At 58.9% G+C, this 56,241-nt stretch carries 57 protein-coding genes, 1 tRNA gene and 1 other RNA gene (2 of these 59 running past the window's edge); 26 read left to right on the top strand and 33 right to left on the bottom strand.

Translation table 11 applies throughout. The features are described 5' to 3' along the window. From BDE40_RS06585 to BDE40_RS06555, 8 genes are all read right to left on the bottom strand, one after another. Positions 1-484: the 5' portion of a phosphoglycerate kinase gene (locus BDE40_RS06585; protein ID WP_134013619.1), read on the bottom strand. The gene continues 695 nt to the left of window position 1, outside the view; the window shows 484 of its 1,179 coding nt (coding positions 1-484); its start codon is at positions 482-484; its stop codon lies off the left edge, out of view. Between the two features lie 98 nt (positions 485-582). Then, positions 583-1,587 carry a type I glyceraldehyde-3-phosphate dehydrogenase gene (gene gap, locus BDE40_RS06580; RefSeq protein ID WP_134013618.1) on the bottom strand — a complete coding sequence of 335 codons (1,005 nt, stop codon included), beginning with the start codon at positions 1,585-1,587 and terminating at the stop codon, positions 583-585. Positions 1,588-1,783: 196 nt separating this feature from the next. Beyond that, positions 1,784-1,927, bottom strand: a complete 144-nt coding sequence (locus BDE40_RS18180; protein ID WP_162848038.1) for a hypothetical protein — start codon at positions 1,925-1,927, stop codon at positions 1,784-1,786. Positions 1,928-1,957: 30 nt separating this feature from the next. Then, positions 1,958-2,956 (bottom strand): type I glyceraldehyde-3-phosphate dehydrogenase, encoded by a 999-nt coding sequence (gene gap, locus BDE40_RS06575; protein WP_134013617.1) that lies wholly within the window; start codon positions 2,954-2,956, stop codon positions 1,958-1,960. A 195-nt stretch (positions 2,957-3,151) separates the two neighbouring features. Further along, positions 3,152-3,622 (bottom strand): peptide-methionine (R)-S-oxide reductase MsrB, encoded by a 471-nt coding sequence (msrB, locus tag BDE40_RS06570; RefSeq protein ID WP_134013616.1) that lies wholly within the window; start codon positions 3,620-3,622, stop codon positions 3,152-3,154. An 83-nt stretch (positions 3,623-3,705) separates the two neighbouring features. After that, positions 3,706-4,254, bottom strand: a complete 549-nt coding sequence (locus BDE40_RS06565; RefSeq protein WP_134013615.1) for a fasciclin domain-containing protein — start codon at positions 4,252-4,254, stop codon at positions 3,706-3,708. Positions 4,255-4,383: 129 nt separating this feature from the next. Next, the gene (locus BDE40_RS06560; RefSeq protein ID WP_073138989.1) at positions 4,384-4,767 is read right to left on the bottom strand and encodes a cell division protein ZapA; all 384 of its coding nucleotides are present in this window, start codon (positions 4,765-4,767) and stop codon (positions 4,384-4,386) included. 3 nt (positions 4,768-4,770) lie between these two features. Continuing rightward, entirely contained in the window at positions 4,771-5,220 is a 450-nt protein-coding gene (locus BDE40_RS06555) for a hypothetical protein (protein ID WP_134013614.1), read from the bottom strand. Positions 5,221-5,433: 213 nt separating this feature from the next. On the opposite strand from BDE40_RS06555, the gene tkt reads away from it, so the two are divergent. Next, on the top strand, positions 5,434-7,449 hold the full coding sequence (gene tkt / locus BDE40_RS06550; protein ID WP_134013613.1) for a transketolase: 2,016 nt from the start codon (positions 5,434-5,436) through the stop codon (positions 7,447-7,449). A gap of 74 nt (positions 7,450-7,523) precedes the next feature. Here tkt and BDE40_RS06545 read toward each other — a convergent pair whose 3' ends face one another. From BDE40_RS06545 to purL, 4 genes are all read right to left on the bottom strand, one after another. After that, positions 7,524-7,889, bottom strand: a complete 366-nt coding sequence (locus tag BDE40_RS06545; RefSeq protein ID WP_134013612.1) for a glutaredoxin domain-containing protein — start codon at positions 7,887-7,889, stop codon at positions 7,524-7,526. 13 nt (positions 7,890-7,902) lie between these two features. Continuing rightward, positions 7,903-8,265, bottom strand: a complete 363-nt coding sequence (gene grxD / locus BDE40_RS06540) for a Grx4 family monothiol glutaredoxin (RefSeq protein WP_134013611.1) — start codon at positions 8,263-8,265, stop codon at positions 7,903-7,905. Between the two features lie 3 nt (positions 8,266-8,268). After that, positions 8,269-8,493, bottom strand: a complete 225-nt coding sequence (locus tag BDE40_RS06535) for a BolA family protein (RefSeq protein ID WP_134013610.1) — start codon at positions 8,491-8,493, stop codon at positions 8,269-8,271. Positions 8,494-8,567: 74 nt separating this feature from the next. Further along, positions 8,568-10,727 (bottom strand): phosphoribosylformylglycinamidine synthase subunit PurL, encoded by a 2,160-nt coding sequence (gene purL / locus BDE40_RS06530; protein WP_134013609.1) that lies wholly within the window; start codon positions 10,725-10,727, stop codon positions 8,568-8,570. Between the two features lie 359 nt (positions 10,728-11,086). Here purL and BDE40_RS06525 point away from each other — a divergent pair, with 359 nt between their 5' ends. After that, on the top strand, positions 11,087-11,881 hold the full coding sequence (locus BDE40_RS06525; RefSeq protein WP_162848037.1) for a COG3904 family protein: 795 nt from the start codon (positions 11,087-11,089) through the stop codon (positions 11,879-11,881). Positions 11,882-12,055: 174 nt separating this feature from the next. On the opposite strand, the gene BDE40_RS06520 is transcribed toward BDE40_RS06525, so the two are convergent. Beyond that, positions 12,056-12,961, bottom strand: a complete 906-nt coding sequence (locus tag BDE40_RS06520) for a LysR family transcriptional regulator (protein ID WP_134013607.1) — start codon at positions 12,959-12,961, stop codon at positions 12,056-12,058. Positions 12,962-13,111: 150 nt separating this feature from the next. On the opposite strand from BDE40_RS06520, the gene BDE40_RS06515 reads away from it, so the two are divergent. Beyond that, on the top strand, positions 13,112-16,519 hold the full coding sequence (locus BDE40_RS06515; protein WP_134013606.1) for an indolepyruvate ferredoxin oxidoreductase family protein: 3,408 nt from the start codon (positions 13,112-13,114) through the stop codon (positions 16,517-16,519). 40 nt (positions 16,520-16,559) lie between these two features. Here the strand turns inward: BDE40_RS06515 and BDE40_RS06510 are convergent, their stop codons facing one another. Then, the gene (locus BDE40_RS06510) at positions 16,560-16,787 is read right to left on the bottom strand and encodes a sulfurtransferase TusA family protein (RefSeq protein ID WP_134013605.1); all 228 of its coding nucleotides are present in this window, start codon (positions 16,785-16,787) and stop codon (positions 16,560-16,562) included. A gap of 82 nt (positions 16,788-16,869) precedes the next feature. Between BDE40_RS06510 and BDE40_RS06505 the strand changes: the two genes are divergently transcribed. The 4 genes from BDE40_RS06505 to BDE40_RS06490 all read left to right on the top strand — a co-directional run bounded on the left by BDE40_RS06505 (position 16,870) and on the right by BDE40_RS06490 (position 20,613). After that, positions 16,870-18,210 carry a hypothetical protein gene (locus BDE40_RS06505; protein WP_134013604.1) on the top strand — a complete coding sequence of 447 codons (1,341 nt, stop codon included), beginning with the start codon at positions 16,870-16,872 and terminating at the stop codon, positions 18,208-18,210. Beyond that, positions 18,207-19,559, top strand: coding sequence for a cytochrome P450 (locus tag BDE40_RS06500; RefSeq protein ID WP_134013603.1), 1,353 nt, complete (start codon positions 18,207-18,209; stop codon positions 19,557-19,559). The genes BDE40_RS06505 and BDE40_RS06500 overlap by 4 nt, the downstream gene beginning before the upstream one ends. After that, positions 19,552-20,031, top strand: coding sequence for a DUF3592 domain-containing protein (locus BDE40_RS06495; protein WP_134013602.1), 480 nt, complete (start codon positions 19,552-19,554; stop codon positions 20,029-20,031). Before BDE40_RS06500 ends, BDE40_RS06495 begins: the two co-directional genes overlap by 8 nt. A 288-nt stretch (positions 20,032-20,319) precedes the next feature. Beyond that, positions 20,320-20,613 (top strand): hypothetical protein, encoded by a 294-nt coding sequence (locus BDE40_RS06490; protein ID WP_134013601.1) that lies wholly within the window; start codon positions 20,320-20,322, stop codon positions 20,611-20,613. Here the strand turns inward: BDE40_RS06490 and BDE40_RS06485 are convergent. The 8 genes from BDE40_RS06485 to BDE40_RS06450 all read right to left on the bottom strand — a co-directional run bounded on the left by BDE40_RS06485 (position 20,610) and on the right by BDE40_RS06450 (position 25,854). Continuing rightward, entirely contained in the window at positions 20,610-20,825 is a 216-nt protein-coding gene (locus tag BDE40_RS06485) for a ribbon-helix-helix domain-containing protein (RefSeq protein ID WP_134013600.1), read from the bottom strand. The genes BDE40_RS06490 and BDE40_RS06485 overlap by 4 nt on opposite strands. After that, complete coding sequence (locus tag BDE40_RS06480; protein WP_134013599.1) at positions 20,822-20,995, bottom strand: DUF4169 family protein; 174 nt, start codon at positions 20,993-20,995, stop codon at positions 20,822-20,824. The genes BDE40_RS06485 and BDE40_RS06480 overlap by 4 nt, the downstream gene beginning before the upstream one ends. Further along, entirely contained in the window at positions 20,992-22,383 is a 1,392-nt protein-coding gene (gene fumC / locus BDE40_RS06475; protein WP_134013598.1) for a class II fumarate hydratase, read from the bottom strand. The genes BDE40_RS06480 and fumC overlap by 4 nt, the downstream gene beginning before the upstream one ends. A 96-nt stretch (positions 22,384-22,479) precedes the next feature. Continuing rightward, positions 22,480-23,004, bottom strand: coding sequence for an SspB family protein (locus BDE40_RS06470; RefSeq protein ID WP_134013597.1), 525 nt, complete (start codon positions 23,002-23,004; stop codon positions 22,480-22,482). A 70-nt stretch (positions 23,005-23,074) separates the two neighbouring features. Next, a complete protein-coding gene (gene chrA / locus BDE40_RS06465) occupies positions 23,075-24,280 on the bottom strand; it encodes a chromate efflux transporter (RefSeq protein ID WP_134013596.1) in 1,206 nt (401 codons plus the stop codon). Next, positions 24,277-25,062 (bottom strand): chromate resistance protein ChrB domain-containing protein, encoded by a 786-nt coding sequence (locus BDE40_RS06460; protein WP_134013595.1) that lies wholly within the window; start codon positions 25,060-25,062, stop codon positions 24,277-24,279. Before BDE40_RS06460 ends, chrA begins: the two co-directional genes overlap by 4 nt. Before the next feature lie 109 nt (positions 25,063-25,171). Continuing rightward, entirely contained in the window at positions 25,172-25,534 is a 363-nt protein-coding gene (locus BDE40_RS06455) for an antibiotic biosynthesis monooxygenase family protein (protein ID WP_134013594.1), read from the bottom strand. Continuing rightward, positions 25,531-25,854 (bottom strand): NIPSNAP family protein, encoded by a 324-nt coding sequence (locus BDE40_RS06450; RefSeq protein WP_134013593.1) that lies wholly within the window; start codon positions 25,852-25,854, stop codon positions 25,531-25,533. Before BDE40_RS06450 ends, BDE40_RS06455 begins: the two co-directional genes overlap by 4 nt. A gap of 130 nt (positions 25,855-25,984) precedes the next feature. Between BDE40_RS06450 and BDE40_RS06445 the strand changes: the two genes are divergently transcribed. Both BDE40_RS06445 and BDE40_RS06440 read left to right on the top strand, forming a co-directional pair. Then, positions 25,985-26,659, top strand: coding sequence for an ArsR/SmtB family transcription factor (locus tag BDE40_RS06445; RefSeq protein ID WP_134013791.1), 675 nt, complete (start codon positions 25,985-25,987; stop codon positions 26,657-26,659). Between the two features lie 87 nt (positions 26,660-26,746). Next, positions 26,747-28,879 carry an AIM24 family protein gene (locus BDE40_RS06440; protein ID WP_134013592.1) on the top strand — a complete coding sequence of 711 codons (2,133 nt, stop codon included), beginning with the start codon at positions 26,747-26,749 and terminating at the stop codon, positions 28,877-28,879. Positions 28,880-28,890: 11 nt separating this feature from the next. On the opposite strand, the gene ssrA is transcribed toward BDE40_RS06440, so the two are convergent. The 4 genes from ssrA to BDE40_RS06420 form a co-directional block, all read right to left on the bottom strand. Next, positions 28,891-29,242: a transfer-messenger RNA gene (gene ssrA, locus BDE40_RS06435) on the bottom strand. 77 nt (positions 29,243-29,319) lie between these two features. After that, a complete protein-coding gene (locus BDE40_RS06430) occupies positions 29,320-29,544 on the bottom strand; it encodes a hexameric tyrosine-coordinated heme protein (protein WP_134013591.1) in 225 nt (74 codons plus the stop codon). A 127-nt stretch (positions 29,545-29,671) separates the two neighbouring features. Further along, positions 29,672-30,721, bottom strand: a complete 1,050-nt coding sequence (locus BDE40_RS06425; RefSeq protein ID WP_134013590.1) for an ABC transporter substrate-binding protein — start codon at positions 30,719-30,721, stop codon at positions 29,672-29,674. An 88-nt stretch (positions 30,722-30,809) separates the two neighbouring features. After that, complete coding sequence (locus BDE40_RS06420; RefSeq protein WP_134013589.1) at positions 30,810-31,538, bottom strand: FadR/GntR family transcriptional regulator; 729 nt, start codon at positions 31,536-31,538, stop codon at positions 30,810-30,812. Positions 31,539-31,644: 106 nt separating this feature from the next. Here BDE40_RS06420 and BDE40_RS06415 point away from each other — a divergent pair, with 106 nt between their 5' ends. The 8 genes from BDE40_RS06415 (at position 31,645) to BDE40_RS06380 (ending at position 38,137) form a co-directional block, all read left to right on the top strand. Continuing rightward, complete coding sequence (locus BDE40_RS06415) at positions 31,645-32,382, top strand: DUF2182 domain-containing protein (protein ID WP_134013588.1); 738 nt, start codon at positions 31,645-31,647, stop codon at positions 32,380-32,382. Positions 32,383-32,397: 15 nt separating this feature from the next. Beyond that, entirely contained in the window at positions 32,398-33,039 is a 642-nt protein-coding gene (locus tag BDE40_RS06410) for a DUF1326 domain-containing protein (RefSeq protein WP_073138896.1), read from the top strand. After that, positions 33,036-33,542, top strand: coding sequence for a DinB family protein (locus BDE40_RS06405; protein WP_134013587.1), 507 nt, complete (start codon positions 33,036-33,038; stop codon positions 33,540-33,542). Before BDE40_RS06410 ends, BDE40_RS06405 begins: the two co-directional genes overlap by 4 nt. Then, complete coding sequence (locus tag BDE40_RS06400; protein WP_134013586.1) at positions 33,542-33,796, top strand: hypothetical protein; 255 nt, start codon at positions 33,542-33,544, stop codon at positions 33,794-33,796. The genes BDE40_RS06405 and BDE40_RS06400 overlap by 1 nt, the downstream gene beginning before the upstream one ends. A gap of 2 nt (positions 33,797-33,798) precedes the next feature. Beyond that, positions 33,799-34,899, top strand: a complete 1,101-nt coding sequence (locus BDE40_RS06395) for a dimethylsulfoniopropionate demethylase (protein WP_134013585.1) — start codon at positions 33,799-33,801, stop codon at positions 34,897-34,899. Positions 34,900-34,911: 12 nt separating this feature from the next. After that, a complete protein-coding gene (gene acuI / locus BDE40_RS06390) occupies positions 34,912-35,895 on the top strand; it encodes an acryloyl-CoA reductase (protein WP_134013584.1) in 984 nt (327 codons plus the stop codon). Between the two features lie 159 nt (positions 35,896-36,054). After that, positions 36,055-36,468 (top strand): universal stress protein, encoded by a 414-nt coding sequence (locus BDE40_RS06385; protein ID WP_134013583.1) that lies wholly within the window; start codon positions 36,055-36,057, stop codon positions 36,466-36,468. Positions 36,469-36,499: 31 nt separating this feature from the next. Further along, on the top strand, positions 36,500-38,137 hold the full coding sequence (locus BDE40_RS06380) for a BCCT family transporter (protein ID WP_134013582.1): 1,638 nt from the start codon (positions 36,500-36,502) through the stop codon (positions 38,135-38,137). 74 nt (positions 38,138-38,211) lie between these two features. Here the strand turns inward: BDE40_RS06380 and BDE40_RS06375 are convergent, their stop codons facing one another. Continuing rightward, positions 38,212-40,035 (bottom strand): BCCT family transporter, encoded by a 1,824-nt coding sequence (locus BDE40_RS06375; RefSeq protein ID WP_134013581.1) that lies wholly within the window; start codon positions 40,033-40,035, stop codon positions 38,212-38,214. A 205-nt stretch (positions 40,036-40,240) separates the two neighbouring features. On the opposite strand from BDE40_RS06375, the gene BDE40_RS06370 reads away from it, so the two are divergent. The 9 genes from BDE40_RS06370 to BDE40_RS06330 all read left to right on the top strand — a co-directional run bounded on the left by BDE40_RS06370 (position 40,241) and on the right by BDE40_RS06330 (position 50,289). Continuing rightward, complete coding sequence (locus BDE40_RS06370; protein WP_134013580.1) at positions 40,241-41,464, top strand: aminotransferase class V-fold PLP-dependent enzyme; 1,224 nt, start codon at positions 40,241-40,243, stop codon at positions 41,462-41,464. Continuing rightward, on the top strand, positions 41,461-42,879 hold the full coding sequence (locus tag BDE40_RS06365; protein WP_134013579.1) for a cryptochrome/photolyase family protein: 1,419 nt from the start codon (positions 41,461-41,463) through the stop codon (positions 42,877-42,879). The genes BDE40_RS06370 and BDE40_RS06365 overlap by 4 nt, the downstream gene beginning before the upstream one ends. Positions 42,880-42,983: 104 nt before the next feature. Beyond that, a complete protein-coding gene (locus BDE40_RS06360; RefSeq protein ID WP_134013578.1) occupies positions 42,984-44,219 on the top strand; it encodes an SAM-dependent methyltransferase in 1,236 nt (411 codons plus the stop codon). A gap of 8 nt (positions 44,220-44,227) precedes the next feature. After that, positions 44,228-44,686, top strand: a complete 459-nt coding sequence (locus BDE40_RS06355) for a TrgA family protein (RefSeq protein ID WP_134013577.1) — start codon at positions 44,228-44,230, stop codon at positions 44,684-44,686. 4 nt (positions 44,687-44,690) lie between these two features. After that, positions 44,691-45,827 carry an NUDIX domain-containing protein gene (locus BDE40_RS06350; protein ID WP_162848036.1) on the top strand — a complete coding sequence of 379 codons (1,137 nt, stop codon included), beginning with the start codon at positions 44,691-44,693 and terminating at the stop codon, positions 45,825-45,827. A gap of 54 nt (positions 45,828-45,881) precedes the next feature. Beyond that, positions 45,882-46,910, top strand: coding sequence for a cysteine synthase A (locus tag BDE40_RS06345; RefSeq protein WP_134013575.1), 1,029 nt, complete (start codon positions 45,882-45,884; stop codon positions 46,908-46,910). Further along, positions 46,911-49,394, top strand: coding sequence for a DUF3772 domain-containing protein (locus BDE40_RS06340; protein ID WP_134013574.1), 2,484 nt, complete (start codon positions 46,911-46,913; stop codon positions 49,392-49,394). It abuts the gene before it with no gap. After that, a complete protein-coding gene (locus BDE40_RS06335) occupies positions 49,391-50,104 on the top strand; it encodes an alanyl-tRNA editing protein (RefSeq protein ID WP_134013573.1) in 714 nt (237 codons plus the stop codon). The genes BDE40_RS06340 and BDE40_RS06335 overlap by 4 nt, the downstream gene beginning before the upstream one ends. 95 nt (positions 50,105-50,199) lie before the next feature. Beyond that, positions 50,200-50,289 (top strand) — tRNA-Ser (locus BDE40_RS06330). 202 nt (positions 50,290-50,491) lie between these two features. Here BDE40_RS06330 and BDE40_RS06325 read toward each other — a convergent pair. From BDE40_RS06325 to BDE40_RS06300, 6 genes are all read right to left on the bottom strand, one after another. Beyond that, on the bottom strand, positions 50,492-52,138 hold the full coding sequence (locus tag BDE40_RS06325; protein ID WP_134013572.1) for an alpha/beta hydrolase: 1,647 nt from the start codon (positions 52,136-52,138) through the stop codon (positions 50,492-50,494). Positions 52,139-52,152: 14 nt separating this feature from the next. After that, positions 52,153-53,202 carry an FUSC family protein gene (locus BDE40_RS06320; protein ID WP_134013571.1) on the bottom strand — a complete coding sequence of 350 codons (1,050 nt, stop codon included), beginning with the start codon at positions 53,200-53,202 and terminating at the stop codon, positions 52,153-52,155. Positions 53,203-53,211: 9 nt separating this feature from the next. Next, the gene (locus tag BDE40_RS06315; RefSeq protein ID WP_134013570.1) at positions 53,212-54,303 is read right to left on the bottom strand and encodes an HlyD family secretion protein; all 1,092 of its coding nucleotides are present in this window, start codon (positions 54,301-54,303) and stop codon (positions 53,212-53,214) included. A 73-nt stretch (positions 54,304-54,376) separates the two neighbouring features. Beyond that, positions 54,377-55,267: a DMT family transporter gene (locus BDE40_RS06310; protein ID WP_246030370.1), complete on the bottom strand. Its 891-nt coding sequence runs from the start codon at positions 55,265-55,267 to the stop codon at positions 54,377-54,379. Positions 55,268-55,551: 284 nt separating this feature from the next. Next, positions 55,552-56,106, bottom strand: a complete 555-nt coding sequence (locus tag BDE40_RS06305; RefSeq protein ID WP_211342403.1) for an HdeD family acid-resistance protein — start codon at positions 56,104-56,106, stop codon at positions 55,552-55,554. Positions 56,107-56,120: 14 nt separating this feature from the next. Then, positions 56,121-56,241, bottom strand: the 3' end of a protein-coding gene (locus BDE40_RS06300; RefSeq protein ID WP_211342402.1) for a serine hydrolase. 1,529 nt of this gene lie beyond the right edge of the window; 121 of the gene's 1,650 nt are visible here — the last part of the coding sequence; its start codon lies off the right edge, out of view; the stop codon is at positions 56,121-56,123.

The raw sequence follows: 56,241 nt of genomic DNA, 5'->3' as shown, positions 1-56,241 counted from the left end.
AGGCCGGCAACAGCTTGGCGAGCGCTTCGGTCGAGGCATGCGCACGGTGCGCTGTCGAGAAGGCGTCGTTGACATAGACATCACCCAGCGAGGCGAGGCGTTGCGCGAAGCCTGCGTCATTGGCCTCTTCGCCCGGGTTGAAGCGCAGGTTTTCCAGCAAGGCGATGTCTCCGGCCTGCAGCGCCGCGATACGATCGCCGTAATTGCCGTCGATGAAGGCGATAGGCTGGTCGAGAATGTCGGACAGGGTCGGGACCACATGGCTCAGCGACATCTCCGGCACCACCTTGCCTTTGGGACGGCCGTAATGCGCCATCAGGATCGGTATGCCGCCCGCAGCCAGCACGTCGCGCACGGTGGGCACAATCCGGTCGATGCGGGTAGTGTCGGTGACATGGCCATCTTCCATGGGCACGTTGATGTCCACGCGGACCAAGACGCGTTTGCCGGTCAGGTCCATGTCGTCGAGTGTTTTCCAAGCCATCTGCGTGCCATCCCCGTTATATGCTTACGGCCCGCTTCTATAAGGAGCGGGCCGCGTGATCCAGTCATGTGATTTGAATATTTATGCCAAGATGAAGCCTAGAGGAGTTTGCCCATCGCAACGGCAGTGTCTGCCATACGGTTGGAGAAGCCCCATTCATTGTCATACCAGGTCAGGATGCGGACCATGCGGCCCTCCAGTACTTTGGTTTGATCCGCGGCAAAGATGGACGAGCGCGGGTCATGGTTGAAGTCGGAGCTGACCAGCTTTTTCTCGGTGTAGCCAAGGATGCCTTTCAGCGGGCCGCTTTCGGCGGCGGCGGACATCAAGGCATTGACTTCGTCCACCGTTGTGTCACGGCTGGCCTCGAATGTCAGATCAACGACCGAGACATTCGGAGTTGGCACGCGGATGGCCACACCGTCCAGCTTGCCGTCCAATTCGGGCAGCACGAGGCCCACGGCTTTGGCGGCACCGGTGGAGGTCGGGATCATCGACAAAGCTGCCGCGCGGGCGCGGTAGAGGTCCTTGTGCATCGTGTCCAGCGTCGGCTGGTCGCCGGTGTAACTGTGGATCGTGGTCATGAAGCCTTTGATGATGCCGATATTGTCTTGCAGCACGTGGACGACGGGCGAAAGGCAGTTGGTGGTGCAGGACGCATTGGAGACGACGATGTCGTCCTTGGTCAGGCTGTCATGGTTGACGCCATAGACGATGGTTTTGTCTGCATCTTTGCCGGGGGCAGAAATCAGCACGCGCGACGAGCCGTTTTCCAGATGGGCCTGACAGGCCTCTTTCGAGGTGAATATACCCGTGCATTCCATCACGATGTCCACGTCGCTCCATGGCAGATCGGCAGGGTTACGGATGGCGCTGACCTTGATCGGACCGCGGCCCACGTCGATGGTGTCCCCGTCAACCACAACTTCTTGCGGGAAGCGGCCATGCACAGAATCGTATTGCAGCAGGTGGGCGTTGGTCTCGACCGGCCCAAGATCGTTGATTGCGACGACCTCGATATCGGTGCGACCGCTTTCAATGATTGCACGCAGTACATTGCGACCGATGCGGCCAAATCCGTTGATGGCGACTTTAACTGACATGGGGGAGACCCTCCTGATGGGAGATTGGAAAACTTCTGTTACCGCTAACAATTACATTTTAGGGCAAAGGTCAAGCTTTGGGTCGTTAACAGAACGCAGTTGATGAGAAGGAATTTAGAGGGGGAATTGGCGCTCGGGCCTTAACGGGCGTGCACTGATTGACCAGTAAGGCCGTCTCCGGCTGCCCAGCCGTATGCTACCGCCAGAACGCGATATACTCGGTCAGGACCATTAGTTTGCGCCCCAAGAAAATGTGCAAATTCCACCCGAACACAAAAAAATCAGCGGCAAAGATGCCGCCGATCAATAGTACGAGAACAATTGCGATCTTGTCTGTCATCTAAGGCGCGGGCCCTCTGGGACTGGGATGTCAGAGGCGTCCCATTGCAGAGGCCACATCGGCCATGCGGCAGGAAAAGCCCCATTCGTTGTCATACCACGCCAATACCCGAACCGTGCGGCCGCCGACAACCTTTGTCTGGTCGGGCGCGAAAATCGAGGAGTAATTGGTGTGGTTGAAGTCGATGGAAACTTTTTGCTCGGGGTCGTAGCTGAGCACTGAGCCCATGTGACCAGCGGCGGCTTCACGGACAACCTCGTTCACATCTTCAACGGTGACGTCCTTGGACGCCTCAAACGTCAGATCCACGGCGGACACGTTCGGGGTCGGGACGCGCATCGCAGTGCCGTCCAGCTTGCCTGCCAGTTCGGGCAGCACTTCGCCCAGTGCCTTCGCCGCGCCGGTGGAGGTCGGGATCATCGCCATGGCGGCTGCCCGTGCGCGATAGAGGTCCGTGTGGCGGCGGTCCAGCGTTGGCTGGTCGCCGGTGTAGCTGTGGATCGTCGTCATGATCCCGCGCTCGATGCCAATGGCTTCATTCAGAACCTTGGCCAATGGTGCCAAACAGTTGGTGGTGCAGGAGCCGTTGGAAATGACTTTATGCTCCGGCAGCAGGTCGCGGTGGTTCACGCCGTAGACGATGGTGCGGTCGACATTGCTTGCAGGGGCGGAGATCAGCACCCGCTTGGCGCCGCGGGTCAGGTGGACTTCGGATTGTTCCTTGGAGTTGAACTTGCCGGTGCATTCCAACACGACGTCGACGCCGCTCCAGTCCAGCTCTTCCGGGTTGTAGGTCGAGAACACCTTCATCGGGCCACGGCCAATGTCCATCGTGTCGCCGTCAACGCGGACCTCTTGACCAAAGCGGCCATGAACGCTGTCGTATTTCAGCAAATGCGCGTTGGTTTCGATCGGGCCGGTGGCGTTAATGGCGACGACTTGAATGTCGTTGCGCGCGCTTTCGGCGATGTGGGCAAGTGTGCAACGGCCGATACGGCCAAACCCGTTAATGGCTACAGTTGTGGTCATGGTCACTGGTTCCTCTGCGCTCCGCTCAGTCTTGTTTGCGGGTATAAGGGGCGACACCACACATGGATAGCTTGTTTTGGCTTAAAAATGAGGCTGTTAGCGTTAACACGTCAACAATCCGCAGGCGCAGATTGCCGCAGTTTCCGTGTTAGCGTTAACGATCTGCCCGCGCGGAGACATTCAACCTGAGTCGACTCACTTCGCCACAAACACCAGACTGACGCCGTTCAGACAGTGGCGTTTCCCGGTCGGTGCAGGACCGTCGTCAAAAATGTGACCCAGATGGCTGCCGCAGCGGCGGCAATGCACCTCAGTGCGGGTAGTGAACAAGGTGTTGTCCGGTTTGGTTCCCACAGCGTTTTTCAGTGGAGCGGTGAAGCTCGGCCAGCCGGTGCCGGAATCATACTTGGTCCGCGACGCATAGAGCGGCAGATCACAGCCGCGACAGATGTATGTCCCCGCAGCTTTTTCGTCATTGAGCGGGCTGGTATAGGGGTTCTCCGTCTTCTCTTTGCGCATTACAAGGTACTGGGTCTCCGTCAGCATCGCGCGCCATTGCGCATCGGTGCGGGTGACTTCGAAAGATCCTGCGGCCTGTCCCGACGACGAGAAGCAAGCGGCAGCGCTGGCGCCAAGCAGAAAAGAGCGGCGGGTGGGGCTAATCATGGCTGGTTGTCCTTATGGCAGGCTGGTGGGGAAGGGCGGCCAAGAGTGGCCACCCTGATTTTTTAGGTGCAGCGAAACCGCGCTTATTTCGGAACGAGGACCGAGTTCACCACATGGATGACGCCATTGGATTGGTTGACGTCCTGAATGGTCATGCCAGCACCGTTGCCGCTTTCATCCACGATGTAGAGCTTGCCGCCTTTGATAGTGGCCGACAATGTGTCGCCGGATACGGTCAGGAACTGGTAAAAGCCGTTGTCGGATGCACGAACCTTGGCGGATATATCCGCAGCCGACATTTTGCCTGCAACCACATGGGCGGTCAGTACTTTGGTCAGCAGGGCTTTGTTTTCTGGCTTCAGCAATGTCTCGACGGTGCCGGCGGGCAGGGCGTCGAAGGCTGCATTTACGGGTGCGAAGACAGTGAAGGGACCCGCGCTTGCAAGTGTCTCGACCAGTCCGGCAGCTTTCACAGCGGCAACCAATGTCGTGTGATCGGCTGAGTTCACGGCGTTTTCGACAATGTTTTTCGACTCAAACATCGGCGCACCACCCACATTCGGATTAGCTGCGATTGCTGTTGCTGTGAGGGAAAGAGTTGCGGCGCTGGCGGCGAAGAAGTGTTTGATCATTGGTGTTGTCCTTTACATGGAGCAGGGCGAACTGCCCGGCTATGCAAGAACCCACGAGAACGGGATCAGATAAGTTTCACGTTGGTGCAAAAGAAAGCGATCACGTGTTCGCGACCGCTTTCAGAGATATCAGGCGCGCTTTGCCTCAAGCGCTTCTGCAAGCGCTTCGGACCGCGCTGCGATTTCCGCCAAAGTGTCGGTGACGGAGGCCGGAATGACGGGCACTTCAACCGTTTGCGGAGGGGAGGATTTCAGGCTCTCCAATTCGCGGCGCATCTTATCAAGCCGGTCTTCGGCCGCACGCAGGTCTTCTTCGACGCCTGCGGTTTTATCCGCCAGCATCAAGCCCGCCATCAGCAACATACGGGTTTCCGGCATGCGCCCGATCTGGTCGGCCAACACGCTGGCTTCGTTGTCGAGCAGCTTGGCGGCGGTTTGCAGGAAATGCTCTTCGCCGGTTTGGCATGCCACTTGGAAGGTGCGGCCTCCGATGTCGATGTTGATCTCGGGCATGGCTTATCCCTCCTTAACCAGTGGTGCGATTTCGCTCAGAATATCGTCAAGCTCCGCCAGGTCGGCAGTGCGGGCGGCGTGGAGCGCCTCGTTCTCGGTTTCAAGCGCTGTGTTGATGGCGGCATCCGCCCCTTGGTGTTCCGCATTTGCGCCACGCAGTTGTTTGTTGGTTTCGCGCAACGCCCCCATGACGGCTTGCAGGCGCTTGTTTTCGCTGTCCATGAATTCCAGCCTGTCGGTCAGGCGGGCCACACGGGTCTCCAGACGCTCGATGCGGGCAAGGTTCTGCTGGCCGGACTCGACCAGTCGCGCGTTCGTGTCCCGCTCGATTTCAAGCTCTTCCACCATATCGGCATCCGGGGCCGCTGGTGCGCTGGCAATCTGGTCGGCGCTGTACTCAATTCTGTCCAACGCAGTGATAATGCGCTGCTCCAGCTCGGTGACGTCAGTCATATTTATCCCTCGTCTCGTTGGAGGATCCAAAGACGGGGTATCCCGTCACGAATCAACTCCGTGCCTCACAGGCTTGATTTTAACCATAGATTGCGCCGAATGCCTCCCCTTTAAGCTGTGATCGCGGTTACGGGGCGTCTGCCACGGCTTGAACTTCGCGCCAACGCTGGTATCACCGCGGTCGATACGCACCGCCTTATAAGGATCAGAGCCTTGGATATTGCAGCCCTGCGCAAAGCCCACCCCGAACATTGGATGCGCGCAGCCGCCATCCGTACGCTGACACTGGATGCCGTTGCGGCGGCAAATTCCGGCCACTCCGGCATGCCTATGGGCATGGCTGACGTGGCGACGGTCCTGTTCGAGAAGCATTTGAAGTTTGACGCCTCCGCGCCCGAATGGCCGGATCGCGACCGCTTCATCCTGTCTGCGGGCCACGGCTCCATGCTGATCTATTCGCTGCTGCACCTCACCGGATATTCTGACATGACGCTGGAGCAGATCAAGAACTTCCGCCAGTTGGGCGCGATTACTGCGGGCCATCCCGAATACGGTCACGCCAAGGGCGTCGAGACCACAACCGGCCCATTGGGGCAAGGCATCGCCAACTCGGTCGGCTTCGCGCTTGCCGAGGAAAACCAGCGCGCACGGTTCGGCAAGAAGATCGTTGACCACTATACCTATTGCATCGCCGGTGACGGCTGCCTGATGGAGGGCGTCAGCCAGGAAGCCATCAGCCTTGCAGGTCGCCACGAGCTGGGGCGCCTTGTTGTGTTCTGGGACAACAACAACATCACCATCGACGGCAAAGTCGATCTGTCGGACCGCACCGATCAGGTTATGCGCTTTAAGGCGTCCGGCTGGCATGTGCAGGAAATCGACGGCCACGATCCCGAACAGATCGACGCCGCCATCGAGAAGGCGAAGAAAACCAAAAAGCCGTCGATGATCGCGTGCAAAACGCATATCGCGCTTGGCTCATCGGCGCAGGACACCTCCAAGGGTCACGGCGCGCTGACCTCGGACGAGCTGATCCGCGACACCAAAGTGGCCTATGGCTGGAGCTATGGCCCGTTTGAAATCCCGTCCGACGTGAAATCCCAGTGGGAGGACATCGGCAAGCGCGGGGCCGACGACCGCAAGGCGTGGGAGACGCGCCTCGGTGAGGTTTCCGGCTCCAAGCAGAAAGAGTTTGCCCGTTGCTATGCAGGGGATGCTCCGAAAAAGCTGTCGGCGACTATCAAGGCGTTGAAAAAGCAGATCAGCGAAACAGCACCGAAAGTTGCGACCCGCAAGGCGTCCGAAATGGCGCTGGAAGTGATCAATCCGATCATGCAGGAAACCTTCGGTGGCTCGGCTGACCTAACGGGATCCAACAACACGCTGACCGCTGATATGGGCGTCTTTGACACGGACAACCGCAAGGGCCGTTACATGTATTACGGCATCCGCGAGCACGGCATGGCAGCCGCGATGAACGGCATGGCTTTGCATGGCGGAACAAAGGCTTATGGCGGGACATTCATGTGTTTCACCGACTACGCCCGTGGTGCGATGCGTCTGTCCGCTTTGATGGGAATTCCGGTGACCTATGTGATGACCCATGACAGCATCGGTCTTGGCGAAGACGGCCCGACCCACCAACCGGTCGAACACCTCGCCATGTTGCGCGCGACGCCAAACACCAACGTTTTCCGCCCTGCGGATGCGGTGGAAACAGCCGAGGCGTGGGAATTGGCGCTGACATCAAAATCGACGCCATCGGTTCTGGCGCTGTCACGTCAAAACCTGCCCACCGTGCGGACTGACCACACGTTGAAAAACCAGACCGCCATGGGTGCCTATGTCTTGGCCGAGGCCGAGAGTAAGCGTCAGGCGATCATCATGGCGACCGGTTCCGAGGTGGAAATCGCCTTGGCCGCGCGTGAATTGCTGGAGGCCGAAGGCATCGGCACCCGCGTCGTATCCATGCCCTGCTGGGAGTTGTTCGAGGCGCAGGACGAGAAGTACCGCCGTAAGGTGCTGCCCGCCGGTCCGGTGCGCGTCGCGGTCGAGGCCGCTATCGGTTTCGGCTGGGACAAATGGCTGCTGGGCGAGCGCGGTAAAACCGGCAAAGCAGGCTTTGTCGGCATGGAAAGCTTCGGGGCTTCTGCACCGGCTGACGAGCTTTACGCGCATTTCGGCATCACCGCGCAAGGTGTCGCTGATAAGGTGAAGAGTTTGCTCTAAGTCACTCGACAAGAATAAAAAAGCCCGGCGAAGCGATGTTTCAGACGGGCTTTTTTTGTTGGTCACAAACTGCTTTAGGAATTCATCTCTCGAAACTGATCGGCAGCGGCCTCGTCGAACGGGACCTTCTTTGATTTAAGGATTTTATCCAAATCCTTGGATTTCAGGAAGGTCCCCATATTGAAGCTGTCGCAGATGAACTGCCCGTCAATGAACAGCTGTGCCAATTGCTCCCATTCCGACCGCTTTTGCAGAGCAGGCAACAGGCGCGGGTCGCGGCTGACGTCGACGGGATGGAACGCGATCTTAATTGACGAAAGCAGATTTCGAGCCGCCATCGATTCCGCGTCCGCCGGCGCTTCGACCGTGCCGTTCATGAATAAAACCACGCGATGCTTAGAGAAGACATCATTCAGGTAGTCTTCAATTTCATCGCTCATGGCTAAAGCCCCTTCAGGTGTTGTGTTCGCGGATTTTGTTGGCCGCGTCCTTGTCGAAGCTTACACCGTTTTGCTCCAGCAGGGTATCCAGCTCGCCCGACAGGGTCATTTCGGTGATGATATCGCAGCCGCCGACGAATTCGCCTTTGACGTAAAGCTGCGGGATTGTTGGCCAGTCCGAGAATTCCTTGATGCCAGAGCGGATGGCGTCATCCGCCAGCACGTTCACGTCTTTGTACTGGACGCCCATGTAGTTCAGAACACCCGCCACTTTGGACGAGAATCCGCATTGCGGCATCTCAGAGGTGCCTTTCATGAACAGCACCACGTCGTTGCTGGTCACGGTGTCTTTGATTTGTGCGTTTGCGTCAGTCATATCTTACTCCGGTGCTTTCGTTGTAAGGGCCAGCGCGTGCAATTCGCCGCTGTCCACTTTGTCTTTCACAGCTGCCATTACCGCACGTTGTTGCTGCACACGGTTCTGGCCTTTAAAACTCTCGTCCACCACCAGCGCAGAGAAATGCGCGCCATCGTCGCCATGCACTTCAATTTGCGCGTTGGGAAAGCTCACGCGGATCAAGTCCTCGATGTCATTGGGTTGCATGGGCTTAAGGCTCCTGTCAGGGGATCGTCGTTAATAGGAAAGTAGGCAGCCGAAGGTTGGGTGACAACCCACGTTCACGCGACGGCGGCCTCAAAGCTTGTGTGGTAGGTTTCCGACAACTCGGCCAACGGGGCAGAGGACGCTCCGATTGTGACCGCATCGCCACCGAATTTGCCGATGGTGGTGAGGGTTACGCCAGCCTGTCCGGCAGCGATCATCAGAGCCTCGGCCTTGTCGAAAGAACAGCCGATGAGGTAGCGGGCCTGATCCTCGCCGAAGGCGGCTTGCGTGTTGTCATCGTCCAGCGTCACGCCCACGCCAGCGGCGTCGGCCATCTCGAACGCGGCCACAGCCACGCCGCCATCGGACACATCGGTGCAGACGTCGATCCATTCACGTTGCGCGCGGATGAAGTCACCGTTGCGTTTTTCGGCGTCCAAATCGACATGCGGCGCGTCGCCGTCCTCGCGGTTGAACACTTCTGCCAGCAAGGCGGACTGGCCCAGATGGCCTTCCGCGTCGCCAACCATCAACAAGACATGACCGTCGCGAACGGTGCCTGCGATGATGTCGTCCAGATGTTTGATCAGACCGACCGCACCAATCGTCGGGGTCGGCAGGATGCCGGTGCCGTCGGTTTCGTTATAGAGCGAGACGTTGCCCGACACGATGGGCATGTCCAGCGCTTTAACGGCAAGCCCTATGCCTTTGATCGCGCCCACGAATTGCCCCATGATCTCGGGCTTCTCGGGGTTGCCGAAGTTCATGTTGTCGGTGGTCGCCAACGGCACCGCGCCCACGGCGGTCAGGTTGCGGTAGGCTTCCGCCACCGCCTGTTTGCCGCCCTCGACTGGGTTCGCCTTGACGTAGCGCGGGGTCACGTCGGACGTGAACGCCAGCGCCTTGTCGGTGCCGTGCACCCGCACGATACCAGCACCTGCGCCCGGGGCGTTGATGGTGTCGGCCATGACTTGGCTGTCATATTGCTCCCACACCCATTGCTTGCGCGCATAGTTCGGGCTGGACAGAAGCATGCGCAGCGCGTCGATGGCGTCGACCTGCGGGATGTCCTCCAGCGGCGCGGCGGCAGGGGTTGCCACCCAAGGGCGGTCATATTCGGGCGCAGAGCCGGACAGCGTCTTCAGCGGCAGGTCGGCTTTGACCTCGTTGTTGTGCAGGATCAGGAATCGGTCCTCGTCGATGGTCTCGCCGACGATGGCAAAATCTAGGTCCCATTTCTCGAACACCGCGCGGGCCTCGGCCTCAAGCTCGGGTTTGAGGACCATCAACATGCGCTCCTGAGACTCGGATAGCATCATTTCATAGGCGCTCATGTTCTCTTCGCGTTGCGGGACTTTTTCGAGGAACAGTTTGACGCCCAAGCCGCCCTTGTCGCCCATCTCCACGGCAGAACACGTCAAGCCAGCAGCCCCCATATCCTGAATGGAGATAACAGCGCCGGTCGCCATCAGCTCCAGCGTGGCTTCCATCAGACGTTTTTCAGTAAATGGATCGCCGACCTGCACGGTGGGGCGTTTGTCTTCGATGGTGTCGTCGAACTCGGCCGAGGCCATGGTCGCGCCGCCAACCCCGTCACGGCCGGTTTTGGCACCCAGATAAACCACGGGCATACCGACGCCGGAGGCCGCCGAGTAGAAAATCTTGTCCGTATCCGCGATGCCCGCCGCAAAGGCGTTCACCAGACAGTTGCCGTTATAGGCAGGGTGGAAGCGGACTTCACCGCCCACGGTCGGCACGCCAAAGCAGTTGCCGTAGCCGCCAACGCCCGCGACCACGCCGTTGACCAGTTGCTTGGTTTTGGGGTGGTCCGGCTCGCCGAAGCTAAGGCTGTTCATCGCCGCAATCGGGCGCGCGCCCATGGTGAACACATCCCTAAGAATGCCGCCCACACCGGTCGCAGCGCCTTGGTAGGGCTCGATATAGGAGGGGTGGTTGTGGCTCTCCATCTTGAAGACGACGCATTGGCCATCGCCGATATCCACGATGCCTGCGTTCTCTCCGGGTCCACAAATCACTTGCGGGCCTTCGGTGGGCAGCGTGCGCAGCCATTTCTTGGAGGATTTGTAGGAGCAATGCTCGTTCCACATGGCCGAGAAGATGCCGAGCTCGGTGAAAGTCGGTTCGCGGCCGATGATCTCGAGGATACGTTGGTATTCGTCAGGCGAAAGCCCGTGCGCCGCAATCAGATCATCTGTGATGTGTGGTTCCTGCATGCCGTGAATTCCCCAGATCATTTCTGCTTTCGCATCTCATATTGCAGCAAAGCCGCAGGGGAAAGAGGGAATGGGGCGTTCTTGGGTGAGGTTTGGGCAGCCAGCGATGTTCAAAGTCGCAAAGTCATTACATCGCGCCGGCCAATTTTCGTGAACTTGGCGGTCATTGTTGTAGCGGCCACTCTACGATACATTTTGTCAAAGACACCTAGTCAGATAGTTCTCGTTTAAGAAACCGACATCGTGGGGGCATGTAGATCCATAGAGTATGGCGATATGTGACTGAACATTGGTACGGAGAGCATGGGCTGGTATGGTCCTTCTGGATCAACCTAGTCCTAATTCGCGTTCTGATATTCATGTTGCAAGGATGGATTGGCCCTGAAAAGGGGCAAGATTTCCACGACAACTGGGTACCGGTCCTTCTTTTCGTTTTGTTCTTTCACGGAATCCTTTTTGTCTGGCAGGCCGTCGGGGTAGTTCGTGCCTCCGAGGCCCATATACGAACCTTAGGGGCTATGGCCCCTGTTTGGGGTGCGCAGCTGGGTTTGATCGTGGCTTTCCTTTGGGTCACCGTCCACCTGCACGAAGCTTGGCAGATGACACTACCGATTCCAGATACGCGGAAACTTCAGGCTGATTTTGAAGCTGAACGGGCAGCGAAATACAGCATCGAACCAACTGTTGACGGGCGGTCCCTGACACTAACCGGCTCATTGGAGCTGGGAATTGTCGACCACCTAAAAAAGCGGCTCGAAGCGTCTCCGAATGTCGAACAGATCGTACTGAACAGCTCAGGTGGCAATATCTACCAAGCCAGAGGATTGGCAAATACAATCGGGCAAAATGGTTTGAACACATTGGTTCTCTTTGAATGCAACTCGGCGTGCACAACTGTTTTCATCGGTGGTGCCGAACGACAGCTGGCGCCCGGTGCCAGACTTGGCTTCCACCAATATCGGATTGATGCTGCCTATACTGTTTTGAATGCGAACCTGGTGCGGGAGCAGGAGCGGGACCGTGCATACTTTCTGCGATCCGGGGTTGCGGCTTGGTTCATTGACAAGATGTTCGACAGTCAGGCTTCGGAAATGTGGTATCCGGATTTGTCCGAACTGATTGATGCGCGCGTTGTAACTGGTGTGGCGCCCTAGTGTTGGATCAAAAAAAAGGCCGAGCATAAAGCTCGGCCGAAGTCCAACAGGGAGGTGGGAGACACTAGGTGTTTCCCATGACCAAGAACTAGGCACCCGAACCGTTCGGTTCAAGAAAAATAGGCAGTTTTTAAAGCATATCCGCTATGCGTCCAGCGCATATCAAGCTCTAAATCACTCTTTATCAACCATTTGCGCGCGTTTCTTTTGCTCGCCGATCTGCTCCAGAACAAAGTCACGGAATGCCGATATCCGCTTGGACTGCCGCAACTCTTCGGGAAACGCCAAAAATACAGGAACAGCGTTCGATTCGACTTCCGGTAGCACACGCACCAGTTCCGCATCGTCGATTGCGACGTAATCGGGCAATACGCCAATGCCCAAGCCATTGCGCACGGCCTGCAAACATCCAAAGTAATTGTTTACTGTCAGAACGTTCGGCAGGTCATAACTCATCAATTCCCGCACCAGGGTTGCACCTGCGGACACTTGCTCCGAATTGACGTTCTGACAAATCAGACGGTGCTCCGGCAGATCTTCCATAGTCTCAGGGATGTCGTGAGTGGTCAGGTAGTCGCGCGACGCGTAAAGCCGCATCCGCACCGACATCAGCCGTTTGCGGACAAGATCAGCCTGCGAGGGCTCTTTCATACGGATCGCCACATCGGCCTCGCGCATGGGCAGGTCAAGGACCCGCTCGTCCAGCATCAGATTGATATTGAGGTCGGGGTATTTATCGTACAGCCGTGATAGGCGCGGCGCGAGCCAGAGAGAGCCGAAACCGATTGTCGTGGTGATCCGCAACTCGCCGAATACCTCTTCTTCGCTGTCGCGAATACGGGCCGAGGCCGCGTCAAGGCGCTTGGTCATGGCGCGGGTCGCGTCAAATAACAGCTCGCCTTGTTCGGTCAGAATCAGACCGCGGGCGTGGCGGTGGAAAAGGGTTGTGTTGAGGGATTCTTCAAGCGCGCGCACTTGTCGCGACACTGCAGATTGTGACAGGTGCAGGGTATCACCGGCATGTGTTAAGCTGCCTGCATCGGCCACCGCGTGAAAAATTCGCAACTTGTCCCAATCCATAAAGGACCCACTTTCTTACTGAAATGCGTTAAGTTGCAGAGTTCTAACCTTTCGTAGGGGCACCCGAAAAGGCTTGATTTGTAAAAACCGCTTGGTAGGTCAGCTTTTGTGACCTATAATGGTAATAACCTGAGCACTGGGAGGCGCGGCATGGGCGATCAATCAATTTCTCTGAACGACCGGTTCGATTTGAGCAAGTCACCGGTGCTGCTGAACGGCACTCAGGCGCTGGTACGCCTGGTCTTGATGCAAAAAGCCCGTGACAAGGCCGCAGGGCTGAACACCGCGGGATTGGTCACCGGCTATCGCGGCTCGCCCCTGGGCGCGGTCGATTTGCAAATGGCCAAGGCCGAGAAAGTTTTGGCGCCCGCAGATATCAAGTTTCAACTGGGCTTGAACGAAGATCTTGCGGCGACCGCAATCTGGGGTTCCCAACAGGCGGAGTTGCGGGGCGAGGGGCGCTATGATGGCGTCTTCGGCCTGTGGTACGGCAAAGGCCCCGGCGTGGACCGCTCCGGCGACGTGATGCGGCACGCGAACATGGCAGGCACTTCGCCCCATGGCGGTGTCCTGATGGCGATGGGGGACGACCATACGGGCGAATCCTCGACGACATTGCACCAATCCGACTGGGCCATGGTGGACGCTTACATGCCGGTTTTGTCGCCGGCAGGCGTGCAGGAAATTCTTGATTACGGCATGTATGGCTGGGCCTTGTCGCGGTTCTCCGGCCTCTGGGTGGGTCTCAAGACGATGAAAGACACGATCGAGGTGACCTCGGTCGTAGATGGCAATCCCGATCGGATGTCCTTCGTCACGCCCGAGTTCGACATGCCCGAAGGCGGGTTGAGCATCCGCCTTGTGGATACCCCTCAACTGCAAGAAGCGCGGGTCATTGATCACCGTAGGTTCGCTGCAGAAGCCTTTGCGAAGGCTAACAAAATTGACAAACGCGTTTGGGGAAAACCCGGCGCGAAGATCGGCTTTGTGGCGGCTGGCAAGAACTGGCTGGACCTGCAACATGCGCTGTCCTTGCTGGGCATCGACGCCGCCGAAGCGGAGCGTTTGGGGCTGACGACTTACAAGATCGGACAGGTTTGGCCGCTGGACATGGACAGCTTCCACGACTTCGCCAAGGACCTTGATCTGGTGATCGTGGTCGAAGAAAAGCGCAAACTGATCGAGGTGCAGGTCAAGGAGGCGCTGTTCGACGACCACTATCAACAGCGCGTCTATGGCTGGCACAAGGGCGATACATGGGAGCATGGCCGCAGGCTGGAACTGTTCCCGACCCGCGCCGCACTAGACCCGATTGATATTGCAGAGAAACTTGGCGGCATCCTGATCGAAGAAGGCCGCCGCACGGACCGCATCGAAGCAGGGCTGGCGAAGCTCGCCGAAGCCAAACGCTCCGACAATGCGCAAGAAATCGCGGCGCGCTTGCCGTATTTCTGCTCCGGCTGCCCGCATAACTCTTCGACCAAGGTGCCCGAAGGCTCCCGCGCCTATGCAGGGATCGGCTGCCACTACATGGTGCAGTGGATGGACCGCAGCACAGTCGGCTTCACCCAGATGGGCGGCGAGGGCGCGAACTGGATCGGCGAAGCGCCGTTCAGCACCCGTGATCACGTGTTCCAGAACCTTGGCGACGGGACCTACAACCACTCCGGAATTCAGGCGATCCGCGCCGCCGTCGCGGCAGGGACCAACATCACCTACAAGGTGCTGTTCAACGACGCGGTCGCGATGACCGGTGGGCAGGGCAACGAGGGCGGGCTGGACGCACCGCGTATCGTGGCGGAGCTAAAGGCGATGGGCATCAAGGACGTCGTTATGGTTTACGACGATAAGGAAGATGTCGATTTCTCCCAGTTCCCGTCCGATCTGGAGCGCCACGAACGTGCGGAGCTTCCTCTGGTTCAGGAGAAACTCAGCAAAGTCAAAGGCGTATCGGCCATTGTTTACATCCAAACCTGTGCCGCCGAAAAGCGCCGTCGCCGCAAGCGTGGCTTGTTTCCCGACCCCGACAAGCGTGTTTTCATCAACACCGATGTCTGCGAAGGCTGCGGCGATTGCGGGGTGCAATCCAACTGCGTCTCCATCGTTCCGGCGGAGACCGAATTGGGCCGCAAGCGCGCCATCGACCAATCGTCCTGCAACAAGGATTTTTCCTGCGTCAATGGCTTCTGCCCGTCCTTCGTGACCATCGAAGGCGCACAGGTGAAAAAACAGGCGACCGCCAAAGTCGAAATCCCAGATTTGCCCGAGCCGAGCCTCCCGCAGATCAACGGCACCCACAACGTCGTCATCACCGGCGTCGGTGGTACCGGCGTCGTCACCATCGGTGCGGTGCTGGCCATGGCCGCCCATATCGACGGCAAAGGTGCCGGTATGATGGAAATGGCGGGGCTGGCCCAGAAGGGTGGTGCTGTTCACATCCACTGCCGTCTTGCCAACAGCCCTGACGATATCAGCGCCATCCGCGTGGCAACAGGCGAGGCCGACGCGGTGATCGGCGGCGATCTTGTGGTCACCGCAGGGGCCAAAACGCTTGGCCTGATGACCACCAACCGCACCGGAGCCGTGGTGAACAACCACGAGATCGTCACTGGTGATTTCACCCGCGATACCGAGTTCAAGATCCCCTCCGACCGGTTGGAATTGTCGCTGGAAGCCCGTCTGCAAGACCGCGTGCAGTTCTTCGACGCCTCCGAACTCGCCCGCATTCTGATGGGGGACAGCATCTATTCCAACATGATGATCTTCGGCGCTGCATGGCAAAAAGGTCTGCTGCCGATCAGCCACAATGCGTTGATGCAGGCCATCGAGCTGAACGGTGCTGCGCCCGATCGCAACAAGCGTGCCTTTGCCCTAGGCCGCTGGGCCGCAGAACACCCTGAACAAGCAGCGGGCTATATCACCGACAAGGTGGTCAACCTGCCCAAGTCGCTGGATGATAAAATCGCCTTCCGCAGTGATCATCTGAAGGCTTACCAGTCCAACAGGCTTGCCAAACGCTACCAAAAGGCGCTGGCGCAGATCGACGATCCGGCGCTGAAAGAGGCCGTCGCCAAGGGCTACCATAAGCTGCTGGCCTATAAGGACGAATACGAGGTCGCACGCCTGCATCTCGATACCGAAGCCAAGGCCCGCGACGCCTTCGATGGTGACTTGAAACTGACCTATCATCTGGCCCCGCCGATCTTCTCCAAGATGGGCTCGAACGGGCGTCCGCTGAAGAAGGAATATGGGGCATGGATGGCGCGCAGCTTCAAGCTGCTGGCCAAGCTGAAATCCCTGCGCGGCACGCCATTTGATCCCTTCGGCTACAGCGCGGAGCGCAAGATGGAGCGCGCGCTGATCGCCCAATACGAGGCTGATCTGCCCAGAATCCGCGCCGCGACCAATCGTGACGCCGCCATCGCTCTGGCGGAGCTTCCGCTGCAAATCCGAGGCTTCGGTCCGGTGAAGGAGGCCAATGAGGTAGAAGCCGCCAAGCGCCGCGAAGAATTGCTCACCGTCCTAGATAAAGCGGAGCCGTCCATGGCCGCGCAATAAGCGTTTCATCTTGGCAAAAATATTCTCCCCGAAGGGGCGGTCAGCCTTTGCGCAAAAGGTAGACTTGGTGCGTATCGTCCTCGGTCATCGACACAAGTTTATGACCGGCCTCCGCACAAAAATGCGGCATGTCGATCAGGGCCGCCGGATCGTCCGCCAGAACGCGCAAAACCTGCCCCGAAGACAAGGCCTGCAACCGCTTGCGGGCCTTCAGTACGGGCAGGGGGCAAAGCAGCCCCAAAGCATCGAGTTCGGCGTCATGTTCCATAACCGTGATCTAGGCGACACGCAGGCACTTGTCCACGTAAGCTGTTCTTACTTTTGCCGGAAACGCGGGCTAACCTGCGGCCATGGACGAGGTGGTAGATCAAACAGGCGCGCAAAGCGTGCGCAAACGGCGGGTGTTCTACATCCCCGGCTATGATCCGATTCACCCCAGACGCTACCGTGAGCTGTTCCGCAAGGAAGGTGCGGAGCAGGCGAAGATCAGCGGCTATACCCTTGATCTGAAACCAAAGACAGGTGAGGGCACGTATGGCTGGTACGCCTCCACCGAAATCGACGGGGCGCAAACCGACGCGCAGGTAGAGGTACTGGTCTGGTCCGACATCGTGCGCAGTTCCATGTCGAATTCCATCCCCGCAACCTACCTGCAATTGCTGCGCACGGCCTTCACCTATATTTCCACCCGCGCGCTGTTCCGGCTGATGCGGTTGCGCAAGGGTCCGATCATCGCCGCGCTCTACCCGATTGGCATGTTGCTGTTGCAATTGCTGTTGGCGATTGTGGCTGGCTCTATTCTGTCAGGGCTGGTCCTGTGGGCGCTATCGGCGGCGCTCGCTGCCATAGTGTTCCCGCTGGCAGAGATGACGGGCCTCGACACGTGGTTCAACAGCCTGTCGCGCGATTTTGTGGCAACTACGGTGCTCATCGTAGTGGGCATCGGGCTGGTTCTGCGGTGGATATTATGGGCCGCGGTCACGATCTTCATACTGCGCTGGTTCAGGGCCAAGGATGGCAAGTTCTTCGCCTATTACCTAATGCACGACTTCGCCTATTCCGCGCGCTGGATGGGGGCCAACCCGCCCGCACTAGAGGAGCGTATGGCCGAGTTCCGCGTCGCCATTGCGATGGCCTTGCAAGATGACGTCGACGAGGTGCTGGTCGTTGGACATTCCTCCGGCGCGCATCTGGCGGTGTCGATTCTGGCTGATCTGATCCGTGCAGGCGGCGTTCCGGACAATGGCCCGAAACTGGCTTTTTTGAGCCTCGGGCATGTGGTGCCGATGGTGTCTTTCCTGCCCAAAGCCGACAGGCTGCGTGGGGATTTACATTTTCTGGCCGCAAGCGACGCGCTCACATGGGTGGATGTCTCGGCCCCCGGCGACGGCTGCGCGTTTGCGCTATGTGATCCGGTGTCGGTCTCAGGTGTGGAGCCTGAGGGCAAGAAATGGCCACTGGTATTTTCCGCCGCCTTCACCCAAAGCCTGTCGCCAGAGCGGTGGACAGAGTTGCGCTGGCGCTTCTTCCGGCTGCATTTCCAGTATCTTTGTGCGTTTGACCGACCCAAGGACTATGACTATTTCCAGATCACCGCAGGCCCTTTGACCTTGCATGATCGCTATCATGACCGCCCGCAATCGTGGACGCGTATAGATGTGGCCGCGTCCGGCTACACGTCCATGTCATGATCCCGCCTAAACCCCCTGCGCGGCCCGAAAAGGTCTCGCTGCTGAAATATGTCCGGCTGTTCCGCCAAGACATCCTGTCGGCGCAACCGGCCAAGCTTTACCGCGCGTGGATGGCCGAATTCAAAACACCGTTCTTCCGCAGCTACCTGATCAACCAGCCGTCACTGGTTAAGACGGTGTTAAACGAACGCCCCCGAGCGTTCCCAAAGTCCGACCGCATCGGCGCGGGGCTGCGACCGCTGCTGGGTAACTCGGTGTTTCTAACCAACGGTGAGACATGGGAACGGCAACGCCGCATCATTGATCCGGCCTTCGAGGGTGGACGGCTGCGCGATACGTTTCCGGCCATGTGGGACGCAGGGCAGGCAGCGGTCGCACGGCTGGACGAGGGCGTGCACGAGGTCGAGGAAATCACCAGCTTTGCGGCGGCGGATGTCATCTTCCGCACACTGTTTTCCATCCCCATCGAAGACGAGATCGCGCAAGCGGTGTTTTCGGAGTTTCGCGACTACCAGCGCACGCAGCCGATTCTGAATCTCGCCGCCTTCATCAAGGGCCCCAAATGGATGCCGCGCCTGTTTCGCAAGCGCACCAGGGAAACCGCGCAGTCGATCCGTGCGCTGATCACGCAGCTGACCTGCGCGCGCATGGCGCAGATTAAGGCGGGCACAGCCCCCGATGATCTGGCGACCAAGATCATGACCACCGCCGATCCGGAAACCGGTGACACCTTCACCACCGAGGAAATGGTCGACCAAGTGGCGATCTTCTTTCTGGCCGGCCACGAGACCAGCGCCTCGGCCCTTGCGTGGACGCTCTACCTTTTGGCGCTGTTTCCTGAATGGCAGGACAAGCTGGCCGAGGAGGCCAAGGCTTTGGACGGCGGCTGCGACTTCAAGGTGATGTCCAAGCTGCGCGCCTCGCGCGATGTGTTCCGCGAGGCGCTGCGGCTCTATCCTCCGGTCCCGATGATGGTGCGTGAGACAACATGCCCCGAAACCTTCCGCGACCGCGATATCAAAACGGGCGCGCAGGTAGTGATTTCGCCATGGCACCTGCACCGGCACGAGCGTCTTTGGGACAACCCCGACGGGTTCGACCCCGCACGCTGGGCCACCGAAAACGGCAAGCAATGTATGCGCGAGGCGTATATTCCGTTCTCGAGCGGGCCTAGGGTGTGTACGGGCGCAGGCTTCGCAATGGTCGAGGGGCCGTTGCTGTTGTCCATGCTGGTGCGCCATTTCCGGTTCGAGACCACCGACCGCAGCCCTGTTCCCGTGGCCCATTTGACCGTACGCTCCAAAGACGGAATATGGTTAAAGCTGACAAAGAGAGCGCACGATGCCTGATGCCCCTTCGAACTATAGCAAAGAGTACATCCCGCCTTGGGGTGTGATCGCCATCTGTTTTGCTTTGGGGCTGGTATTCCTGGGGATGGGCAATGCGGATCGCGTATTCTGGCATCTGACATCGGTCGGCGAGCCGGTGCCTGGACGAGTGGTAGAAACCCGCAGTCATAGAGTGTCCCCCCGAGATACCTATCTGACCTTCACGCCGCGCGTTGAATTCACCGACCCCGGCGGTGTGCAGCGCGAAATGAACGTGAAGTCCGGCTCCAGTCACTATAATTTCCGCAAAGGCGACCGCGTCACTGTCTTGTGGCGCGCGGACGATCAATCCGTCGCCATTGAGCTGCCGTTCAAACGGCATTTCGGTCTGTCGATCCTTTTTTGGACCTTCACCCTGATTGGGGCAGGGCTGGTGGTACTGTCGCTTTGGTTTGTGTTCAGGCGGTGGCGCGGTCGTCGGCAAGTCATATAACTAAAAAATCTGTCGCCAATTTGGAAACAAGGTGTGCTTTTCCCTTGGTATCGTTTCCAACCGTGACCCGCGTTCAGCGACGCGAATTGCCTTCTTATTGGTTGTGACGCCGCGTCACTTCGGCGGTGTTTGATCTCCTAGCTTTGAATTAATCCATATTTATCAAAAGCCTGATCCGCATCCTGCCCGCCCGGCTAAGGAATGTCGGGGAAATCTGCTTGCCGTTCCCCCTGAAAGTAATGCTGGCAATGGCCGACATTTGTCTCACTGATCGAAAAGGATGTTGCCATGAATACCTTTGAGACAATCACGAGTAACGCCAAACTGTTTTTTGGCTTGGGTGCGCTGCCGCAAATTCGCATTGCCGTGCCTGCACTGAGTCGCACCACTGCGATTGATAATATGCCAGACGCACAGGACCAGCTTGCGCGTGACGAGCTGGTGCAGTTGTTTCACTCCGATCTCACTGCCATGAAGTCGTTGAAACCGGCAAAAGCACGTAAAACGAAAGCACCTAAGAATGTGATTTGTCTGCGATCCTCACGCATCGCTGCACTGGAAGGGCTTCGACGCGCTGCCTAGCGCTTTGTCAGGTCGCTTAAGACGAAAAGGCGGATAGCAGAGGCCAAACCCAGATCCGTGCCACGCTCCGCGTCGATACTGGCGGCCAGCGCGTTGATTGGTTGGCCTGTCTCCGCCGCGATGCGCCGGAATTCCGCCCAGAACTCGTCTTCGAGGGACACCGACGTGCGGTGCCCCTTCAAGGTCAAGGAGCGTTTCTTGGGTCTGCTCATTCGTCCAGCTTATGTCCGTCGAGCTTGGTGCGCGCGGCAAGCTGCGCTTTCATGTCAGCCTGCTTTTGCGCTTTGGTGCGCCCGAATTTGAGCGCGTTGGCATCGCCCTGCGCCCGCTTGTCGGCGCGGGTACGTTCCTTGCGAGCCTTGCTCAGGTTTCCAGCTTTCATTTCGGTCCAATCATATCTTCAGGCCGCACGACGCGGTCGAAGGTTTCTTCGTCTACCAAGCCAAGGGCGATCGCCTCTTCCTTGAGGGTCGTGCCGTTTTTATGGGCGGTCTTGGCGACTTTGGTTGCGTTGTCATAGCCGATGGTCGGCGCCAGCGCTGTCACCAGCATCAGCGACTCTTTCATCAGCTTGTCAATGCGTTCCTTGTTGGCCAGCGTGCCGACCACCATGTTGTCGGTGAAACTACCCGCCGCATCGCCCAGCAGCTGCATGGACTGAATGACATTGTAGCTCATCATCGGATTGTAGACGTTCAGCTCGAAATGGCCTTGGCTGCCCGCCATGCCCACGGCGGCATCGTTGCCCATGACGTGGATGCACACCATGGTCAACGCCTCGGCCTGCGTCGGGTTCACCTTGCCCGGCATAATCGACGAGCCCGGCTCGTTCTCCGGCAGGATCAATTCGCCAAGGCCGGAGCGGGGGCCGGAGCCCAGCAAGCGCATGTCGTTAGCGATCTTGAACATCGATGCGGCGACGGTTTTCAACGCACCGGAGAACATGACCATGGCGTCGTGCGCGGCAAGTGCCTCGAACTTGTTGGGGGCGGTGACGAAGGGCAGGTCGGTGATGGCCGCGATCTCAGCCGCGACCTTCTCGGCGAAGCCCTTGCGGGTGTTCAGGCCAGTGCCAACGGCGGTGCCGCCTTGGGCCAGCTCGTAGATGTCGGGCAGGCAGGCCTCGACCCGCTCGATGCCCTTTTTCATCTGGTGCGCGTAGCCACCAAATTCCTGTCCCAGCGTCAAAGGCGTCGCGTCCTGCGTATGGGTACGGCCGATCTTGATGATGTCTTTGAACTCTTCGGCCTTCGCCTCCAGCGCGTCATGCAGCTTGCGCAGACCGGGCAATAGCGTGTCACGGGCAACCATGCCGATGGCGACATGCATCGCCGTGGGAAACGTGTCGTTGGAGGACTGGCCCATGTTGCAGTGGTCATTGGGGTGGACGGGTTTTTTGGACCCCATCTCGCCGCCCATGATCTCGATGGCGCGGTTGGAAATCACCTCGTTCGAGTTCATGTTGCTTTGCGTGCCGGAACCGGTCTGCCAGACCACCAGCGGGAAGTTGTCGTCAAACTTGCCGTCGATCACCTCTTGCGCCGCCTGTTGAATAGCGGGGGCAAGCTCGGCGTCCAGATCACCGAACTCCAGATTGACCGTCGCGGCGGCCTTCTTGATGACCCCAAGTGCCCGTACGATGGCGACAGGCTGCTTTTCCCAGCCAATCGGGAAGTTCATGATCGAGCGTTGCGTTTGCGCGCCCCAATACTTGTCGGCAGGAACCTCCAGAGGGCCAAAGCTGTCGGTCTCGGTGCGCGTATCGGTCATGAGGATCGTCCTTCAAAATGCAAGAATGGCCCCGATGTAGCGGGGTGCAGGCGGCTTGACAATTAGGGGAAGGCTTAAGGTTGCGCTAACACGCCCTCAAGTCTTGCGAAATGCGTCCAAAGAGACAACTTCGGCCTCTTTTGCGGGGACAGTTTCGCCCTTATCCGTTTTGGTTTTTGGCTTGGGTTCGTCCGACTTGTCGAGTTCCAGTGCTTCTGCAAGGTCGACATCCGGCAGTTCCACCACCTCGTGCTCTTCTTCCTCGTCGTCCTGAGACTCGAAGCGCAGGCCGAATTCCACGGACGGATCAACAAAAGTGCGGATCGCGTCGAACGGGATCGCCAGCGGTTCGGGGTTGTCGCCGAAATTCAGGGTGATCTGGAAGCCGTCAGGGGCCACGATCAGGTTGTCGAACCAGTGTTGCACCACAATCGTCATCTCGGACGGGTAGCGGTCAAACAGCCAGTCGGCCATTTCAACGTCTGGATGGCGGGTGTCAAAGGTTATGAAAAAGTGATGCTCGCCCGGCAGGCCGTTGGCGCCGACATCTTCCAACACTTCGGCAATCAACCCACGCATCGCGCGGTGCATTTTGTTGCCATAGTCGATTGTGTCGGACATGTCGTCTCAGCCCCCGTGGTTGACCTTGGGTCCTACCATGCGCGGATTCGTTGGTGAGGGAAAGGGGGGCTTATGCGCCCCCGACCAAAACCAGACCGAGTGCTGCGCAAATTGGCAAAACCAACAACATATCCCACTTGCGCCACAGTAAAAGTGCGGCGGCGATCGCGGCGATGACAACCGGAACGGGTTGCGCTGTCCCTGCCTCGAAGAACACGGCACCGGCAAACCACAACCCCAGATTGGCGATGACACCGACCACGGCGGCAGTGATGGCACTTAGCGCGCCAGACAGGCGCGGCATGTGGGCAAGGCGGTCAATGTAGGGCGCGCCGGCGAATATCCACAAAAAGCATGGCGCGAAGGTGACCCAAAGCGTGACTAGACCCGCAACCAGGGCCAACCCTATGCCGCCCGCCTTGAAGCCTGCAACCATGGCCACGAACTGTGTGACAAGGATCAGCGGGCCGGGGGTGGTTTCCGCCAGCCCCAAGGCGTCGACCATTTGCGCAGTGGTCAGCCAGCCGAAATCGCCAACGACGGCTTGCGTCATATAGGCCAGCACGGCGTAAGCCCCGCCGAAGGTGACGACCGCAAGGGTGGAGAAGAATTTGGCCATATCGACCAAGATGCCCGGTGCGAATAGCGCCAGCACCAACACCGGTGCGAACCAAATGACGAGCCACAGGGCGACGGTTTTCAGAGTGGCTATGGTGGAGGTTTTGGGGGCAGGGGCACCGCCCTCGGCCTCGCCTTTCAAGGTGAGCGCGCCGACACAGGCGGCGATGACGATCACCAAGGGGAACGGGGCGTTGAGGGCGAACAGGGCCAGAAAGCTGGCGGCGGCGATCACATAGTGGATCGGGCCGTTCAGGGCTTTCTTCGCGACCTTGATCAGGGCTTGGATCACGATCACCACCACACAGGCTTTCACCCCGATGAACAGTGACTGCACCAGCGGTAATTGTCCGTAGAAGCCGTAAGCCAAGGCCAACGCCATGATGACCAACGCCCCCGGCACCACAAACAAAAGCCCTGCCAGCAGCCCGCCAGTGATCCCTCGCATCCGCCAGCCGGAAAAGGTCGCAAGCTGCATCGCCTCCGGCCCCGGCAGCAGCATGCAAAACGACAGCGCGCGCAGGAACTGCGCCTCGGTCAGCCACGGGCGGTCCTCGACCAGTTCCTTGTGCATCAAGGCGATCTGCGCCGCAGGGCCGCCGAAGGACAACAACCCGATGCGACCGAACACGCGGATCATCTCGGACAGCGTGGTCATTTGCCTACTCCGGGCCAGTCATGCCCTTCGCCTTGCCCGTCCCGCGCCCAACGGTAGAGCGCGTCATAGAGAACCATGCCCGCCTCCAACTGAGCGGTGTCGTCCTTGTATTGACGTGACAGCCCGACCGACAGGGCCAGCAAACCTGCGGCTTCGGGGGCCACTTCGTGACGGTTGGTGTCCGCCGCACGGATGACGGTTGCCATGGCTTGCAACGGGGGTGTGTCGAGTTTGAAGGTGGTGAGCATGGTGTCAAAGCTGCACCGCTCACCGTCATGGGAGAACGCAACGCCCTCGACGTCGAACGGGGTTGCGCCGAATTTCTTGGCAACTGCTATCACTTCCGCCGGTGGCACGAACTGGAATTGAGCGGTTGGGTCCACGAACCGCCGGATCAACCAAGGGCAGGCGATGCGGTCGATCTTTGGGCGATGTCGCGTGACCCATAAAGGCGAGGGGATAACGGCGGCGGGCACCAAGGGAAGCCCCGCGTCTCGCCACGCGTAATTGCCGCCTTCCAACACCTCGGCCTGAATGCCCTTGGACCGCAAAAATGCGGCTGCCCCATGGCTGAGTTTGCGGCCCTTTTGGCAGACGACAACGACGGGGCCTTGACCTTCATATTGGTCGATCCGGTTATGAGGCCAGCGTCGCGCGGTAGGTATCAGGCGCGGGTCTTCGGCAAAATCGTCGTCGATGCATACGTCCAGAATGGTCGGCGCATCAGGCGTGCCGATCAAGCGCATCAAGGCAGTGGGAGAGATTTCGGTAAAGCCGGTCATGGTAAAGCACCCCGTGGTTTTGTGTTTAAGGGTGCGAACTTTCGGCTGTCGCCTCACGGGGTGTCGCGGGGTCCCCATGGGCGTAACCTGCCTTGCGTGGCGGAAGGCGTCAAGGCCGATAGGGGCAGCCATGTGCCTCGTTGCTGTCGGCAGGGGCCTGATCACGACGCTGGTCCATCCCGTAGTCGCGAATAACCGAGCCGATGCGCAGGCGGTACCCTTCGAAGACACCGCTGCGACCTGCCTTTTGCGCCGCACGGTGCTCCGCCAGCGCGCGCCAGTTCGCCAAGGCCTCCTCGTCGCGAAAGAAGCTCAGGGACAGCATTTTGCCGGGATCGGTGATGGATTGGAACCGCTCCACCGAGATGAAACCGTCCACCTCCTCCAGCAAGGGGCGCAAACCTGCCGCGATGTCCAGATAGGCGTCTTTTTGCCCTTCGGCGGGGGTGACTTCGAAAATTACGGCGATCATGTGCGGCTCCCATGCGGTGTGCTGGCGAGCTTCAGGAAGGTGCGGTCCTCGCGCAAGATAAACTTCTCTGATTGCGCGAATTCATAGTTCTCGCGGCCCAACGGATCAGCGGACAAGCGGGCGCGGTAGGCTTCGTATTCGGCCAATGACGGAATGTTGTAGACCCCGTAAGCCAGCGTCGAGGAGCCTTCATGCGGCGCGTAATAGCCGATCAGGTCGGCCCCGTTGCGCGGAATGGCTTGGCCCCAGTTGCGGGCATATTGCTCGAACTGGGCGCGTTTGGTGGGGTCGATCTGGTAGCGGATGAAGCAGGTCAGCATGGGGTGTCTCCTTTGGTGCTGACCCGACTTACCGCGTATGTGCGGGAGAATGGTTCGGTCGGGGCCGAACTGTTCTTGCATTCGTTTGTCGTACATGGTTCGGTGTATGACGAACTATGGAGAGCGTATCATGAAAGACGGCCCCGACATTGCCCGCATCGCCAGCCTGATCGGTGACCCCGGTCGCGCCAATATGCTGGCGGCTTTAATGAGCGGCAAAGCCCTGACTGCCGGAGAGCTGGCGCGCGAAGCCGGGGTGCGCGTGCAAACCGCATCGGGCCATCTGACACGTCTGGAGGAGGGCGGTCTTATCGCGCGGGAACGTCAGGGGCGGCATCATTACTTCCGGTTGGCAGACACCGATGTGGCGGGCGTGCTGGAAGCCTTGATGGGGTTGGCGGCGGCAAAGGGGCAATTGCGCACCCGCACCGGCCCACGCGATCCCGAGCTGCGCCGCGCGCGGGTGTGCTACAACCATCTGGCGGGCGAGGTTGGCGTGATGCTTTACGACAGCCTGCGCGCGCGCGGCGTTCTGACGGGGGAGGGCGATGATATCGTGCTCAGCGATGCGGGCCGCGCGGAGATGGCCGCGCTTAGTATTGATTTGAGCGCGACATCGCGCAGCCCTGAATGCAAATCCTGCCTCGACTGGTCAGCGCGGCGGTCACATCTGGCGGGGCGCTTGGGGCGGGGTATTCTCGATTTCACCTTCGCCCAAGGGTGGGCGATGCGGCCCGAAGGCACACGCATCGTTCGCTTTACCGCAATAGGGGAAGGGGCGTTTCGCAAGGCGTTTCAGGTCTAACGCACTGGTTTACCCTACGTTAATTTCTTTGACCGAAAGCCCACCATTACCTTAGGCTGCGCCATATTTTAAAGAATGGCGTTATGAATGGCTGAAGTAATTGAGCGACGCCCGACGTTTATGTCGCGGGTTTTAGGAATAGTTAAAACTCTGCCGCAAGTTCTGGCGGGGCAGGTCTCCGGTGTGGCGCTGCTGACATTGCTGCCATTCATGTTCTCGGGCATCATATTCGAGCCGTTCTTCCCCTCCGCCATCGCCGCGCTGGCCGAGCGGACCCCTGCCGTCTATGTTCCCGCCGCCGCCGTGGTTCTGGTGCTTTTGTGCATCGTGACGCTGGTCGCAAGCCGCGATCACCGCTTTGCCATGTGCCTGCTATCGGCGATCCTGCTGGCGGTCATGGCCTTCAACTATGCTCCGCCGTTCGATCTGATGAAGCGGGGGCAATTGCACTGGCCGACGCTGTGGACGCTGTATTCATTCACCGGCTTCCTGACCTTCGTGGTGATCGTGTTGAAGCCGACCTTGTCCAGCGTTCTGTTCCGCACCATCGTGATCCTTCTGGGGGTAGACATGGTCGCGTGGCTGACCTTCGGCACCACGTTTTTGCACCCGCTGTTTCTGGGCTATTTCCCATCGCATCTGAGCATTTTGTTCTGCCTGATGGTCATCATGTTCCTGCGCACCATCTTCAAGTTCATTCAGGAAAACGGAGCCTCTTTCAAAGAGGTGTTGGAGAAGGACCGCGACTACCTCAAGAGGGTGAAGAAACGCACGCTAAAGCTGTGGTGGCCGATGCCGGTTTTGTTCGTGCTGCTGACGGCACTGTATAGCTATATTGGCGACACCTATGTGGAACGGCCCTTGATCGGGTATCTTGATAGTTACGAGGGACGACAGGGGTTGGACGGGGCGGGCTACGATTCCTGCCGGATGGTGACGCTGGAGACTGGCCCGCCGTTTATGGAGAACCCGGACGGTTGCACGGTGGAAGCCGCGGCAAAGGCGCTGATCGACCGCTTGCAGGACCGCAATGTCGCCTCCGTGCGGGCGCAGATCGACGCACAGGTAGACGCCGCAGGCGGCAACCGTGAGCAGATCGTCGCGGCGGTCAAGGCGCAATTGCCCAAACGGTTTCCGGGTACTAAAACGGAGCGCTGCTTTTTCCTAAACGTGGTGTGCCACATCAAGAATGGCATCAAGTCGATGATCAACGGGGCGTATCGCTCTGCCCGTAACGGGATGATTTCCGACTTGGAGAACGAGCTGGCACGGGCCGAGAAGCGCGGCGAGAATTCGGCGGAGGATTACAAACGGATCTACACCGAGAAGATGGACGGATTTTCGGGCCGCGTGAAACAGGCGATCGGCTACACCGCCACCGGCATCCGGTTCTCGGGGTTTGTGGCGCTTCTCTACGGGCTTTTGATCCTTGCGAAATCCTACATGATCGTCTTCGCGCGGGTGTTTTATGCGCGGGTCACGACCTCTCCGGCGCAAGACGTGATCGGCGGCTCAGAGACCGCGCGGAAGGGCGCACCCAAGGCTTGTGGGCCAAGGCACACCCTCAGGGCGACAGCCAAGACGGAGCGATTTTACGTGGCCTTCAGGGCGTGCGGCAACAATGTCGTGGACCGCAGGCGTTTGCCCCAGCCGCTCAGTTTGTTGGTGAAACGGCTGTTCTCGAAAAACTACGCGATGTGTCTGGTCGAGTTGGAAAAACGTGCCGAGACGAAGGACGACGTGAGTGTTTCCAGCTGTGATCTGATCGTTGATCCACCGGCGGAGATCGTGGAGTGGAAACTGGCACCGGATGAAGAAATACTGGTGGATTTCGCCAATGTCGTGGCGTTCTCTGACACCTGCAAGCTCGGGCGGCGCATCTCGCTGAGCTTGGGTGCGTTGGTGTTCGGGCGCGCGATTTACCATTCGGTGCAGGGGCCGGGGCGAGTGTTCATCAAGACGGCGTCGGCAGCACTGGCGGGCTCGGACCCCGGCACGGAAAACGTCATGCAAGCCTCCAGCTTGATTGCTTGGAAGTTGAACACGGAGTTCCACGTGGTCGCGTCGCTGACCACCAATGACATATTCCTGAGTGGCTATTCCATCCGTAAGGCGGACCCGAAGGCGAAAACCGTGGTCTATGACACCAGCCAGTCGCGTCGGGTCGGCACAGGGCAAGGCATCCTGCGACTGACGCGGGCGTTTCTGTTACCGTTCTAGAGGGGGAAATTAGCGCAGGTTTCTGTTGCCAGGTACCTGCAAACCCCGCCAAACGCTGCTAAGCGAGAGGACTTAAGTTTTCAATAGTTCCGACTGCTTACGCAGCCATCGCCATTGGAGCTTTGTTGTCATTTGCAACTAGCTTGTATGTACCGATAACGGTGGTAACTCACCGAGACAAAGCATACCCCTTTAGACGTCCGTCGATCCTATTTCGACCCCATGGTCCCCAAATGAGGGATGATTGGTGGAGTCGCCGGGTACCGCCCCCGGGTCCGATCCGCTTATTACGAGCGCGTTTATGTCCATAGTCCCCGAAGAGACATCTCATATATAGGGCGCAGTTTGCGGAGTTACAATCTCTGAGGTGCTAAATGCAGCGCGCTGGTCTACGAGGCGTTTCGAGCGTCAAACCGGTGACCTGAAGATGTAAACCGACCTCAGTCGCGCCAGTAGTTGTTAGCCTGTGCAACGGTTTGGAAATTCGTGGCCACCACGTTTGATACCATGGTGAGGCTGTCCGCGTTGTTGGCGTAGTCGGCCCGCAACTTGGAGCGGGTGTCATCGTCGGGCTGCGTCTTTTTCACGGCCATTCGGGAAAGTTTGATCGCAAGCTCGTACCCGCTTTCGGGGGTGTCTGTGAGCAAAGATGGAAGCCAGGACATGGGTGTCTCCTTTATAATGTAGGACTTACCGGCGCAGGTCCTGAAAGCAGACACTGAAGCAGCTTGCGGGCGATGGGTCCGGCATGAAAACCAGCAGCCACCAGATATGGCAGCTGCTGGACGGGCTTTAGAAGCCTGCTTTGATGCGTTCGAATTCCTTGATCATCATCTCACGCAAGGAGATATCCATCGGCAGCTGCTCCAACTGCGGTGCGGTGATCTGGTTCAGACCCACCTCGGTCAGGGTTTCCGCGTCGAAGGTGCCCATCGCGGTGGTGTTGGAGTGACCGTAGCCCCACTCATTCACGATGTAATCGGCGGTCTCCTGGCTCAACCAGCTTTCAACGAACTCATGCGCCTTTTCTTCGGAGCCGGGGCCGTCTTTGAGGTTCACATAGCCACAGAACCACGCGGAGGAGCCTTCTTTGGCTTCACGCTCGAACCCGATGTTGTAGCCGTCGCCGACCATCTGCACAGGGGTTTCGTTCCACGACCAAGCGATCAGAACTTCGCCGGTGGCCATCAGCTGTGCCAGCTCTGCGCCGTCCGCCCAATAGGCCCGCGCGTTGGCGTGGGCTTTGCGCAGCCAGTCGGAGGCTTTCTTGAAGTCCTCTTCGGTGGCTTTGGTCCAGTCGGAGGTGCCAGTGGCCAGATAGGCCAGCGCATAGGAATCCTCGACATTGTCGGGCAGGGAGGTGCGGCCTGACATTTCAGGATCAAGGAAGATTTCCAGCGAGGCGACCTGCTCGGGTTTGATTTCGTCGGCGTTGTAGGCGATGCCGGTCATCCCCAGATCGGTCGGGATGAAGTAGACCTCGCCGTCGCGCACGAAGGTCGGGTCAGTGCGGTAGGTTTCCGCCAAGGTTGCGTAGCTCGGGATTTTGGAGATGTCCCACGGCTCGATCAGATCTGCCTGAGCCCATTTTTCGACGGATTGGGAGCAGGGATGCGCCACGTCGGCCTTGAAACCGGAACGCAGCTTCTGGAATGCTTCTTCTTCTTCGCCGAAGAACGCATATGTCGGGCCGGAGCCGTGTTTTTCAGCGTATTTGACGAAGAACCCGTCTTCTTCAAAACCCGACCAGTCGAAGACCAGAAGGTCAGGGTCAGCCGCGAAAGCGGAGGTGGTGGCCACAGCAAGGGCAGCGGTGCCCAGCAGTTTGGTCATACGGTTCATAAGTGAAGTCTCCCAGATGGATAAAGGCGATACTGGGATCGGAGCGTAGGGGAGCAACCCCGAAGCGGCAAGCGATAAACTGCAAGCGTCAACGCCGCGCGCGGGCGTCGAGTACGTCCTTGGCCAACGAGATGGTATAAGCCTCCAGTTCGGTCAGGGCGGCGTCTGCATCGGTGGCGTTCTGGGCCTCTAGCGCATCGGCGATTTGCCCGTGCAGGGCGACGATCTTCTCGCGGGACCGCGCGGTGAAGGTGATCATATTCATCAACGGCTGCATCGCCTCGACGGCCCCTGCCAACTGGTACGACATCACGGGGTTTTGCGCCCCGTCGACCAACGCGCGGTGGAAGGCAACGTCCGAGGCGCAGAACGCCTCGTCGCTGAGACCGGGTTGCGACTGGCGGAACATCTCGGCCCGCATGGTGGCCAGATGGTCGGCGCTGCGCCGTTCTGCGGACAGGCGGGTGCAGGCGCGCTCTAGCGCGAAACGGGCCTCGCAGGCGGTGGCGATCGACACCTCGTTCATCGACAACAGAAGCGTCGAGGTGGTGATCTGCTGGGCGTAAGCGTCCGGGTATTTCAGGTGGTTCACGAAGGCACCGCCCGTTGCCCCGCGCTGCGTGCGGATCAGGGCTTGCGCCGCCAGCCGTTTCAGCGCCTCGCGCACGGTGGGGCGGGAGACCTTGAATTGCTCCGCCAGTTCCGCCTCTGACGGCAGGCGGGCGTCTACGATCAGGTCACCGGCGATGATGGCGTCGCGGATGGACCCTGCGATCTGGGCGGATAGGTCGCCTTGTGGTGTCGAAGAATTTTTCATCGGTCTCGCATCAAAATCAATTGTCAGACATATAAAAGTCTGACAATTTAAACTAGCAGGTCATACGGGAGTCGCAACGCAGATGTGGTCGGATCGGATCAGAGCAATGTCGGGGGCGCATTGGCTTGCGCTGTTCGGGCTTATTCTGGCCTCCTGGACGGCACTTTATGCGATGTCAGTGCCGCCGGAGCTGCGCCTGCTTGAGCAGACCTATGGCCGCGATTTTTGGGTGAGCCTGTGTACCATCACGCCTGACGCCGCCGGATATCTTCGTATGGTACTGATGTGGTCGCTGATGTCGGCGGCAATGATGGCGCCGACGGTTTTACCCGCCTTAGCCACCTATGATGACCTCTCCCATGTCAGCTATCGCGCGAATTTTGGCTCACTTGTATCGGGCTATCTTATTGTTTGGTTTGGCTTTTCCATCATTGCCGCGGGCTTGCAAATTGGCTTGTTCCAAGCAGGCCTGATCGGTGCGTTCGGTGGCAGCCTCTCGGCAGGTCTGTCGGGTGCGTTGCTGATATTGGCGGGTCTTTACCAGTTCTCGACTTTGAAAGAGGCGTGCCTGAGCAAGTGCCGCCAGCCGATGACCTTCTTCATGCAGCATTTCGACGAAGGCCCGTGGCGCAACGGATTGCGGCTGGGGCTGGTTTGCCTCGGCTGCTGCTGGGCCTTGATGCTTCTGGCCTTTGTGGGCGGCGTGATGAGCGTGGCTTTCATGGGATTGGCGACCGTGATCATGGTGGTGGAAAAACTGCCTGATCTGGGTCGATACATAACGAAACCTCTGGGGGGGCTTCTGCTGATTGCAGGCGCATGGACCCTCGTGACCGCAATTTAAGAAAAGGAAAGAACCATGGCTTTAGACGCGCAAGAACTTGGCACCGTTCCGTGGAACATCAAGGGCGAGCTTATTCTCAACTGCAACTGCACCGTGTTTTGCCCCTGCGTGGTGTCGCTGGGCAAGCACCCCCCGACAGAGGGCTACTGTCAGGCGTGGTTGGGCATCCGCATCGACGAGGGGCATTACGGCGACGAAGACCTGTCCGGCATGGCCGTGGGCATGTTGATGGACATTCCCGGCAATATGGGACGCGGTAATTGGAAGGCGGCGGCGTATATTGACGACCAAGCCAGCGACGCGGCCTATGCAGGGCTGGAAGCGATCCTGTCAGGGGCCGCGAAAGGCACGACGGGCTTGTTCAGCATGTTGGTCGGGGAGTTTTTGGGGGCCGAGCGCGCGCCTGTGTCTTTCACCACCGAAGGCAATGTGCGCCGCCTGATGGTCGGCAAGAAGATCCAGGGCGAGGTTGTTCCGGTCGCGGGCAAGGACGGCGCGGATATGGTGATCACCAACACCGAATACTGGATGGGCAAAGACATCACCGTGGCCACGGCCAAGCGCGGAAAGGTCCGCGCTTACGGTCGGGTTTGGGATTTCGACGGACGCTCTGCCGAGATTTGCCAGATTGATTGGGGAGGACCAGCACCAAAATGATCACGATTGAGTATTGCCGTGAAATGGCCCGCTACAATGCGTGGCAGAACCGCGGGCAGATGGAGATTTTCAAGTCCATGAAGTCCGCGGAGTTGCGCAAGGACCGCAAGGCCTTCTTCGGGTCGATTTTTGCGACCGCCAACCATCTGTTGTGGGGCGACCAGCTATGGATGTCACGCTTCGATGGCGGGTTGGGCCCAAAATGCGGTGGTGCGGATAGTGTAAACCTGCACGAGGATTTGCAGCTGTTTCTGGGTGATCGCCTGCGCACGGATGCGCGGATCGAGCGGTGGGCGAAGGGGTTGAACCAGATCGATTTGGTCGGGCCGCTGACCTACTACTCGGTCATGTCAGATTGTGAGTTCAGCAAGCCCATGGCATTGTGCGCGGTACATTTTTTCAACCACCAGACCCATCATCGCGGGCAAATTCACGCGATGCTGACGGCGGCGGGGCAGCTACCTGATGATACCGACCTTGTGCTCATGCCGGATGACACCTGATGCCCGTGGTGCTGGCGATCCTGCTGGCCGTCGCGGGCTTTGTCTGGTGGAGCTGGGGACGTAGGCGGGCAGGGAACGAAGTTGCCTTCCGGCTCGACAAGCTGTTCCGGCGTAAGCCGTGCAAATGGCAGCCCACCGGCGACGGCAAGGGCGCGCTGCAAGAATTCCGTTGCGAGATTTGTGGCGTGTCGGCCTATAGCCGCACCAGCCGTGGACCGGTTGATTGCAAACGAAATTTAAGGGGAGGGCTTTGAACATGGCCACGATCGCACCTTCGCGCCGCGTGCGCCGAACGCCATTCTCTGATGGGGTCGAGGCGGCGGGTGTCAAGGGATACACCGTCTATAACCATATGCTGTTGCCGACGGTGTTCCGCTCGGTCGAGGAGGATTACCACCATCTGAAATCCGCCGTGCAGGTCTGGGACGTCGCTGTGGAGCGTCAGGTGGAACTGCGCGGCCCTGACGCGGGACGTTTGATGCAAATGCTGACCCCGCGTGATTTGCGGGGGATGTTGCCGGGGATGTGCTACTACGTGCCTTTGGTTGATGGCACGGGCGGGATGCTCAACGATCCGGTAGCCTTGATGCTGTCTGATGATCGTTATTGGTTGTCGATTGCGGATAGTGATTTGTTGCTTTGGGTCAAAGGCTTGGCACACGCTCTGTATCTTGATGTAATCGTAGATGAACCCGATGTCTCGCCATTGGCGATCCAAGGGCCGAAAGCCGATGAGCTAGCCGCGCGTGTTTTTGGCGACGGAGTTAAGGACCTGCGGTTCTTCCGCTACGGGTATTTCGAATTTCAGGGCCACATGATGCTGGTGGCGCGCTCTGGCTACTCCAAGCAGGGCGGCTTCGAGATTTATGTCGAAGGCACCGAGAAAGGCATGCCGCTGTGGAACGCGCTGATGGAGGCGGGGCGTGACTTGGATGTCTATGCAGGCTGCCCAAATTTGATCGAGCGGGTCGAGGGCGGCTTGCTGTCTTACGGCAACGACATGACGCGCGACAACACCCCGCATGAATGCGGGCTGGGGCGGTTCTGCTCTACGCAGACCGCGATCGGCTGTGTCGGGCGCGATGCGTTGTTGCGCGTGGCAAAGGAGGGCCCGGTGAAACAAATCCGCGCGCTGAGCATTGAGGGAAACCTGCCGCCCTGCGACCGGCTGTGGAAGGTCACCGCGAAGGACAAGGTGATCGGGCAGGTGACCTCGGCGGCGAAGAGCCCCGATTTCGGCACCAATGTCGCCATCGGCATGGTGCGGATGACCCATTGGGACGACGGCACGCAGGTGCAGGTCGAGACGCAAGACGGGCCGCGCATGGCGACGGTTCACGAAGAATTCTGGATTTAGAGGAGAGAGCCTATGTTTAACGCACTGATCGTCGAAAAGGATGAAGAGGGCAAGACAAGTGCCTCTGTACAAAACATTTCCTTGGATAGCCTGCCGGAGGGCGAGGTCACGGTCGCGGTGGAATACTCCACCGTGAACTACAAGGACGGGCTGTGCATAGGGCCGGGTGGCGGGTTGGTGCGAAACTATCCACATATTCCGGGCATCGACTTCGCGGGCACCGTGGAGGCGTCCGACGACGACCGCTACAAGCCGGGCGACAAGGTGGTTCTGACTGGCTGGCGCGTGGGCGAAGCGCATTGGGGCGGCTATTCGCAAAAGGCCCGCGTCAAGGCGGATTGGCTGGTGCCTCTGCCTGATGGCTTGGACACACGGCAGGCTATGGCTGTGGGCACCGCAGGCTTTACCGCGATGCTGGCGGTGATGGCGCTTGAGGATCACGGCATCAAGGACGGCCCCGTGCTGGTCACTGGGGCCGCTGGCGGCGTGGGCTCGGTAGCGACGGCGATCCTCGCCAATCTGGGCCACGAGGTCGCGGCGGTCACGGGGCGGCCCGAGACAGCAGATTACCTGAAAAGCCTCGGCGCGACCCAGATCGTACCCCGCGAGGACCTCAACGAGACAACCAAACGCCCCTTGGAGGCGGAAATGTGGGGTGGGTGTGTCGACGCAGTGGGCGGCGAGATGCTGGCGCGGCTGCTGGGGCAGATGAAATACGGCGCGTCGGTCTCCGCCGTGGGTCTGGCCGGTGGTGCGGCCTTGCCCGCCACCGTGATCCCGTTCCTGTTGCGCGGCGTGAACCTGCTGGGCATCGACAGCGTGATGCAGCCCTATGGCAACCGCCTGCGGGCTTGGGAGCGGATCGCGAAAGACCTGCCGATGGACAAGCTCGACGCCATGGTGCAGCCCGCGACGCTGGCGGATTTGCCCAAGCTCGGCAAGGAAATCCTCAAGGGGCAGGTCAAGGGCCGCGTCGTCGTCGATGTGAACGCCTGATAAAATCCTGTCGGGCGAACTGGTTGCGTAGCGGCCCGCCCTCCTGTTACGGTTTTGCGATGAGGCGGTCGGGCAATCGGCCTTCCGTCTTGCAAAGCGTATGGAAATTCAAAGGCTTGAGCGTAGCTCTGCTGGCAGTTTCCAAAACTGGAGGGACCGATGTTTCACAAAATTATGGTACCGATCGATTTGGCCCATAGCGGTAAGATGGGCAAATCCCTGCTATGTGCAGCGGAACTTGCCAAGACCCACAAGGCAGAGCTTTGCTTCGTAGGCGTAACGTCCAGCGCACCGGGCAAGGTGGCGCACAATCCCAAGGAATACGCGCAGAAGCTTGAAACCTTCGCGCAAGAGCAGGGTAAATCGCATGGGGTCACAGCGTCGTCGCATGCGATGACCAGCCACGATCCGGCGGTTGATCTGGACAAGACGCTGCTGACCGCAGTGGATGAAACGGGCTGTGATCTGATCGTGATGGCCACGCACACGCCGGGGTTTAGCGAGCATATTTGGGCATCGCATGGGGGGCATCTGGCCCAACACGCGAAAGCGTCCGTTTTCTTGGTACGTTGATAATAAAAAATAATTCAGGAGAGATCAGACAATGGTCGATGAAAATGAAAGTGAAGGAATCCGCCCGCCAGATGGTGAATCGGACCTGATCGACACAGATTACGAGATTGGCCAGGACAATGTGGAAGGCAATGTCGGCCCGTTCGGGTTCGACATCCACAACCCGGTATTCGGCATTTCCGGCGTCGCCATTGTGGCGTTCGTGTTCTACACGCTGGCCTTGCCAGAGCAGTCGGGGGCCTTGTTCTCATGGCTCTTCGGGGCAGTAACGAAGGGCTTTGACTGGTTCTTCATCAGCGCCGCCAACATCTTCGTATTGTTCTGTTTCATGCTGATCGTGTTGCCTATGGGCAAAGTGCGCTTGGGTGGCAAAGACGCGGTGCCGGACTACAGCTATGTCGGCTGGTTCGCGATGCTGTTTGCGGCCGGTATGGGCATCGGGCTGATGTTCTACGGCGTGTCGGAGCCGATGAGCCACTTCTCCAGCTCGTTTGGCGGCGTGGTCTCCGAGGGCGGCGCGCGTACCGACTGGGCTCCGCTTGGCGGCGCTGGCGGCGATCAGGACGAGGCCATCCGCCTTGGCATGGCGGCGACGATTTTCCACTGGGGCCTGCACCCATGGGCGATCTACGCGGTCGTGGCGCTGAGCCTTGCGTTGTTCACCTATAACAAGGGCCTGCCTTTGACGATCCGCTCGGCGTTCTACCCGATCTTCGGGGATCGCGTCTGGGGCTGGACCGGCCACATCATCGACACGCTGGCGGTGTTTGCCACGCTGTTCGGTCTGGCGACCTCGCTGGGCTTCGGCGCGACGCAGGCCAACGCGGGCCTGAACGAGCTGTTCGGCGTGCCGATCGGTGGCACCACGCAGGTGATCCTGATCTCCGTGATTACCGCAATCGCGCTGATCTCGGTTGTGCGCGGTCTGGACGGCGGGGTGAAGATCCTGTCGGAGATCAACATGGGGCTGGCCTTCCTGCTGCTCCTGTTCGTTTTGATCGTCGGGCCGACTGTCGCCATCCTGACAGGCTTTGCCGACAGCCTTCTGGCCTATGTCCAGTATCTGCCCGGTTTGGCCAATCCCATCGGCCGTGAGGACACCAACTTCGTTCAGGGCTGGACCTCGTTCTACTGGGCGTGGTGGATCAGCTGGTCACCTTTCGTCGGCATGTTCATCGCCCGCGTCAGCCGTGGCCGCACCGTGCGCGAGTTTGTGATCTGCGTCTTGCTGATCCCGAGCCTCGTCTGCGTGCTTTGGATGAGCGTCTTCGGCGGCACTGCCATCCAGCAGGTCGTAGTCGACGGCTACACCGCTGCGCAGGATGCACCGCTTGAGCTGAAGCTGTTCAAGATGCTGGACGAGTTGCCGCTGACGCAGATCACCTCGCTGATCGGGATCATTCTGGTGATCGTGTTCTTCGTCACCTCGTCGGATTCCGGCAGCCTCGTGATCGACACGATCACGGCGGGCGGCAAGATCGACGCTCCGGTGCCGCAGCGCGTGTTCTGGTGCATCTTCGAAGGGGCGGTGGCGATTGTGCTGCTGTTGTCGGTCGGCGGGTTGCAGTCGCTGCAATCCATGGTGATCTCGACGGGACTGCCGTTCACGGTGGTCTTGCTGATGATGTGCTGGGCGATCTTCAAAGGGCTTCAAACCGAAGAACGCTAAACTACGCCAAGACACAAACGAAAAACGGCGCCCCAATCGGAGCGCCGTTTCTTTTTTGTTGGAGGGAAGGTCGCCTATTCGGCAGCCTGCGCCTCCGCTGCGAACTTGTCGCGTTTGCCGTCGCGATATAGCGCCTTGGTCAGCGAGACCATCATCAGCCCCATAACCATCGTGAACGGAAGCGCCCCGATGATCATCGCGTTGCGCAGTGCATCCATCGGGTTGTTGTCCCCTGCGGCAAGCAGCAACGTGCCGATCACCAAGGTCAGGATAACGCCCCAAACGATGCGGTGCTTGACGCCGGTTTCCTGCTCTCCGCCGGACATGATGGTGTTCATCACCAGAATGCCGGAGTCTGCGGAGGTCACGAGGAAGGTCATGATCAGTACCACACACATGATGGTGATGGCCGACAGGAACCCGCCGGAGATCATCTCGCCCAGTGTCACGAACAGCTTGGCGGTGTTGGACGCGCCGATGATGGTGCCCTCTGCACCGCCGGTCAGTTCCAGATCAATTGCAGTGCCGCCAAGGATGGTCATCCATGCAAAGCACACCAGCGACGGCGCGATTACGCAACCGATGATGAATTCGCGCACAGAACGGCCCTTGGAGATACGTGCAAGGAACAGACCCACGAACGGCGAGAACGCGATCCACCATGCCCAATAGAAGGTGGACCAACCGGACTGCCAACCGAACTGACGGCCTTGGTTGCCTGCCTCGTATGCTGCGGCCAGCACGTCGTCCGGAAGCTCTGCTGCGGCGCCTTCAAGACCGGATTTGAAGCCGTCGAAGGAACCCCAGGCATTAGTCGCACCTGCCATCAGATCACCCGCCAGCGGTTTGGCGGCTTCCGGCAATGCGGCTGCAAAGGCGTCTGCGGATTGCGGACCATATGCCCCGAAGGACAGCTGCACGAAGTTCAGGATGTAGTCGATGAACGCCGAGCCATAGGTCGACAGGGCGAAGGTAAACGACCCGAAGATGATGAAGACCAGCAACAGGACCAATGACAGAACCAGATTGAGGTTCGAGAGGTACTTAACCCCGCGGCCAACGCCTGACACAGCCGACAGGATCGACATTGCCATGATCACCACAAGACCAGCCACAAGGCCAACTTTGCCCGGTGCAGGGGCGTCGCCTTCCATGTTCATCATCCACTCCATGCCGGTGATCGCGTAGACCCCGTCAATGAACTGGCTGACACCGAACCCGATGGTCACGGACACACCCAAGATGGTGGCAACAACACCCAGCACGTCGACGACATGGCCCAAGAAGCCATTCATCGCGCTGCCGAACAAAGGCGTCAGCGCCGCGCGGATGGTCAGTGGCATGTCGCGCGTGTAGGCGTAGTAGGCCAAGCTGAGGCCGGTCACGACATAGATCGCCCAAGCGTGGAAGCCGTAATGCAGGAAGGTGTAGCGATACGCCGATTGCAACGCTTCTTCCGAATTGGCGGGCACGTCACCGGCCAGAACAACAGGGTTAGACCCCCAAAGGCCCAGCGGCTCTGCGGTTGCGAAGACCATCAGGCCCACGCCCAGACCGGCCCCGAACATCATGGAAAACCATGAGAAATTCGAGAACTCCGGCTTCTCGCCCGGTGCGCCCATGATGCGCCGACCAGTGGATGGAATGATTGCGATGATCGCGAGGAAGAAGAAGAACAGCCCCGTGATGACGACATAGAAGGAGTTGAAGCTGGCGAGGATCGCGCTGTTCCAGCTGCTCAGCGTGCTGTTGGCGTAGCCCGGAAAGACCAATGCCCAAAGCACCAGCGCGACCATGATCCCCTTGGAAATCAAGGCGATTGGAACGCTGTTCCCGTGGTAAAACCCGCCATCTGCCGTTGAGATGTCGAGGTCGGTGAAGGGTGGTTTGATACTCATATTTCCCTGTCCTTGTTGGGCGGGGCATGCTGTTCGTTATATTTCGAAAGTCTGTATGCCCCGTCTTCCCGTCCTTCTCGGACGGGTCATGGGCGAAGCCTAAGCAGGTGACAGAATGCCGCAACGTCTGAAAGCGATGCGATTCTGTCTGTTGGCGACAGATTGGGTGCTTGCGTGGGGTTAACCGACGGGCCAAGATCGCCCAATGAAACTTGATATTGAATTCGTGCGGGCGCAATTCCCGGCTTTCGACGCGGCCCCTTTGAAGGGGCAGGCCTTCTTTGAAAATGCCGGCGGGTCCTATACCTGTCGCCCAGTGATCGACCGGCTCTACCGCTTCTACACAGAGCGCAAGGTTCAACCCTATGCGCCTTACGAGGCGTCGACCCTTGGCGGCGCGGAGATGGACGAGGCGCGGACGCGGCTATCAGCTATTCTGGGCGTCGACACGGACGAGCTGTCCTTCGGGCCGTCGACCACGCAGAACACTTACGTTCTGGCGCAGGCCTTTGCCCAGTGGATGAAACCGGGCGACGCGATCATCGTGACCAATCAAGACCATGAGGCCAATTCCGGCCCGTGGCGGCGTTTGGCCGAGCGCGGGTTCGAGGTGCGCGAGTGGAGGATCAACCCTGACACTGGCCATCTGGACCCTGCTGATCTGGCAAACCTCTTGGACAACAAGGTGCGGTTGGTGGCGTTCTCGCATTGCTCCAACGTGGTGGGAGAGATCAACGACGTCGCCGCCATCTGCGCCCAAGTGCATCAGGCGGGGGCGGTGGCCTGCGTCGACGGCGTCTCCTACGCGCCGCACGGGTTGCCGGATGTGGGTAAACTGGGGGCGGATATCTACCTGTTCTCGGCCTACAAAACCTACGGGCCTCATCAGGGTATCATGGTGATCCGCCGCGATCTGGGGATGAAACTGCCGAACCAGGGCCACCATTTCAACGAAGCCAGCCTGTATAAGCGGTTCACCCCAGCGGGTCCGGACCACGCGCAAGTTGCGGCCAGCGCGGGCATGGCGGACTATATCGACGCTTTGTATGACCACCATATCGGCGGTGATGCTGCCCCTGCGGCCAAAGGCGCTGCCGTGCATGACCTGATGCAGGCGCATGAGCATGAGATGTTGCAGCCGCTGCTGGACTACGCGTCGGCCAAGAACTCCGTGCGGTTGATCGGGCCGGACAAGGCGGCCTCACGCGCACCGACCGTTGCACTGGCCTTGCAAGCGAACGCAGAGGAAGCAGCGGCGCAACTGGCACCGCACGGTATCATGGCGGGTGGTGGCGATTTCTACGCGGGCCGCGCGTTGGAGGCGATGGGCGTCGACATGGACCGCGGCGTGCTGCGGTTGTCTTTTGTGCACTATACCTCGAAGCCAGAGGTTGACCGGCTGATAGACGCACTAGATCAGGTTTTATGAGTGATACACCAATTCTGTTCTGGTTCCGCCGCGATCTGCGGTTGGGCGACCATGAAGGCCTGAGTGCCGCCGCCGCCACGGGTCGCCCCGTGATCCCTGTGTTCATCCACGACGAAGTGGTCGAGACCCACGGCGCCGCGCCCAAATGGCGGCTGGGGCTGGGGGTGGAGCATTTTGCAAAGACGCTGGAGGGCATCGGCTCCAAGCTGGTCCTGCGACGCGGCAAGGCGCTGGACGTGCTGCGTGACTTGGTGAAGGAGACGGGGGCAGGGGCCGTATGGTGGTCGCGGGCCTATGACCCTGACGCCATCGCGCGAGACACAGGCGTGAAGGAAGCGTTGAAAGACGACGGCATCGACGCGCAAAGCTTCAAAGGCCATGTCCTGTTCGAGCCGTGGACGGTGGAAACCAAAACCGGTGGATTTTATCGGGTCTTCAGCCCGATGTGGAAATCGGTACGCGGAACGGGCCTTGCAGCGGACATTTCGGCGGTGAGCGAACTATGCGCGCCAAATTCATGGCCCGCGTCAGAAAAGATTGACGACTGGCAGATGGGGGCTGCGATGTGGCGCGGCGCGGATATCGTCGCCAAGCATGTGGTCGTCGGTGAAGACGCCGCATCCACCCGACTGGCCACCTTCATCCGCGATCGCATTGACGGATACAAAGACGCCCGCGACCAGATGGCGGTGCGCGGCACCTCGATGCTGTCGGAGAACCTGACCTATGGCGAGATTTCCCCCCGCCGCTGCTGGCACGCTGGTTGGCGGGCGGTGCATGAGGGAAAGTCGGGCGCAGAGACCTTTCTGAAAGAGCTGGTCTGGCGGGAATTTGCCTACCATCTGGCCTATCACACTCCGCGCATAATGGACAAAAACTGGCGCGAGGAATGGGATGCTTTCCCGTGGAAGGACGATGAACGCGCCGCCGAGATCAAAGCGTGGAAACAGGGCCGCACGGGGATCCAGTTGGTCGATGCTGCGATGCGGGAGATGTATGTCACCGGCTACATGCACAATCGCGGGCGGATGATCGTGGCCTCTTATCTGACCAAGCACCTGATGACCCATTGGAAGGTCGGGCAGGCGTGGTTTGACGATTGCCTGATCGATTGGGATCCGGCTTCAAATGCAATGGGATGGCAGTGGTCTGCGGGCTCCGGCCCGGACGCGACGCCCTATTTTCGCGTGTTCAATCCCGCGACGCAGGCCGAGAAGTTTGACAACGACCGCAGCTACCGTGCGCGCTATCTGGGGGAGTTGTTCAAGGATCACGGTGAGGAGGCGGAGGATTACTTCAAAGCCATTCCGAAGTCGTGGAATATGGCGATCACTGACGACTATCCCAAGCCCGTGGTTGCGTTGGATGAGGGGCGGCAGCGTGCGCTGGACGCCTATCAGCAACGCAAGGGATAAGCAGCGCACGGCATTCACGGAAAAACACGACCGCTTTGCTTTACTTGAGAAATTTCGCGCTATCTGTCAAAATTCATGAATATGCTTAGTTAGGGAGGCAGGGCATGAATGTTCTCACTGGCGATGTGCTGACACAGGATGTGTTGACGAGCACGCAAGGACAGCACGCGCTTCCGCGCTATTTTCCACAGGCTTTTGCCACCGCTCAGAAGATGCGCGCGGGGCGATTGGATATGAAGCTGCCCGATGGCCGCGTGTTCCGCGCTGAAGGGCGTGAGGCGGGCATTTCAGCCGAGATCGACATTCACAACAACGACCTGTTCGCCCGCTTGATCCGTGAAGGCGATCTGGGTTTTTGCGACGCCTATCTGGACGGCTGGTGGACCACGCCCGACCTGCAAGCTTTCATGGATTTGATGCATGCCGATAACGAGGAGGTCTATGACGGCTTCCCCGGCCTCGGACTGGTGCGGGCCTATGAGAAGATGCGGTTCTGGATGCAGCGGAACTCCAAGGAGCAGGCACGCAAGAATATCAGCTACCACTACGATCTGGGCAACGAGTTCTACGCGCTGTGGCTGGACCCGTCGATGACCTACAGCTCGGCCCTGTTCAAAGGTGACGAGAGCCTAGAGGAGGCGCAGCAGGCCAAATACGCCTCCATGCTGGACCAGATGGGCGCAAAGGCGGGCGACCATGTGCTGGAGATCGGCTGCGGCTGGGGCGGGTTCGCGGAACACGCGGCGCGCGAGGGGATCAGGGTCACGGGGCTGACGATCAGTCAGGAACAGCATGACTATGCTGTGGAACGGGTTGCTAAGGCGGGGCTGCGCGATCTGGTCGAGATCAAAATGCAGGACTACCGCGACGAGCGCGGGCAGTATGACGGCATCGCCAGCATCGAGATGTTTGAGGCGGTAGGCGAGAAATACTGGCCGGTCTATTTCGACACCATCCGCGACCGCCTCAAGCCCGGCAAATGCGCGACCTTGCAGATCATCACCGTCGAGGACCGCCGTTGGGAGGTCTATAACCGTCAGGTGGACTTCATCCAGAAATACATCTTTCCGGGCGGCATGTTGCCGTGCCCGTCCGTGCTGCGCGCGCAGGTGGAGCGGGCAGGGCTGGAGGTCGTGGGCTCCATCGAGTTCGGGGAAAGTTACTCGAAAACCCTGCGCCTGTGGCATGAGACGTTCAACGCCCGATGGGACAAGGTGGAAGAATTGGGGTTTGACCAACGCTTTAGAAACATGTGGAATTTCTATCTGACCTCTTGCGCCGCTACGTTTTGGAGTGGAAACTGCGATGTGACGCAGATCACCATGAAAAAAACCGAGTAGTTTCTACAATGACCACCACTGCCAAGATGCCCACAGCCGCCAAACTTGTTGCCGGAGTCATTTTTGCGATCACGGGTTACTTAGTGGCAGAACTGATCAGACCAACGCTTCCAGAGGGGCAACCGCTAAAATGGCTGCTGCCGATCTGCGTCGGTATTCCGCTGATTGTCGGCTGGCGTATCATGGGAAAACTGGTGGGTAAAAACTACGGCGCCAGCATGAATAATGGCCTCTATGTCGTTGTTGTATCTACGGTTTCTGTCACCTTCATCTTCGCGGTAGCTTTGATGATCAAGAAATCCCGCCGCTTGCAATATGACGGCCCGATGGAGGCCTTGGTGGACGTTTTCGCATTGATGCTCGATTACGGACTGTTATTGCTGAACCCGTTTGTGTTGGCGGTTCTGGTCATCGGTGGGTTCTTCGGGGGGGTTGCCTCTGAATGGGCGCATCGCAAGTTTGAGTGACGGCGTGAACATAATCGCAGCCACCGACGACATCGTCCTTTTTGGCACCCTGACAGACCCCGAACTTCTGGAAATCGTGCTGGGCGCTGTGGCAGATGCGCAACCCGTGGCGCTGGCCGATCACCGCGTGTTTACCGCGGCAGGCGAGACATTCCCGCTGTTGTTGCCGTGCGAAGGTGCGCAAGCCGAAGGGTTGCTGTTGAAGAACCTGACGGACGAGCAGGTTGCACGGCTGGACTATTACGAAGCCCCCTATGGATACGAGCTGGTGCCGGTAGTGCTGGCGGACGGGCAGCGCGCGCGTCTCTACACGCCGACTGACAACCAGTATGGCAAGGGCGCGCCATGGAGCCTTGCGTATTGGCAGCAAACCATGGGCGCGGTGACCCGCGAGGCGGCCCACGAAATTATGGACCTGTTCGGCAAAATAGCGATTGCCGATTTGGTGCGGAAACTTGGACCGATCCGGGCGCGGGCGCAGGCGCGTGTGAACGCGCGGAATGATGCGCCTCCGGTGACCTTGCGAAAAGGACCGTCTCGCGACGCGGTCGAGGTGGTCGCGCAGAACCGGCCCTATTCGCGGTTCTTTGCGTTGGACGAATTGACGCTGCGCCATACCCGATTTGATGGCGGAACAAACCTTGTGGAGCGCGAGGTGTTCGTCGCGGTCGATGCGGTTGTGGTGCTGCCCTATGATCCGGTGCGCGACACCGTTTTGCTGATCGAGCAGTTTCGCCCCGCGCCCTTTGCCCGCGGTGATCTGAACCCGTGGTGCCTTGAAGCGGTGGCCGGACGTATTGACGGGGGCGAAAGTCCCGAGATTGCCGCTCATCGCGAGGCGGAGGAAGAAACGGGACTGCATCTGTCAGATTTGGTGCCAGCGGCAAATTACTACCCGTCACCCGGGGCGCTCAGCGAGTATCTATATTGCTTTATCGGGCTGGCAGACCTGCCGGACGATGCGGCGGGGCTCGGCGGTTTGGATGCCGAAGACGAGGACATCCGGTCGATGGTGATCCCCTTTGCAACATTGATGGACGCTGTGCGCAGCGGAGAGGTCCAAAACGGGCCGCTTTTGATTTGCGCCTTTTGTCTGGATCGTGAACGCACAAGGCTGCGCGCGGACGCAACACCTGCTTGAGTTCGCCCCGTGCGATGCCTATCAAAGGGCAAGCGCTGAACAGGAGTTTCGCAGATGGCTATCAAGAAAAACCTAGCCGAGTTGGTGGGCAACACGCCCCTTATCCGATTGAACGCCGCCAGCGAGGCGACGGGCTGCGAAATACTGGGCAAAGCCGAATTCATGAACCCCGGCCAGTCGGTCAAGGACCGCCCTGCGTTGTACATCATTCGCGACGCTATTGCCTCTGGCGCGTTGAAGCCCGGTGGTACGATCGTCGAAGGCACGGCGGGCAACACGGGCATCGGCCTTGCACTGGTCGGCGCGTCGATGGGGTTCAAGACCGTGATCGTCATTCCAGAGACGCAAAGTCAGGAAAAGAAAGACATGCTGCGCCTTGCAGGTGCGGAGCTGGTGGAAGTGCCAGCCGCACCTTACCGCAAACCGAACAATTTCGTGCGCTACTCGGAGCGTTTGGCCAAGAAGCTGAACGAAACCGAGCCGAACGGCGCGATCTGGGCGAACCAGTTTGACAATGTGGCCAACCGTCAGGCCCATATCGAGACCACAGGTCCGGAGATTTGGGAGCAAACCGGCGGCAAGGTTGACGGCTTCATCTGCGCCGTCGGCTCTGGTGGCACCTTGGCGGGGATCGCCATGGCGTTGCAGCCAAAGGGCGTGAAGATCGGTTTGGCGGACCCGATGGGGGCCGCTCTCTATGACTGGTACACCAAGGGGGAGCTGACCATGGATGGCGGCTCCATCGCCGAAGGGATCGGTCAGGTGCGCATCACCAAGAACCTTGAAGGGCTGACACCGGACTACAATTACCAAATCCCCGACGAAGAGGCGCTGCCGATTGTGTTCGATACGCTGCAACATGAAGGGCTGTGTCTGGGGGCCTCGTCCGGTATCAATATCGCAGGCGCGATCCGTCTGGCGAAAGACATGGGGCCGGGCCACACCATCGTGACCATCCTGTGCGACTACGGCACGCGGTATCAGTCGAAGTTGTGGAATCCGGAGTTCCTGAAAGAGAAGGGGCTGCCATTCCCCGAATGGCTGGCGCGTGCGCCGCAGCCCATGCCAAGCGTGTTCGAATAGATGGCCCGTTTGACGTTACTGCGCGCCTTTCTTGTCGCGCTTACCTTGTGTTTTGGCGTCGTCGCGGGACAGGGTCCTGTGTTGGCGCAGGCGGTTACGACCAAAAGTGGCGCGCCGGATTATGAGGCGTGGGAGCGTGATGCAACACGTGCTGACGAGGTGCTGGTGCAGGACCGCGCCTCGGTCGAGGGGCTGCAATCCCTGCGTGAGCAGCTTGCCTCGTGGCGCGAGGTGTTTTTGCGCCGTCAAAGCGTAAACAAGGATCGCATATCCACACTCAAAAGCCAGATCAGCGCTTTGGGTCCTTTGCCCGCCGAAGGGGAAAGCGAGCCCGAAGAGATCGCCAGCCGACGTACGGAACTGACAACGGAGCTTGATACTGCGACGGCCCCGATCCGACGCGCCGAGGAAGCCTATACGCGGGCCGACGGCCTTATTTCGCGGCTCGATAGCAGCGTGCGGGACCGCCAGACAAACCAGATTCTGAAACTGAATCCCACCCCCTTGAACCCTGCGCTATGGTCCGGTGCCATACTGTCGGTGGCGGAGGTCGGGGCTAAGGTTGTCACTGAGGTGAAGTCCAATCTGGCCTCGGCGAAACGCTACGAAACCTTGAAAGGCAGCTTGCCCCTGATCCTTGTTTTGCTGGTGACGGGGGTGATTTTTGTCGTCCGTGGCGGCGCATGGGTCGAGCGCGGTCTGGCCAAGCTGCGTGACAGCCGCCACGCAAGTCGCGCCCGTGTTCGGGTAGGCGTGTTCCTGATTTCGCTTGCCTCGCTCATCTTACCGATTGTCGGGTTGACGCTGATCCTTGAAGCCGCTGACCAAAGCGAGTTGAGCGGTGTCGCTGGCGACGCGGTTCTGGAAATCCTGTCAGCCGTGATTATCATCATCTATGTGGCACGCTGGCTTGCCCGCCAGATTGCACCTCCTGCTTATCCACCGCATCCGTTGCTGGTATTGGCTGAGGGTCAAGGTCTGCAAATTCGCGTGCTGATCAACTTCGCAGGTCTGTTCATTGCTGCCAATGCGGCGATCGGGGGGCTGTTGTTGACCGATCTGCTGACGGAGACCGCCGCATCGGTTCTTGGCCTGCCGGTGATCATACTTGCGGGACTGTTCTTGTATCGCATCGCAACATTGATGGTGGTTTCGGCGAAGGCGGCACAGGTCCAGTCGGCTGAAGCCAGCGACGCCGAGGAGCAAAACATAGGGCCGGACGGCCCCAACGGGATTGTTCTTCGGTTCCTTGGCCGCGCGGCGCGCATCGTGGCCATTGTTGGCCCCTTGCTGGCGATAATTGGCTACACCTATGCGGGCAACGTGCTGGTGTATTCCACCTATCTGACCCTTGCGGTGATGGCGGGTGTCGCGATCCTGCAAAGACTTGTGCGCGACATCTACTCGATGATCCGCGGTGAAGAGGCAGGCAGCAGCGGGCTCATTCCGGTGCTGATCGGCTTCGCCCTGACCTTGTGCTCGCTTCCGCTATTGGCGTTGATCTGGGGCGCACGCGTCACCGATCTGAGCGAGGCGTGGGCGATGGTGGCGTCGGGCGTGCAGTTGGGTGACAGCCGCATCTCGCCTGTTGATTTCCTGACGTTCGCGGTGATCTTCGCGGCAGGCTACGGCCTGACCCGCCTGATGCAAGGCACGCTGCGCACGCAGGTACTTCCGCGCACCGAACTCGACACGGGCGGGCGCAACGCCATTGTGGCCGGAACGGGCTATATTGGTATCTTCCTCGCGGCGTTGATTGCCATCACCAGCGCAGGGATTGACCTGTCCTCCCTGGCGATTGTCGCTGGTGCGTTGTCTGTTGGTATCGGTTTCGGGCTGCAAACGATCGTGTCGAACTTCGTGTCCGGCATCATCTTGTTGATTGAGCGCCCGATTTCCGAGGGCGACTGGATCGAGGTTGGGGGCACCATGGGCGTGGTGCGCGACATCTCGGTGCGGGCGACGCGGGTCGAGACCTTTGATCGCCGCGACGTGATCGTGCCCAACGCGGACCTGATTTCGACTTCGGTGACGAACTGGACCAAGGGCAACCTGACGGGACGGATTATCGTCTCGGTCGGCGTGGCTTATGGCACGGACACCAAACGGGTCGAGCGGATTTTGCGCGAGATCGCGGAAGCCGAACCGCTGGTAATTCTGAACCCGCCGCCCAGCGTGCTGTTCCGCGGCTTTGGCGCGGATTCGCTGGACTTCGAGATCCGCGCGATTATCCGCGACGTGAACTATGTGACCCATGTGCCATCCGAGATGAACCACGAGATTGCACGCCGCTTCGCCGAAGAGGGGATCGAGATACCCTTCGCACAGCGTGACGTCTGGCTGCGCAACCCCGAAGCGCTGCAAGCGTCCGCGGAGAAGGAACCTGCGGAGAAGAAGCCAGAGGCGAAGAAGTCAGCAGCCAAGAAACCTGCCACCGAGAAACCGGCGCCAAAGCAGGGACCAAAGCAGGGACCAAAGTTGTGAGCCTGTTATTTCGCGACGATGCCTATCTGAAAGAGGCCACAGCAACAGTCACTGCCGTCACCGCGCAAGGCGTGTTCTTGGATCGTGCGTTGTTCTACCCCACGGGTGGCGGACAGCCGGGTGACATTGGGCGACTGGACTGGGCGGGTGCAAGTTGCGCCATTGTGGACACGCGAAAAGGCACAGGCGACGAGGTTGTGCTGATCGTGCAGGAAGGCGACCCGATGCCGGAGACCGGCACGCAGGTAACCCAAATCCTCGACTGGGACCGCCGCCATGCGCATATGCGCGTGCACACCGCGTTGCATCTGTTGTCGGTGGTGATCCCGCTTGGTGTGACAGGTGGCCAGATCGGCACCGAGAAAGGCCGGCTGGATTTTGACATGCCCGAGCCGCCCGAAGACAAGGCCGCGCTTGAACAGGAGCTGAACGCGCTGATTGCGCGTGACCTGGTGGTCTCGGACCAATGGATCACGGATGCGGAACTTGAGGCCAATCCCGGCCTTGTCAAAACCATGTCCGTGCAGCCGCCCAAAGGGGCAGGGCGCGTGCGTCTGGTTCGTATCGGGGATGAAGTTGAACAAATCGACCTGCAGCCCTGTGGCGGCACCCATGTGGCGTGCAGCGCGGAAATTGGCCCTGTTCGGATTGGCAAAATCGAAAACAAGGGCCGCAACAACAGACGGGTACACCTGCATCTGGAAAGCTAGTGTGATGCGGTTGCACTGCGACGCTTAACTCTTCTTGAAAAGAGCGGAATTGCCCCTTGCGCTTCCCCTGTGCTTTTGGCTACACCCTGCGCCACGGACAGGTGGCCGAGTGGTCGAAGGCGCACGCCTGGAAAGTGTGTAGGCGGGAGACCGTCTCCAGGGTTCGAATCCCTGTCTGTCCGCCACCACCCCCTTTTAAAAATTTGAATTAACCGCCTTCGATAATCATTTTTACTGATTTACGAAGCCATAGAGACAGCTCTTATCGTTGTTGAGATTCATTCGATTGCGGCAATATTCGTTCCTTGGGTGGTTTGACTTGCGGCATTTCAAGGTGGCGTTGTATGAGTTCACGCTGGATCGTCATGCCCCGTAAGACATCTGGTTTTAATTTCTGCACCCCTGGTGAAAACCGCCATCACAGTGAGCGGCTAATCTCGTGCTGTCTGCATCGGTCCAATTGTCAGGATCCGTAACTGCAACCCAAGGCCGGACATAGTCGGGGCCATAATAGGCGTGACCATGCCCATCTGGCGCAGAATTTGCCAGTGCCATGTCGACCGCAAGTTGGAACTGCGTAACGATCGGGATGAATATCATATCGGGGGAGACATCAACCGCAGCGGGTTCCCGCATCCATTCAGGCGCTCGAAACACCGAGGCCGCTTCGTAAAAGACTATCGGATCACTTGAGTATTGCAGAAAGACCAGCCGCATATCACCCCAGCCTGCTGGCCCCCCTGCATCATTGGTGTGAGACGCAAAACGTACCAACTGGCCGTCGCCGATAGTTGGCCGCACATAAGGGCTGTCAGGAGTTCGTTCTGCGTTGATTCCGTTCCACATGGCAGAGGGGAAGGGCGGACCTGCCCAGAGCGCGCCGTTGATGGGGTCATCGAGAAGGGCAAACAATCCTGTGCCATGCATAGACGCCCATGCGCCAAGGCTCAGGCCGTGAATGTATAATTTCGGTCTCGTCCGCCTCGGCAGCGTCTTCCAATAGCTGTGAACTGTTGAGATCAATTCGCGAGCTTGATCCAGCCCCGAGCGCGTTTCCAAAATCAGGGCCAACGGGGATTGCAGGTATGAGTATTGCACGGCAATTGTCGCTATATCCCCGCCATGCATGTATTCCACCGTGTCGACCGCACCCGGATCCAGCCATCCGGTACCTGTCGGCAAAGCGACGATCAGAACCTTCCGGTCAAAACCACCAAGGCGTTTTAGTTCTGCCAAGGCGATATCAGCGCGCTCCTGCGGCGTCTCGGCTTGCGCCAATCCAGCATAGACACGGATCGGTTGCAGGGCTTCGCGTCCCGTAAATTGGCTAATTGCAGCGGCACTCGGGCCCGTTGTGACATAGTCCCGGCCCGGTTGTCCCATCGCACCCCAGGCTATCAGGGAACTCTTGCCCCCAGCGATCCCCGCACCGGACGGAGCAGGTGGTGCCGTATCAAACAAGTGCTGTGCAACCGTCACTGATTTGTCGAGATTGGCGATCACCTTGTCCAGCACGCCATCACGGGTGACAACGACCACGATGAAAACCGTCAACAAGAAGCCTGCAATATTTGCCGTCCGAGCAGGCATGAAGCGATAGAGCCGATGCCTCAGGTAATCGAATGCGACTCGCAGCAGAGCACCGACCAAAACCAGAACAGCGAACACAACCGCGGCGACCAGTAGCATCCGGATAGTCTCGCTGCTGTCGACGGTGTCCATCCCCATGCGGGACCGGATACCGTTTTGCCAGTCGTCGGCTTTTCCAAGGCAGATTATGACCACGACGATGACAGGTAGGGTCAGGATCGCGTAAAAAATCAGGGCTGCGCGTTCTTGCAAAGTGGGAAGTTCCATAACCCACCACAGGCCCATGATGATCCGCCCGATCAGATAGCCAAGCGCCATGACCAAACCACCCAGCACCCCCTGAACCAGCCATTCGCGTGGAATAAGAGAGGGTGTCAAAGACGCGGCAAGGAACAACAGCCCCAACAAAAGCGGCAATACTGCCAGCCCAGTACCTTTTATCATGCGCATGTCTTGCCCTATCCCCGCGCCATTTCGGACGCGGATGACCGGTCTGTGGTGGGACTTCCCCGCCATTGTGTCAGCATGTCCAGCCCGGCAACGGTAAATGCAGCAGTAAAGGCCCCCACGAGCGTCAATACGATACGTGTGAAGGTGGCATATGCAGGGTCTTGCGTAGACAAGGCACCTGCAACCAGTGCCAGAGTGACTGAAAACGCATACTGATAGACCATGCTGGGATGCGGCCCATTGAGCATCTTTGTTCCGAAAAACAGCCCTGACAGGAAAATCAAGCCAAGGACTATCGACAGATGTGCAGAGAATGTAAACAGCCACAAAATCAGCAATGCCACCACGGCACCATAAAGCGTGGCGCGAATGCGCTGAAAGGCTTCATCCCAGACCCGCGTGCCTGTCGGGAACACGATGACCATCGCGGCAACCATCGCCATCATCATGTCTGAAGGTTGCATGACTGAATAAAGCCAAAAGCTGAGACCAATCAGAACGGTGGCGCGAATTGCAGCGCCGATTTCAAGGTTCCCCGTGGTGGGTACCGGCTCGTCCACATGTATCTCTTTGGTTCGTGCAGGCAGAAGGATGTAGACCAACAACCCGACCACCAGTGCCACCACTGACGCTTGCGCGAACCCATCGCGCATTGTCTCGAGCGTTGCGGTGCCGTGCATCCCCATGATCGACATCAACAGAGCTACAATGATGATCAGCATGCCCATTGCCGCACCTGTTTTCAGGATCATGCGGAATGCGACAAAATAAACCAGCCACATGGTGCCGACATATACCAGCGGCATCGGGCGCAACTGCTCAACAAACCATGTCGTCGCATAAACCATGACAATCATCACAACCGGAGCCGCGATGATCTTTGCGGGATTGAACGCTTTTCTCTGTGCAGCAATCAATCCCAGCGGCAACGCGGCAATGATTGGTGGCAAGGCAGGGTCCAGAATTGGCACCGCCGCATAGGCGAGCATGCCTGTCAGCGCAAGACGCACCGCGTAGAGAGGGTCTTCGTTTACGTTGGGGCGGGGGGTCACATACATGATGTGCGCCTAATGTAGGTAACTGGTTAAAGATTGAATCCGCTGAAACGCACCAGACAGCCACGCAATGGGATTGCCCTTACCGCTTGCATAGACAACTGCATGAACCTTACCACCAACGCGCACATTGGCAGGCCAGGCTTCCATCCCGTCCACCAATTCAACCCGTACCGGTATACGGCGCGCAGGCTCGAACCAGCGGTTTGACGGTTGGTTTACCACAAGGCCACCTTGGATGTTGCGACCGGGGTTGATGCCCCACGCGATGCTCTGCACCCGGCCATCAAATATCTGGCCCGGCACGGCGTCGAACAGCAGTCCGACCTTATCGTCAGCCTGAACATTTTGAAGTTGGTTCTCACGCAGATCGACGGTGACCCACGCAGCGTCCGCGTCGATGAATGTCAGCGCCGGATTGCCTGCACCGATAAACTGGCCTTCAGCGAGCAGCACATTCGTGACGACGCCTAAATGCGGTGCCAGCACCGTCGCAGAGTTCAGATCATATTGCGCACGCTCCAGCTGTGCCTGCGCAGCAGCAATAGCCGGGTTGTCATTCCCTTGAGACCCGAGTTGCGTGCGCGCACTTTCCAAATTGGCTTCGGCTGCTGCCAATCTTGTTTCTGCGTCTGCGACTTGGCCTCGTGCCGTGTCGCCTGCGGATGTCGTCGCAAGGCCCCGCTCTTCCAGCCTGAAGGTTCTCTCGGATTGAACGCGGGTTGTCTCAAGCGCCGACCGAGCTTGCGTTACCGCAGCTTGTGCAGCCACAAGCGACGCGCCAGACGCATCGATGTTCTGGATCGTTGAAGTCAAGTTTGCTTCAGCCTGTTGGAGCGCCAATTCCAAGGGGCGTGGATCGAGCGAAAAAAGCGGATCACCAGCTTGAACAACCGCATCATCAGCGATGTGAACCCTTGTGACTTCGCCTGAGACCCGTGGTGCGATCTGCACCACATGCGCCGAGACGATCCCGCGCGAGGAGGATGGAGCCATCCGGTCTGTCATCGCGTAAAGAACGACCATTGCGAGCAAAAGCACGATCACAATAGTCGCGATCTTCGCAGCGGGATTCTTTGCGGCAGTATCGTCTACGTCACTCATCACAGTTCCTCTTCTCGATATTTCATTGAGTTCAATTACAGCCGCTGGCTTGTCGTGGAAGTGCGATCAAACCTTACCGTCCTGCTCTTTTGCGGCGCGGCGCGGATGTGTCCGACTGCCCCTCGCGGTGGAAAATATAGATGCCTGAACCCAGAATGATCGCAATGCCTACGCCTGTCAAAGCATCCGGGAAATCGCCAAAGACCAGAAAGCCCAAAGCCGTGGCGGTCATGATCTCAAGATACTGGAATGGCGCTAGGGCCGTGGCATCGGCGGTGCGGTACGCTTCGGCGATCATCACAAAGCTGATCGCGGCAACCGCGCCGGCACATAAGACAAGAAGCCACGTAGATGTGTCCGCCGTGGAGGGAACGAAGCCGGTCATTGGTGTGAAGCTTAGAGCCATAGAAAGCAAAACAAGACCAACCGCCGCATAAACCGTGGTGCCACATTGAACTGTCAGTGCAGACCGTGTGACGGTTGCTTTTTTGAGAAGGATCATGTTCAGCGCATAGGCCACGGCCGAAATCAGCGGCAAAATTGTCACCCAGCCATATGTCGAGAAGCCGGGGCGGATCACGATCAGCGCACCGACCAAGCCGATACCAACCGCGATCAAACGCCGTGGGCCCGCTGTTTCGCCTAACAAAAATCCCGCAAGAAGCGTCAGAATCAACGGCTCTACAAAGAAGATTGCGATTGCTGTGGCAATTGGCATGACAGCGAATGCGCTGATGAGGCTGGTAAGTGAAATAATAAGCAAAATACCGGACAGCGCTAAGACGGGCGAGAACATTGCGCCTCTGAGGCGATGACGCAGGAAAAATGCGATCGGGACCAGAAGCAATGCTTGTGCCAGAACACGGCACATCGTCACCCCGACAGGGTTCAACGTCTCGCTGATCAGTTTGGCGAACGTGTCGCCTACTGGCAGCAATAGCATGGCTGCGATCATATAGAGCATCCCAGCATTTGGTCGTGCGGGGGCCGTGATCTGCAAAGGATGTAATGTGGGGCTCTGCAACATCTTAAGTCCTCAACAATTCAGGATCACCTCAAGGCAGAGGTGATCTAAATCCGGGCGTTCAGGATAAAGGTGATTACAGAAACTACGCGCGACGCCATCGCGGGCCTATCCGTATCCGTCCGCTATTCCATGGGCCGACCTAGGTCAACTCCTTCGCCCAGAATAGCTGCTATGCAGAACAGGAATGCCTTATCCAAAAAGCATTCCTACAAACATCGTGCTTACTGTCCTTCCTTCCCCACTTTGCGCAGACGCAAAGCCAGAAAGATGAACACCACACCGACTACAATGGCCCAGAAGCCGATCAGCCATGTCAGTGAGAGTATCCCTGCGTGAGGCATGACGATCAGAGCCAGCCCGAACAGTATCGAGAGAAGTCCACCTGCGACGAGCAACCACTCGCCTTGTATGTGGTCTCTTAGCCGGATGGCGGCAGCGATACGTAAGACCCCGCCAACAATCGACCACGCGGCGACAAACATCAGCAGTACGTAAGCGGTGATACCCGGCATGAGCAGCGTAATCGCGCCAATGGCTGCACCAAGCAGGCCCTCGATCAGCAGAAGCCACCAATTGCTCAGGGTCTCACGATACCGGATCGAATCTACAATGCCGATAATCCCGTCGAACAGAATATAGGCACCGAGCAGCATCACCAGAATGGCGAGTGTCAGATCAGGCCATAGGAACGCGGCGATGCCAAAAAGGATTGCACCAACGCCGCGGACTGCCAGCACCCACCAATATCGCGAAAGCATCATTGTCAGATCATTCATTTTACGGTCCTTTCCTATCTTCTGCGTGCGGTAATCACCACGCCATCTGTAGCGCTAAGTAGCAGCGCGCCAGTTTTATCAATCGTGTAACCTTCGACGGTCGACAAGGCTTCCATCAAACGCGCTTCTTGCTCC

Source organism: Litoreibacter halocynthiae, assembly GCF_004365635.1.
Taxonomy (GTDB): domain Bacteria; phylum Pseudomonadota; class Alphaproteobacteria; order Rhodobacterales; family Rhodobacteraceae; genus Litoreibacter; species Litoreibacter halocynthiae.
Note: the sequence above shows the minus strand (reverse complement) of the source record. Positions and strands in the feature narration are given on the sequence as shown.

Bases quoted from the DNA above. Each gene is read 5' to 3' on its own strand.
- gap (WP_134013618.1), bottom strand. From the start codon at position 1,587: ATGTCAGTTAAAGTCGCCATCAACGGATTTGGCCGCATCGGTCGCAAT.
- BDE40_RS18180 (WP_162848038.1), bottom strand. From the start codon at position 1,927: ATGACAGACAAGATCGCAATTGTTCTCGTACTATTGATCGGCGGCATC.
- gap (WP_134013617.1), bottom strand. From the start codon at position 2,956: ATGACCACAACTGTAGCCATTAACGGGTTTGGCCGTATCGGCCGTTGC.
- msrB (WP_134013616.1), bottom strand. From the start codon at position 3,622: ATGATTAGCCCCACCCGCCGCTCTTTTCTGCTTGGCGCCAGCGCTGCC.
- BDE40_RS06565 (WP_134013615.1), bottom strand. From the start codon at position 4,254: ATGATCAAACACTTCTTCGCCGCCAGCGCCGCAACTCTTTCCCTCACA.
- BDE40_RS06560 (WP_073138989.1), bottom strand. From the start codon at position 4,767: ATGCCCGAGATCAACATCGACATCGGAGGCCGCACCTTCCAAGTGGCA.
- BDE40_RS06555 (WP_134013614.1), bottom strand. From the start codon at position 5,220: ATGACTGACGTCACCGAGCTGGAGCAGCGCATTATCACTGCGTTGGAC.
- BDE40_RS06545 (WP_134013612.1), bottom strand. From the start codon at position 7,889: ATGAGCGATGAAATTGAAGACTACCTGAATGATGTCTTCTCTAAGCAT.
- grxD (WP_134013611.1), bottom strand. From the start codon at position 8,265: ATGACTGACGCAAACGCACAAATCAAAGACACCGTGACCAGCAACGAC.
- BDE40_RS06535 (WP_134013610.1), bottom strand. From the start codon at position 8,493: ATGCAACCCAATGACATCGAGGACTTGATCCGCGTGAGCTTTCCCAAC.
- purL (WP_134013609.1), bottom strand. From the start codon at position 10,727: ATGCAGGAACCACACATCACAGATGATCTGATTGCGGCGCACGGGCTT.
- BDE40_RS06525 (WP_162848037.1), top strand. From the start codon at position 11,087: ATGTTGCAAGGATGGATTGGCCCTGAAAAGGGGCAAGATTTCCACGAC.
- BDE40_RS06520 (WP_134013607.1), bottom strand. From the start codon at position 12,961: ATGGATTGGGACAAGTTGCGAATTTTTCACGCGGTGGCCGATGCAGGC.
- BDE40_RS06515 (WP_134013606.1), top strand. From the start codon at position 13,112: ATGGGCGATCAATCAATTTCTCTGAACGACCGGTTCGATTTGAGCAAG.
- BDE40_RS06510 (WP_134013605.1), bottom strand. From the start codon at position 16,787: ATGGAACATGACGCCGAACTCGATGCTTTGGGGCTGCTTTGCCCCCTG.
- BDE40_RS06505 (WP_134013604.1), top strand. From the start codon at position 16,870: ATGGACGAGGTGGTAGATCAAACAGGCGCGCAAAGCGTGCGCAAACGG.
- BDE40_RS06500 (WP_134013603.1), top strand. From the start codon at position 18,207: ATGATCCCGCCTAAACCCCCTGCGCGGCCCGAAAAGGTCTCGCTGCTG.
- BDE40_RS06495 (WP_134013602.1), top strand. From the start codon at position 19,552: ATGCCTGATGCCCCTTCGAACTATAGCAAAGAGTACATCCCGCCTTGG.
- BDE40_RS06490 (WP_134013601.1), top strand. From the start codon at position 20,320: ATGAATACCTTTGAGACAATCACGAGTAACGCCAAACTGTTTTTTGGC.
- BDE40_RS06485 (WP_134013600.1), bottom strand. From the start codon at position 20,825: ATGAGCAGACCCAAGAAACGCTCCTTGACCTTGAAGGGGCACCGCACG.
- BDE40_RS06480 (WP_134013599.1), bottom strand. From the start codon at position 20,995: ATGAAAGCTGGAAACCTGAGCAAGGCTCGCAAGGAACGTACCCGCGCC.
- fumC (WP_134013598.1), bottom strand. From the start codon at position 22,383: ATGACCGATACGCGCACCGAGACCGACAGCTTTGGCCCTCTGGAGGTT.
- BDE40_RS06470 (WP_134013597.1), bottom strand. From the start codon at position 23,004: ATGTCCGACACAATCGACTATGGCAACAAAATGCACCGCGCGATGCGT.
- chrA (WP_134013596.1), bottom strand. From the start codon at position 24,280: ATGACCACGCTGTCCGAGATGATCCGCGTGTTCGGTCGCATCGGGTTG.
- BDE40_RS06460 (WP_134013595.1), bottom strand. From the start codon at position 25,062: ATGACCGGCTTTACCGAAATCTCTCCCACTGCCTTGATGCGCTTGATC.
- BDE40_RS06455 (WP_134013594.1), bottom strand. From the start codon at position 25,534: ATGATCGCCGTAATTTTCGAAGTCACCCCCGCCGAAGGGCAAAAAGAC.
- BDE40_RS06450 (WP_134013593.1), bottom strand. From the start codon at position 25,854: ATGCTGACCTGCTTCATCCGCTACCAGATCGACCCCACCAAACGCGCC.
- BDE40_RS06445 (WP_134013791.1), top strand. From the start codon at position 25,985: ATGAAAGACGGCCCCGACATTGCCCGCATCGCCAGCCTGATCGGTGAC.
- BDE40_RS06440 (WP_134013592.1), top strand. From the start codon at position 26,747: ATGGCTGAAGTAATTGAGCGACGCCCGACGTTTATGTCGCGGGTTTTA.
- BDE40_RS06430 (WP_134013591.1), bottom strand. From the start codon at position 29,544: ATGTCCTGGCTTCCATCTTTGCTCACAGACACCCCCGAAAGCGGGTAC.
- BDE40_RS06425 (WP_134013590.1), bottom strand. From the start codon at position 30,721: ATGAACCGTATGACCAAACTGCTGGGCACCGCTGCCCTTGCTGTGGCC.
- BDE40_RS06420 (WP_134013589.1), bottom strand. From the start codon at position 31,538: ATGAAAAATTCTTCGACACCACAAGGCGACCTATCCGCCCAGATCGCA.
- BDE40_RS06415 (WP_134013588.1), top strand. From the start codon at position 31,645: ATGTCGGGGGCGCATTGGCTTGCGCTGTTCGGGCTTATTCTGGCCTCC.
- BDE40_RS06410 (WP_073138896.1), top strand. From the start codon at position 32,398: ATGGCTTTAGACGCGCAAGAACTTGGCACCGTTCCGTGGAACATCAAG.
- BDE40_RS06405 (WP_134013587.1), top strand. From the start codon at position 33,036: ATGATCACGATTGAGTATTGCCGTGAAATGGCCCGCTACAATGCGTGG.
- BDE40_RS06400 (WP_134013586.1), top strand. From the start codon at position 33,542: ATGCCCGTGGTGCTGGCGATCCTGCTGGCCGTCGCGGGCTTTGTCTGG.
- BDE40_RS06395 (WP_134013585.1), top strand. From the start codon at position 33,799: ATGGCCACGATCGCACCTTCGCGCCGCGTGCGCCGAACGCCATTCTCT.
- acuI (WP_134013584.1), top strand. From the start codon at position 34,912: ATGTTTAACGCACTGATCGTCGAAAAGGATGAAGAGGGCAAGACAAGT.
- BDE40_RS06385 (WP_134013583.1), top strand. From the start codon at position 36,055: ATGTTTCACAAAATTATGGTACCGATCGATTTGGCCCATAGCGGTAAG.
- BDE40_RS06380 (WP_134013582.1), top strand. From the start codon at position 36,500: ATGGTCGATGAAAATGAAAGTGAAGGAATCCGCCCGCCAGATGGTGAA.
- BDE40_RS06375 (WP_134013581.1), bottom strand. From the start codon at position 40,035: ATGAGTATCAAACCACCCTTCACCGACCTCGACATCTCAACGGCAGAT.
- BDE40_RS06370 (WP_134013580.1), top strand. From the start codon at position 40,241: ATGAAACTTGATATTGAATTCGTGCGGGCGCAATTCCCGGCTTTCGAC.
- BDE40_RS06365 (WP_134013579.1), top strand. From the start codon at position 41,461: ATGAGTGATACACCAATTCTGTTCTGGTTCCGCCGCGATCTGCGGTTG.
- BDE40_RS06360 (WP_134013578.1), top strand. From the start codon at position 42,984: ATGAATGTTCTCACTGGCGATGTGCTGACACAGGATGTGTTGACGAGC.
- BDE40_RS06355 (WP_134013577.1), top strand. From the start codon at position 44,228: ATGACCACCACTGCCAAGATGCCCACAGCCGCCAAACTTGTTGCCGGA.
- BDE40_RS06345 (WP_134013575.1), top strand. From the start codon at position 45,882: ATGGCTATCAAGAAAAACCTAGCCGAGTTGGTGGGCAACACGCCCCTT.
- BDE40_RS06340 (WP_134013574.1), top strand. From the start codon at position 46,911: ATGGCCCGTTTGACGTTACTGCGCGCCTTTCTTGTCGCGCTTACCTTG.
- BDE40_RS06325 (WP_134013572.1), bottom strand. From the start codon at position 52,138: ATGATAAAAGGTACTGGGCTGGCAGTATTGCCGCTTTTGTTGGGGCTG.
- BDE40_RS06320 (WP_134013571.1), bottom strand. From the start codon at position 53,202: ATGTATGTGACCCCCCGCCCCAACGTAAACGAAGACCCTCTCTACGCG.
- BDE40_RS06315 (WP_134013570.1), bottom strand. From the start codon at position 54,303: ATGAGTGACGTAGACGATACTGCCGCAAAGAATCCCGCTGCGAAGATC.
- BDE40_RS06310 (WP_246030370.1), bottom strand. From the start codon at position 55,267: ATGCTCTATATGATCGCAGCCATGCTATTGCTGCCAGTAGGCGACACG.
- BDE40_RS06305 (WP_211342403.1), bottom strand. From the start codon at position 56,106: ATGAATGATCTGACAATGATGCTTTCGCGATATTGGTGGGTGCTGGCA.